Annotated in this window: 48 protein-coding genes; 26 read left to right on the plus strand and 22 right to left on the minus strand. The window is 67.7% G+C overall.

Translation table 11 applies throughout. From position 1 onward, the window contains the following. Positions 1-26: 26 nt before the first annotated feature. The 3 genes from AAG801_RS09070 to AAG801_RS09080 all read left to right on the plus strand — a co-directional run bounded on the left by AAG801_RS09070 (position 27) and on the right by AAG801_RS09080 (position 7,401). Entirely contained in the window at positions 27-6,020 is a 5,994-nt protein-coding gene (locus AAG801_RS09070; protein WP_341888108.1) for a filamentous hemagglutinin family protein, read from the plus strand. Between the two features lie 19 nt (positions 6,021-6,039). Beyond that, a complete protein-coding gene (locus AAG801_RS09075) occupies positions 6,040-6,672 on the plus strand; it encodes a sigma-70 family RNA polymerase sigma factor (RefSeq protein WP_341888109.1) in 633 nt (210 codons plus the stop codon). A 129-nt stretch (positions 6,673-6,801) separates the two neighbouring features. Continuing rightward, positions 6,802-7,401, plus strand: a complete 600-nt coding sequence (locus AAG801_RS09080; protein WP_099795352.1) for an ATP-dependent Clp protease proteolytic subunit — start codon at positions 6,802-6,804, stop codon at positions 7,399-7,401. On the opposite strand, the gene AAG801_RS09085 is transcribed toward AAG801_RS09080, so the two are convergent. Continuing rightward, positions 7,402-7,791 carry a RidA family protein gene (locus AAG801_RS09085; protein ID WP_062473709.1) on the minus strand — a complete coding sequence of 130 codons (390 nt, stop codon included), beginning with the start codon at positions 7,789-7,791 and terminating at the stop codon, positions 7,402-7,404. A 192-nt stretch (positions 7,792-7,983) separates the two neighbouring features. Here AAG801_RS09085 and AAG801_RS09090 point away from each other — a divergent pair, with 192 nt between their 5' ends. From AAG801_RS09090 to AAG801_RS09130, 9 genes are all read left to right on the plus strand, one after another. Then, positions 7,984-9,561, plus strand: coding sequence for an ABC transporter substrate-binding protein (locus tag AAG801_RS09090; RefSeq protein ID WP_341888110.1), 1,578 nt, complete (start codon positions 7,984-7,986; stop codon positions 9,559-9,561). A 19-nt stretch (positions 9,562-9,580) separates the two neighbouring features. Next, positions 9,581-10,846, plus strand: coding sequence for a lactonase family protein (locus AAG801_RS09095; protein ID WP_341888111.1), 1,266 nt, complete (start codon positions 9,581-9,583; stop codon positions 10,844-10,846). Beyond that, the gene (locus tag AAG801_RS09100) at positions 10,843-11,799 is read left to right on the plus strand and encodes an ABC transporter permease (RefSeq protein ID WP_341888112.1); all 957 of its coding nucleotides are present in this window, start codon (positions 10,843-10,845) and stop codon (positions 11,797-11,799) included. Before AAG801_RS09095 ends, AAG801_RS09100 begins: the two co-directional genes overlap by 4 nt. A 3-nt stretch (positions 11,800-11,802) precedes the next feature. Further along, positions 11,803-12,642 carry an ABC transporter permease gene (locus AAG801_RS09105; protein WP_101488680.1) on the plus strand — a complete coding sequence of 280 codons (840 nt, stop codon included), beginning with the start codon at positions 11,803-11,805 and terminating at the stop codon, positions 12,640-12,642. Beyond that, the gene (locus tag AAG801_RS09110) at positions 12,642-13,679 is read left to right on the plus strand and encodes an ABC transporter ATP-binding protein (protein WP_341888113.1); all 1,038 of its coding nucleotides are present in this window, start codon (positions 12,642-12,644) and stop codon (positions 13,677-13,679) included. Before AAG801_RS09105 ends, AAG801_RS09110 begins: the two co-directional genes overlap by 1 nt. 157 nt (positions 13,680-13,836) lie before the next feature. Next, positions 13,837-14,823 carry an ABC transporter ATP-binding protein gene (locus AAG801_RS09115; protein WP_341888114.1) on the plus strand — a complete coding sequence of 329 codons (987 nt, stop codon included), beginning with the start codon at positions 13,837-13,839 and terminating at the stop codon, positions 14,821-14,823. Further along, positions 14,820-16,127, plus strand: coding sequence for an amino acid deaminase (locus AAG801_RS09120; RefSeq protein ID WP_341888115.1), 1,308 nt, complete (start codon positions 14,820-14,822; stop codon positions 16,125-16,127). The genes AAG801_RS09115 and AAG801_RS09120 overlap by 4 nt, the downstream gene beginning before the upstream one ends. A 169-nt stretch (positions 16,128-16,296) precedes the next feature. Continuing rightward, positions 16,297-17,214: a MurR/RpiR family transcriptional regulator gene (locus tag AAG801_RS09125; RefSeq protein ID WP_341888116.1), complete on the plus strand. Its 918-nt coding sequence runs from the start codon at positions 16,297-16,299 to the stop codon at positions 17,212-17,214. Continuing rightward, positions 17,211-18,680, plus strand: coding sequence for a D-aminoacylase (locus AAG801_RS09130; protein ID WP_341888117.1), 1,470 nt, complete (start codon positions 17,211-17,213; stop codon positions 18,678-18,680). Before AAG801_RS09125 ends, AAG801_RS09130 begins: the two co-directional genes overlap by 4 nt. A gap of 3 nt (positions 18,681-18,683) precedes the next feature. On the opposite strand, the gene AAG801_RS09135 is transcribed toward AAG801_RS09130, so the two are convergent. The 3 genes from AAG801_RS09135 to AAG801_RS09145 all read right to left on the minus strand — a co-directional run bounded on the left by AAG801_RS09135 (position 18,684) and on the right by AAG801_RS09145 (position 22,602). Continuing rightward, on the minus strand, positions 18,684-19,943 hold the full coding sequence (locus AAG801_RS09135) for a lactonase family protein (RefSeq protein WP_341888118.1): 1,260 nt from the start codon (positions 19,941-19,943) through the stop codon (positions 18,684-18,686). A gap of 18 nt (positions 19,944-19,961) precedes the next feature. Further along, positions 19,962-21,494, minus strand: coding sequence for an FAD-binding oxidoreductase (locus AAG801_RS09140; RefSeq protein WP_341888119.1), 1,533 nt, complete (start codon positions 21,492-21,494; stop codon positions 19,962-19,964). A 175-nt stretch (positions 21,495-21,669) separates the two neighbouring features. Further along, positions 21,670-22,602, minus strand: coding sequence for a LysR family transcriptional regulator (locus tag AAG801_RS09145; RefSeq protein ID WP_341888144.1), 933 nt, complete (start codon positions 22,600-22,602; stop codon positions 21,670-21,672). A gap of 129 nt (positions 22,603-22,731) precedes the next feature. Between AAG801_RS09145 and AAG801_RS09150 the strand changes: the two genes are divergently transcribed. Together AAG801_RS09150 and AAG801_RS09155 are read left to right on the plus strand one after the other, a co-directional pair. After that, entirely contained in the window at positions 22,732-23,625 is an 894-nt protein-coding gene (locus AAG801_RS09150; protein WP_341888120.1) for an amino acid ABC transporter substrate-binding protein, read from the plus strand. A gap of 4 nt (positions 23,626-23,629) precedes the next feature. Next, positions 23,630-24,931 (plus strand): aminotransferase class V-fold PLP-dependent enzyme, encoded by a 1,302-nt coding sequence (locus AAG801_RS09155; protein ID WP_341888121.1) that lies wholly within the window; start codon positions 23,630-23,632, stop codon positions 24,929-24,931. Here AAG801_RS09155 and AAG801_RS09160 read toward each other — a convergent pair. After that, positions 24,918-25,502: a DUF6306 domain-containing protein gene (locus AAG801_RS09160; protein WP_341888122.1), complete on the minus strand. Its 585-nt coding sequence runs from the start codon at positions 25,500-25,502 to the stop codon at positions 24,918-24,920. The two genes, AAG801_RS09155 and AAG801_RS09160, sit on opposite strands and share 14 nt — an antisense overlap. A 59-nt stretch (positions 25,503-25,561) precedes the next feature. Between AAG801_RS09160 and AAG801_RS09165 the strand changes: the two genes are divergently transcribed. From AAG801_RS09165 to AAG801_RS09190, 6 genes are all read left to right on the plus strand, one after another. Next, a complete protein-coding gene (locus tag AAG801_RS09165) occupies positions 25,562-25,699 on the plus strand; it encodes a hypothetical protein (protein WP_341888123.1) in 138 nt (45 codons plus the stop codon). A 124-nt stretch (positions 25,700-25,823) separates the two neighbouring features. Continuing rightward, on the plus strand, positions 25,824-28,856 hold the full coding sequence (locus AAG801_RS09170) for a type VI secretion system Vgr family protein (protein ID WP_341888124.1): 3,033 nt from the start codon (positions 25,824-25,826) through the stop codon (positions 28,854-28,856). 6 nt (positions 28,857-28,862) lie between these two features. Then, positions 28,863-29,705, plus strand: coding sequence for a DUF4123 domain-containing protein (locus tag AAG801_RS09175; protein ID WP_341888125.1), 843 nt, complete (start codon positions 28,863-28,865; stop codon positions 29,703-29,705). 26 nt (positions 29,706-29,731) lie between these two features. Continuing rightward, complete coding sequence (locus AAG801_RS09180; protein ID WP_341888126.1) at positions 29,732-30,499, plus strand: DUF3304 domain-containing protein; 768 nt, start codon at positions 29,732-29,734, stop codon at positions 30,497-30,499. 18 nt (positions 30,500-30,517) lie between these two features. Next, positions 30,518-31,330 carry a DUF3304 domain-containing protein gene (locus AAG801_RS09185; protein WP_341888127.1) on the plus strand — a complete coding sequence of 271 codons (813 nt, stop codon included), beginning with the start codon at positions 30,518-30,520 and terminating at the stop codon, positions 31,328-31,330. Next, a complete protein-coding gene (locus tag AAG801_RS09190; protein ID WP_341888128.1) occupies positions 31,327-33,378 on the plus strand; it encodes a DUF2235 domain-containing protein in 2,052 nt (683 codons plus the stop codon). The genes AAG801_RS09185 and AAG801_RS09190 overlap by 4 nt, the downstream gene beginning before the upstream one ends. A 36-nt stretch (positions 33,379-33,414) precedes the next feature. Here the strand turns inward: AAG801_RS09190 and AAG801_RS09195 are convergent, their stop codons facing one another. From AAG801_RS09195 to AAG801_RS09220, 6 genes are read right to left on the minus strand one after another with little or no spacing between them, the layout of a single operon-like run. Next, complete coding sequence (locus AAG801_RS09195; protein WP_341888129.1) at positions 33,415-34,866, minus strand: aldehyde dehydrogenase; 1,452 nt, start codon at positions 34,864-34,866, stop codon at positions 33,415-33,417. Positions 34,867-34,901: 35 nt separating this feature from the next. Continuing rightward, the gene (locus tag AAG801_RS09200; RefSeq protein WP_192195258.1) at positions 34,902-35,612 is read right to left on the minus strand and encodes an ABC transporter ATP-binding protein; all 711 of its coding nucleotides are present in this window, start codon (positions 35,610-35,612) and stop codon (positions 34,902-34,904) included. After that, positions 35,609-36,358: an ABC transporter ATP-binding protein gene (locus AAG801_RS09205; protein WP_341888130.1), complete on the minus strand. Its 750-nt coding sequence runs from the start codon at positions 36,356-36,358 to the stop codon at positions 35,609-35,611. Before AAG801_RS09205 ends, AAG801_RS09200 begins: the two co-directional genes overlap by 4 nt. Further along, the gene (locus AAG801_RS09210; protein WP_341888131.1) at positions 36,355-37,287 is read right to left on the minus strand and encodes a branched-chain amino acid ABC transporter permease; all 933 of its coding nucleotides are present in this window, start codon (positions 37,285-37,287) and stop codon (positions 36,355-36,357) included. Before AAG801_RS09210 ends, AAG801_RS09205 begins: the two co-directional genes overlap by 4 nt. Next, positions 37,284-38,162: a branched-chain amino acid ABC transporter permease gene (locus AAG801_RS09215; protein ID WP_341888132.1), complete on the minus strand. Its 879-nt coding sequence runs from the start codon at positions 38,160-38,162 to the stop codon at positions 37,284-37,286. The genes AAG801_RS09210 and AAG801_RS09215 overlap by 4 nt, the downstream gene beginning before the upstream one ends. Positions 38,163-38,166: 4 nt before the next feature. Next, positions 38,167-39,357: an amino acid ABC transporter substrate-binding protein gene (locus AAG801_RS09220; protein ID WP_192195262.1), complete on the minus strand. Its 1,191-nt coding sequence runs from the start codon at positions 39,355-39,357 to the stop codon at positions 38,167-38,169. A 212-nt stretch (positions 39,358-39,569) separates the two neighbouring features. Between AAG801_RS09220 and AAG801_RS09225 the strand changes: the two genes are divergently transcribed. Continuing rightward, positions 39,570-40,529 carry a helix-turn-helix domain-containing protein gene (locus AAG801_RS09225; RefSeq protein ID WP_159278229.1) on the plus strand — a complete coding sequence of 320 codons (960 nt, stop codon included), beginning with the start codon at positions 39,570-39,572 and terminating at the stop codon, positions 40,527-40,529. Here AAG801_RS09225 and AAG801_RS09230 read toward each other — a convergent pair. Beyond that, positions 40,501-41,430: an SAM-dependent methyltransferase gene (locus tag AAG801_RS09230; protein ID WP_341888133.1), complete on the minus strand. Its 930-nt coding sequence runs from the start codon at positions 41,428-41,430 to the stop codon at positions 40,501-40,503. The two genes, AAG801_RS09225 and AAG801_RS09230, sit on opposite strands and share 29 nt — an antisense overlap. A 115-nt stretch (positions 41,431-41,545) precedes the next feature. On the opposite strand from AAG801_RS09230, the gene AAG801_RS09235 reads away from it, so the two are divergent. From AAG801_RS09235 to AAG801_RS09255, 5 genes are all read left to right on the plus strand, one after another. Continuing rightward, a complete protein-coding gene (locus AAG801_RS09235; RefSeq protein ID WP_341888134.1) occupies positions 41,546-42,523 on the plus strand; it encodes a LysR family transcriptional regulator in 978 nt (325 codons plus the stop codon). Positions 42,524-42,731: 208 nt separating this feature from the next. After that, on the plus strand, positions 42,732-43,457 hold the full coding sequence (locus AAG801_RS09240; RefSeq protein ID WP_341888135.1) for a hypothetical protein: 726 nt from the start codon (positions 42,732-42,734) through the stop codon (positions 43,455-43,457). A 60-nt stretch (positions 43,458-43,517) separates the two neighbouring features. Then, positions 43,518-43,994 (plus strand): hypothetical protein, encoded by a 477-nt coding sequence (locus tag AAG801_RS09245; RefSeq protein ID WP_101493116.1) that lies wholly within the window; start codon positions 43,518-43,520, stop codon positions 43,992-43,994. Between the two features lie 104 nt (positions 43,995-44,098). Then, positions 44,099-44,707 carry a flavin reductase family protein gene (locus tag AAG801_RS09250; protein WP_341888136.1) on the plus strand — a complete coding sequence of 203 codons (609 nt, stop codon included), beginning with the start codon at positions 44,099-44,101 and terminating at the stop codon, positions 44,705-44,707. Between the two features lie 5 nt (positions 44,708-44,712). After that, entirely contained in the window at positions 44,713-45,135 is a 423-nt protein-coding gene (locus AAG801_RS09255) for a hypothetical protein (RefSeq protein WP_341888137.1), read from the plus strand. On the opposite strand, the gene AAG801_RS09260 is transcribed toward AAG801_RS09255, so the two are convergent. The 10 genes from AAG801_RS09260 to paaC all read right to left on the minus strand — a co-directional run bounded on the left by AAG801_RS09260 (position 45,116) and on the right by paaC (position 56,153). Then, positions 45,116-45,676 carry an isoprenylcysteine carboxylmethyltransferase family protein gene (locus AAG801_RS09260; protein WP_341888138.1) on the minus strand — a complete coding sequence of 187 codons (561 nt, stop codon included), beginning with the start codon at positions 45,674-45,676 and terminating at the stop codon, positions 45,116-45,118. The genes AAG801_RS09255 and AAG801_RS09260 overlap by 20 nt on opposite strands. Positions 45,677-45,705: 29 nt before the next feature. Beyond that, positions 45,706-46,464, minus strand: coding sequence for a glucose 1-dehydrogenase (locus AAG801_RS09265; RefSeq protein ID WP_341888139.1), 759 nt, complete (start codon positions 46,462-46,464; stop codon positions 45,706-45,708). Continuing rightward, positions 46,464-48,515, minus strand: coding sequence for a phenylacetic acid degradation bifunctional protein PaaZ (paaZ, locus tag AAG801_RS09270; protein ID WP_341888140.1), 2,052 nt, complete (start codon positions 48,513-48,515; stop codon positions 46,464-46,466). The genes AAG801_RS09265 and paaZ overlap by 1 nt, the downstream gene beginning before the upstream one ends. A gap of 147 nt (positions 48,516-48,662) precedes the next feature. Beyond that, positions 48,663-49,394, minus strand: coding sequence for an ABC transporter ATP-binding protein (locus AAG801_RS09275; RefSeq protein ID WP_099795392.1), 732 nt, complete (start codon positions 49,392-49,394; stop codon positions 48,663-48,665). Next, on the minus strand, positions 49,391-51,289 hold the full coding sequence (locus AAG801_RS09280) for a branched-chain amino acid ABC transporter ATP-binding protein/permease (protein ID WP_341888141.1): 1,899 nt from the start codon (positions 51,287-51,289) through the stop codon (positions 49,391-49,393). The genes AAG801_RS09275 and AAG801_RS09280 overlap by 4 nt, the downstream gene beginning before the upstream one ends. Further along, on the minus strand, positions 51,286-52,314 hold the full coding sequence (locus tag AAG801_RS09285) for a branched-chain amino acid ABC transporter permease (RefSeq protein WP_192195273.1): 1,029 nt from the start codon (positions 52,312-52,314) through the stop codon (positions 51,286-51,288). Before AAG801_RS09285 ends, AAG801_RS09280 begins: the two co-directional genes overlap by 4 nt. A gap of 227 nt (positions 52,315-52,541) precedes the next feature. Further along, complete coding sequence (locus AAG801_RS09290; protein ID WP_319359449.1) at positions 52,542-53,687, minus strand: ABC transporter substrate-binding protein; 1,146 nt, start codon at positions 53,685-53,687, stop codon at positions 52,542-52,544. Positions 53,688-53,739: 52 nt separating this feature from the next. Next, entirely contained in the window at positions 53,740-54,834 is a 1,095-nt protein-coding gene (gene paaE, locus AAG801_RS09295) for a 1,2-phenylacetyl-CoA epoxidase subunit PaaE (RefSeq protein WP_341888142.1), read from the minus strand. 12 nt (positions 54,835-54,846) lie between these two features. Then, on the minus strand, positions 54,847-55,377 hold the full coding sequence (paaD, locus tag AAG801_RS09300) for a 1,2-phenylacetyl-CoA epoxidase subunit PaaD (RefSeq protein WP_341888143.1): 531 nt from the start codon (positions 55,375-55,377) through the stop codon (positions 54,847-54,849). Beyond that, positions 55,374-56,153 (minus strand): 1,2-phenylacetyl-CoA epoxidase subunit PaaC, encoded by a 780-nt coding sequence (gene paaC / locus AAG801_RS09305; RefSeq protein ID WP_101493128.1) that lies wholly within the window; start codon positions 56,151-56,153, stop codon positions 55,374-55,376. Before paaC ends, paaD begins: the two co-directional genes overlap by 4 nt. Positions 56,154-56,249 lie beyond the last annotated feature (96 nt).

Raw genomic sequence — 56,249 nt, forward strand, 5'->3', positions numbered from 1 at the left:
CGAACGATGTGCTGACGCGGCCCGGCATGTATGCCGTCATGCCGGGCCAGCAGGCCACTGCGCCCGTCAGCGGTGTGGAGGCTGGCAGCCGAATCTGGCTGGCCGGTGGCCCCGGCCTGGCGGCCGGCTGGTACACCTTGCTGCCTGCGCGCTACGCCCTGCTGCCCGGCGCCTTTGCCGTGCAGGCCACCGGCAAAGCCTGGGCGGGCGAGGCCGCGCCCGGCTTCGCCACGCGCGACGGCAGCATCATCATGCAAGGCAAGAACAGCAACGCCTACGGCCACAGCGAAGATGCGCAAGCCTCTGTCTGGCGCGTCATGTCCGGCAGCACCCTGCGCAAATACAGCGAATACAACGAAGCCTTCGCCAACGACTTCTTCTCATCGGACGCCTTCAAGCTCACGCAATACCGCTTGACGGGGCAGGACGTGGTGACCCCGCGCCTGTCGCGCGACGGCGGCGCTGTCGTGTTCGAAGCCACCACGCGCCTGACGCTGGACGGCACGCTGCTGTCGCAGGCCGACAAGGGCGGGCGCGGCGGCTTGGTCGACATCGCCGGCAAGAAGATCGCCATCGTCGGTGCCGGCCGGGACGCAGGTACGTTGCAGGCAGACGGCTACCTCACGATCGATGCCACCAGCCTCTCGAATTTCGGTGCCGGCAGCCTGCTGGTGGGCGGCACGCGCAAGGGAGACCTGTTGGGCACGCAACTCGACGTGACGGCCACTGACATCGTCGTGAGAAACGGCACCGGCTCCGAATTGTTCGCCCCGGAGATCATCCTGGCCGCCACCGACAAGGTCGCCGTGGACGCCGGCAGCCTCGTCAGCGCCAAGGGCACGGGCGCCAGCAGCAGCGGCAACCTGATCATGAAGCCGCAGCAGGCTGCGGTCTACGACAGCAAAGGCACACCCGACACCGCCGACGATGTTCTGGTGACGCCGGCCAAAGACTGGGGTGCGTTGATTCGCGTGGCCAATGGCGAGGCGATCAAGGTCGTCCGCCAGAACGTGGACACCACGCAAGGCGGTGTGGTCACCATCGGTGCCGGCGCAGTCCTGAACGGTGGAGAATCCCTGCTGATCGACGCCACGCGCACCACGGAGCTTGCGGCATCGGCGCAGATCTCAGGCGTTGACCTCTCGGTGGCCGCCGGCCGCATTGGCTTCGGCGGCGGCGGCAGCGGCATGGTGCTGGACAGCGCCGGTCTGGCCCAGTTGGCCCACTCAAAACACCTGACCCTGCGCAGCTACTCGAGCTTTGACTTCCACCAACCGGTCGATCTCGGTGCGGCGGGCCTGGCTTCATTGACCTTCGACGGCGCAGCCTTCACCGGTCATGGCGGCGACATCGTCATCAAGGGCGACACGATTGCACTGGAGAACAGCGGCGCCAACCTGGCCGCAACAGGCAACGGTACCGGCAGCTTCACGCTGGACGCCACCACCCTGGTCCTGGGGGCGGGCCAGAAGAACTTCGCCGGCTTCAATCGCATTGCCCTGGGTGGCCGTGATCAGATCGTCGGTACTGGCAAAGGCGGCATCGACACCGGCGCCATCGCGCTGACCTTGAACACCCCGCTGCTCACAGGCCGTGGCGGTGCCGCACAAAGCATCACCACCACCGGTGCATTGCAAGTCCTGGCAACAGCAGGGGGTGATTCAGCCCCACAAGATCTGCAGGACAGCCTCGGTTCACGCCTGAGCCTGTCCGGCGCCAGCATTGTGTTCGGCGGCCGCGCTGTTGCGCTTGGCGGCAGCGTCGACATGACGGCGACTGCCGGCAGCCTGACCTTGGGCGATGGCGCGCAGATCGATGTCGGCGGCTTTGCCAAACAGTTCTTCGACGTGGCCGCGTATGCCGATGCGGGAAGCATCAAGCTCTCGGCCGTGGGCGGCGACGTCCGGCTCGATAGCGGCAGCACTCTGAATCTTGCTGCTCACAAGGACGGCGGCAACGCCGGCGCCTTGAATGTCGCGGCCGCCAACGGCGGCACCGTCGTGCTGGACGGCACGATCAATGCACGAGCGGGCACGGGCGGCAAAGCCGGTGCCTTCTCGCTCGATATTGCCGAGCTGGCCGGCTTCGCCAGCTTCAGCCAACGTTTGAACGCTGCGGGCTTTAACCGCTCACGGCAGTTCCGCATCCGCCAGGGCGATATCACGCTGGACGGCACCACCACGGTGGAAGACTTCGGCCTGACCACCGACCAGGGCAGGATCACGATTGCCGGCACCGTCGATGCAAGGGCCGCTTACGGCGGCGCCATCCGCATCACCGGCGGCAATGGGGTGACGATGAATGCCGGCGCGCAGCTGTTGGCGGGCGCCACCGGTGAGCTTGGCAGCGGCCGCGTCACCCTTGAAGCGGCAGGCGGGCAACTGGACCTGCAGGGCGGCGCCATCAACGTGGCCGGCAACGAAGGCGGCAAGGTCAGGCTGCGTGCGCAGCAAAATGCCGCCCACAACGACCTCAACGCCACCGCCGTCAACGTCAGCATCGCCGGTGCGCGCTCGGCGGTGCTCGAAGGCGTTGCCACCTACAACAGCAGCACGGTCGACTCCGTCAAGGCCGCTGCAATTGCCGATGCCAACCAGTTCAGTGCTGCGGCGCCCGCTGTGGCGGCACGCCTGGGCACCCGCCTGGCCGTCATGCCCGGCATCACGATCGAAAGCGTCGGCGACCTGGCCATGAACAGCGACTGGAACCTGCGCAGCGACTTTGCCAACGCCAGGGAAGGCACGCTCACGCTGAGGGCTGGTGGCAACCTGGTCGTCAATGGTCACTTGAGTGACGGCTTTGACACCGCCGACCGCGCAAGCAAGCTGCAGGAAGGCGCTTCGTGGAACCTGCGCCTGGTCGCAGGCGCCGACCTGGACTCGGCCCACACGCTGGCGGTCAAGCCGCTGGCGGCGCAAACCGCGGGCAGCGGCAGCATCACCGTCGGCACGGCCGACACCAACCCGGACGCCGCCGTAGACAACGGCGCAGGCAAGCTGGTTCGCACCGGCACCGGTGACCTCGAGGCGCGTGCGGGCAGAGACCTGACGCTGGCGCACAAGGAGTCGGTGATCTACACGGCTGGACGCAAGGACATGACGGCCTGGAGCGACTTCACGACGGCCAATGCGGCCGCGATCTACGGCACTGACGGCGGCAACCTGGACATCAGTGCGCAGGGCAGCGTCGTGGCGCAGCCGGCCGGCCAGCGATTTACGGAGTGGTTGAACCGGCAGGGTGCCCTCAACCCGCAGGGCTACTTCGGTGAATACGAGAGTGGTGAGTACGGTACGCGGCCGGACGGCACCTGGGGCCCTCTGACGCTGCGCCCCGAGCAATCGAGCTGGTGGGTCAACCATGGCGCGTTCAAACAGGGTGTGGGCGCGCTGGGTGGCGGCAACGTGACGGTCAACGCCGGCGGTGACCTGGGCAACCTGGTGGTGGTGTTGCCGACGACCATGCGCATGCGCGGCGGCCGCTCGGCCACCGAAGCGATGGCGATGGAAGTGCGCAACGGCGGCACCCTGACGGTCGAGGCCGGCGGCGCGATACGCGGGGGGCAGTACTACGTGGCACGAGGCGCCGGCGATATCAAGGCCGGTGAAACGGCGGTCGGCAACACGGTATCGGTCATATGGAACGAAGGGGCCGTTGATAGCCGTACCTACACCTTTTCTGTGGCACCGGTATTGGCTTTGGGTGATGCCACCCTGAAGGTGCGCACGGCGGGCGACTTGCGCGTGCAGACGGTGGTGGACCCTCTCCTTGTCCGCTATGGTGACGACGGGAGCGGTGCAGGTGCTTTGCCGAAACTGGATTACGGCGCTTACATGAGCGGCTACACAGATCGCACGGCACTCAAGCTGGTGTCCACCGGCGGAAATATCACGTTTGTCAACCAGCCCGAATTCATATTCCACGACCTGTCCCTGCGCTTCGGCGACACGGGCCAGAACAACCTGATCGGCGCGGGTGGCAACCGCTTCCCGGCGCGCACAGCTGCTTTTGCCATGAACGGCAGCCTTGAAATACAAGGGCCTTTGTGGGTCATGCCAGCCGCGACGAACGATGTGCAATTCATTGCGCAAGGTGACATACGCTTTGCGACACAGAATCGCGAAGCTCTTTTTCAGTTGGGCAGTCGCGGGGACTTGGAAGCGCAGCTGGCCATGCCCCGTGCCACACCCGGCATGTTGCCTTCCGCGTTCTTGCCCAGCGCTGGAGCCACGGGTTCTGAGGCGATGGAAAGGTTGCTTGCCAACCAGATGGGGTCCCATGTCATCGCTACCTCGCTCAACAATCCGGATGTGTTGCCGTTGGCAGGCGACTTTGAACCGAGCCGCATGTATGCCGGACAGGGTTCCATCCTGGGGCTTGACCTGACGACCAATGAGCAAACCTGGGTGCGGGCCGGGACCGATATCCGCGGCGTGCGTGTCAATGCGCGAAATGTGCGTGCCAGCGACGTGACCTTGCTGGAGGCCGGCAACGATTTCCTGGCCATGGCGAACGTGCGTGCTGCAACGCTGAACATGCCCGAGGATACGGGCAGCATTGCGATACAAGGGCCCGGCACCCTGGTGCTGTCCGCCGGGCGTGACGTCTATGCCGACAACCTGAAGGTCCAGACCCTGGGCAACCAGCAATATGACCTGAACAACCGCCCCATGGCCGGGACGCAGATCAAGGGCCTGCCCGAGCAGGGTGCCTCGATCACGGTGATGGCGGGCATGAACGGCGCGGTGGGCTACGGCGCGTTCGCCAGCGCCTACCTTGACCCGTCGAGGGTGGCATCCATGCCTTCGTACCTTCAAAGCGCCGGCGCCGACGGCAGCGTGCTCCCGGCCTACCTGACCGATCGGGTCGAGACCCGCCCCGGCGGACAGGAAAAGACCGTGCGCCGCGGCCTCGTGTCGTACATGAAGGACATGACCGGCGAGACGCTGGCACCGCTCGACGCCTGGGCGCGTTTCCAGCAATTGCCTGCGCTCGCGCAGCAGCAGTTCCTGCGGCAGATCTACCTGATCGAACTGCGCGAAGCGGGGCGCGACCAGAACGAACCGGGCACCGGCGGACTGCCGCGCAACGGCGGCTACAACCGCGGCTACGCGGCCATCAAGACGCTGTTCCCGGGCGACGACTGGAAGGGCGACGTCGCGGCCAACAAGCTCATGCTGCGCACGATGGCCGGCGGCGACATCGACGTGCTCACGCCCGGCGGTGGCCTGCAGGTGGCGGCGCTGGGGGCCACGGTGCCGGCCGGCTATGGCCTGGTGACGCTGGCCTCGGGGCACATCGGCATCTTCGCGAAGGACGACGTCACGGTGAACCAGTCGCGCATCCTGTCCTTCGTGCCCGAGGTCACCCAGCAGGGCAGCGACCAGATCATCTGGGCCACCGACGGCGACATCGATGCGGGCCGCGGCTCCAAGACGCTGCGCGTGCCGTCGGCACCCGAGGTGGTCACCGACCTGGACGGCGTGACCGTGATTCGCGAGAAGTCGGACATGAGCGGCAGCGGCATCGGCACGGTGGGCGACGGCGACGTCGATCTGGTCGCGCCGCGCGGCACCGTGAACGCCGGCGATGCGGGCTTGCGTGTGGCGGGCAACCTGAACATCGCGGCGCTGCAGGTGCTCAACGCGGACAACATCCAGGTGAAGGGCGAGACCAAGGGCCTGCCGGTGATCGCGGCAGTGAACATCGGCGCGCTCACCAACGCGAGCGCTGCCGCTGCGCAGGCGACGGCCGCGGCGCAGGACGCGGTGCAGCGCGAGCGCACGGCTGCGCGGCAGGCGCTGTCGTCGGTCTTCACGGTGCGTGTGCTCGGCTTCGGCAACGAGCCTGCACAAGAAGGGCGCGACGCACCGTTGCCGCGCTCGGGGCTGCAGTCCGGGGCGCAGCTCGACTACGACCCGCAGAACCCCGTGCAGGTGGTGGGCATGGGCCGCAAGATCGACCCGAAGCACTGGGCCGGCCTGAGCAGCGACGAGCGTCGTCGCCTGCAGCAGGACCGCTAGGCGGGCAGGGGCGCATGTCATGGCATCCCATGTCCTTTGCGAAGCGGAAGCACCGGCGGGCGAGGAAGCGGCCAACGAGCCGCTGGACGAAGCGCAGCGCCGCCTCGCGCTGCAGGTTTTTCTGTGCGCCAACTACGACGGGCTGCGACGCCAGCTGACCCGCCATCTGGGCTGCGCCGACATGGCCAGCGAGTGCCTGCACGAGGCCTGGCTGCGGCTGGGCCATCTGGAGGTGCGCGCGCCGGTGCAGAACCCCAACGCCTACATCTATCGCGTGGCCTGCAACCTGGCGATGGATCGTTTGCGCGGCGAGAGGGCGTGGCGCTACGTGGACGACCCGCACACCGCGGTCGACGCGGCGATCGACCACGCGCCGGGGCCCGAGGACATGGCCGAAGTGCGCGCCGAGGTCGGGTCGGTCGACCGCGCGATGCAGGGCCTGCCGCGGCGTCACCGGGCGGTGCTCGAGGCCTTGCGCATCGAGGAGAAGACACGCCAGGAGGTGGCCTCCCATTACGGGCTGTCGCTGCGCACGGTGGACACCGTCCTGCGTCAGGCGCTGGACCATTGCGGCGCGATGACGGGGCGCGCGGTGCTGGCCGGCGTCGGCACACCCCGACGGGCCGTGGTGTCGCCCCGGCTGGCCGCCTGAGCGGCAAGTGGCACTTGCGGCACCGCGGTGCCGCTTGCCACGGCACGCGCAATGTCACGACACTGTGGGCTTGTTCGTCAAGACAGTTCAACCACAGGAGCGTTCTTCATGCAGGCCATGTTCCCAACAATGGAAACCGACGACGACACCCCGCCCGCGGCCACGGCCGAGCCGCGCAATTCCTACCTCGAGGAGAAAGCCTTCAAGTCGCGCACGCTGCTGATCTTCGGCAGCATCACCGACAGCGTGGCGGCCGATGTCACGCGCCGGCTGATCGCGCTCGATGCCGACAGCGGCGACAAGCCCATCGACATCCTAGTGAGTTCGCCGGGCGGGCACCTGGAGTCGGGCGACGCCATTCACGACGTGGTGCGCTTCATCAGCGCGCCGGTGCACATGATCGGCACCGGCTGGGTCGGCAGCGCGGCCACGCACCTGTTTCTTGCGGCGCCGCGCGAGCGCCGCGTGTGCCTGCCCAACACGCGCTTCCTGATCCACCAGCCCAGCGGCGGTGCGGGCGGGCAGGCGACCGACATCGCCATTCAAGCGCAGGAAATCCTCAAGGCCCGTCAGCGCATCGCGCACGAAATTGCGCGCGAAACCGGCAAACCCCTCGAGGTGGTGCTGGCCGACATTGAGCGCGACCGCTGGCTGTCGGCCACGGAGGCCGTCGAGTACGGGCTGGTCTCGCGCATCGTGCAGCGCAAGACCGAACTGCGACCGGCCTGATCAGGCCTTGGGCTTGTAGGCGACGACGTCGATCTCGACCTTCGCATCGACCATGAGGCGCGCCTCGGTGGTCGAGCGTGCCGGCTTGTTCTCACCGAAGTAGCTCATGTAGACGCGGTTGAAGGCACCAAAGTCGCGCGCGTCGTGCAGCCAGACGGTGCTCTTGCACACGTCGTCGAGCGTAGCGCCGGCCAGCGCGAGCACGGTCTTGAGGTTCTCCATCACCTGGCGCGTCTGCACCTCGATGCCGCCCGCCACGATTTCGCCCTGCGCGTTGGCGGGCACCTGGCCCGACACGTAGACGAAATCGCCCGCGCGCACAGCGGGGGAGAAGGGACGTGCCTGGCGGTCGGAGGCGATGGGCGGGGCGCCGAGGTATTCGAGGGGCATGGGAACTCCTGTGATGTGAGGGTTGAGTGGAGGCGGGTGAGGCCTCAGTATCCGTCTGATTTGAAAGACTTTTTCAGAATAACCCTTGATCAAGGGTTAACACGGATGATTTGGCACGAAGTCTGCTTCAAAGTCCGGGTCAGAAAGAAAATTTCTTTCATAAATCAGCCCGACCCCACGAAGGAGTTCTCCATGTCCCACGCCGGTCTTGTTGTCCAGCGCCTGCCCCGCCTGTCGAAGCGCAGCCTGCTGGGAGCTTCCCTGCTCGCGATGCTGTGTGCCGCACTGCCTCACCCGAGCGCTCAGGCCCAAGGCCCGCGCAACTTCGCCACGCTGGCGATGGTGGCCGAGCCGCAAACGCTCGACCCGATGGCCTCCACGGCCGACCTGGTCGGAACCATCATGCAGCACGTGTACGAGACGCTCTACACCTTCGACGCCAAGTGGAATGTGGTGCCGATGCTGGCCGAGACGATGCCGAAGATCTCGGCCGACGGCAAGACCTATGCGATCACGCTGCGCAAGGGCGTGGCGCTGCACAACGGACGCGAGCTCACCGCCGACGACGTGGTCGCCAGCCTGCAGCGCTGGATGGACCAGTCGCCGCGCGGCAAGGCCGTGGGCAAGGAAATCGAGAGCCTCAAGGCCAAGGGCCCGCTGGGCGTGGAGATCGTGCTGAAGGCGCCGTATGCGCCGCTGCTGTCGCAGCTCGCGCTGCCCAGCGGCATGGCGGCCATCATGGCCAAGGACTCGATCGCTTCGCCGCTGAAAGACTTCGTCGGCACCGGCCCCTACAAGTTCAAGGAGCGCCGCCCCGACCAGTTCGTGCTGCTCTCGCGCTTCGACAAGTACGCCGCACGCAAGGAGCCCGCGAGCGGCTACGGTGGCAAGCGCGAAGCGGCCATCGAAGAGCTGCGCTTCGTGCCCGTGCCCAACGCCAGCACGCGCGTGGAAGGTGCACTGGCCGGCCAGTACGACTTTGCCGACCTGCTGCCGGTGGAAGCCCTGCCGCGCCTGGAGAAGGCCGGCGGCAAGACGCTGCCGATCCTGACGCCGTCGTTCGGCTTCCCCTACCTCGTGCTCAACACCAAGGAAGGCGTGGCAGCGAGCCAGCCGGTGCGCCAGGCGATCCAGACCGCGCTGGGCCAGGGCGAGATGCTCGCGGCCGGCTTCGGCGACACGCGCTTCTTCGTGGCCGAGGCCAACCACTTCCCCAAGGGCTCGCCGTTCTACTCGACGGCCGGCGCCGACCAGTACAACCAGCGCAACGCCACCAAGGCGAAGGATGCTGCGGCCAAGGCCGGCTACAAGGGCGAGCCGATCCGCGTGCTTACCAGCCGTCAGTACGACTTCCACTACAACATGTCGCTCCTGATGGCCGAGCAGCTCAAGCGCGCCGGCTTCAAGGTCGACCTCAACGTGGTCGACTGGGCCACGCTGGTGCAGCGCCGCAACGACCCGAAGCTGTGGGACATCTACGTGACCCACTCCGGCCAGTTCCCCGAGCCCATGCTCTCGCCGCCGCAACTGGGCGACGGCGCGCCCGGCTGGTGGGATTCGCCCACCAAGAAGGCCGCGCTCAGCGCCTTCAACACCGAAAGCGACCCGGCCAAGCGCGGTGCGTTGTGGGGCAAGGTGCAGCAGGTGGTGTACGACGAGGTGCCGTACATCAACGTCGGCAAGTTCAACGGCCTCTCGGCCAAGAGCCCGGCGCTGGACAACTACCAGCCCGCGACCTGGCCGTTCTTCTGGAACGCGAAGATCAAGTAAGGCTGGAAGGACACCCGCCATGCCATCGCGTCGCCAACTTCTGCAAGCCAGCGCACTGGCCTCCGGCCTCGGAGCCTTGGGCCTCACCGCCTCTACTGTCCAGGCCGCCACCTCGTCCGGCCCGGTCTACGCCTATGTCGGCACCTACAGCGACGGCGGCAAGCCGTGGCGCGGTGGGCGCGGCCTCGGCGTGCACCAGTTCGTGGTCGACGGCGCGACCGGTGTGCTCAAGCCCATCCCCGGTGCACCACCGGCCGTGGCGAGCGCGGGCAGCGATGCCAAGCTGCGCAACCCTGCCTCGCTCGCGCGCCACCCGACGCTGCCGATGCTCTACGCGGCCAACGAGTTCGAGGCCGGCTCCGTCTCGGCCTTCCGCATCGGCGCGAACGGCGCGCTGTCGTTCGTGGCCGAGATGCCCTGCGGCGGCAAGGACCCGGCGTACGTCAGCGTGCACCCCGACGGCCGCTTCGTGTTCACCGCCAACTACGCCAGCGGCGATGTCAGCGTGATCGCACTGCGCGCCGACGGCACGTTCGACACCGACCGCGCCCCCGTCGTCTACAAGGACGTGGCTGCGTGCGGCGCCGCCACGCCCTGCAAGCCCGGCGCCGACGTCGTGCCGCTCATCGCACGCGTGCATGAGGGCTTTGCCACCAGCGACCACGACGGCCCGCACGCGCACATGGTGCAGGCCGACCCGGCCGGCAACTTCGTGCTCGTGGCCGACCTGGGGCTCGACCGCGTCATCTCGTACCGCTTCGATCGCGCCACCGGCGCGCTGAGCCAGCCGAGCACGGTGGCCGTGTCCGAGAGCTCGGGCGCGCGCCACTTCGCCTTCCATCCGAACGGCAAGTGGGTCTACCTCGTCAACGAAGAGGCCTCGACCATCGCCTTCCTGCGCTACGACGGCGCTACCGGCGTGCTCACGCTCGTGAGCGAAACCTCGGCGCTGCCCGCCGGCTTCAAGGGCACCAGCTACGCCTCGGGCATCCGCATGCTGCCGGGCGGCACGCACTTCGTGTCGCTCAACCGGCTGCACGATTCGATCTCGATCTTCAAGGTCGATGCCCGCACCGGCGCGCCCACGCTCGTGCGCGAAGAGTGGACGCGCGGCAACTACCCGCGCAGCTGCACGCTCGAGCCGAGCGGGCGCTTTCTCTACGTGTGCCACAACAAGCAGGGCGACAACGTGACCATCTTCCGCGTGAAGAAGAACGGCGACGTGCAGTTCACCGGCCAGTACGTGGCCGTCGGCAGCGCCGCCGCCATCGAGTTCTCGTCATGATCAAGAGCGGATCGCTTCGCTACATCGCTTCCCGCGCGGGCGGCATGCTCATCGTGCTGGCCCTCGTCGCCGTGCTGGTCTTCGTGCTCACCCGCGCCGCCTCGGGCGACCCCATCTCCGTGCTGTTGGGCGACCAGGCCACCGCTGCCGACATCGCCCGCGTGCAGAAGGACTACGGCCTCGATAAACCCCTGCCCGTGCAGTTCGGCTACTGGCTGCGCGAAGTGCTGCAGGGCAACCTGGGCACCTCGATCTTTTTGCAGCGCCCGGTCACGCAGGCGCTGTGGGAGCGCGCCGAGCCGACCACCTTGCTGGCGCTTCTGGCGGTGGCCATCGCGGCACTCATCGGCGTGCCCTGCGGCATCGTCTCGGCCGTGTTCCGTGGCCGTGTGGTCGACCAGTTCTTCACCGGCATCGCGATGCTGGGCGCCAGCATTCCGAGCTTCTGGATGGGCATCGTGCTGATCCAGATCTTCGCGGTGTCGTTCGGATGGTTCCCGGTCTCGGGCTACGGCGCGCCCGATGCGCCGTTCATGGAGCGGCTGCATGCGCTGGTGCTGCCGGCCACCGTGCTGGGCCTGTTGAACTCCGCGCTCATCATCCGCTTCACGCGCGCCTCGATGCTCGACGTGCTCGGTGAAGACTATGTGCGAACGGCCCGCTCCAAGGGCCTGAGCGAGAGCACGGTGGTGCTCAAGCACGCGCTGCGCAACGCCCTGGTGCCCATCGTCACCGTGATCGGCCTGACGGTCGCACTCATGATCGGCGGCGCCGTCATCACCGAGACCGTGTTCGGCCTGCCGGGCGTGGGCAATTTGGTGGTCAACGCCGTGCTGCGGCGCGACTACCCCGTCATCCAGGGCGCGCTGCTTGTGATTGCCGCGATCTATGTGCTCATCAATTTCTCGATCGACCTGCTGTACGCCGTCGTCGATCCGCGCGTGAAGGTCTGAACGATGCGCATGCCTCGAATGCTCCGCCAGCTGATGCACCGCCGCATCGTGATGGTCTCCGCCCTGGTGCTGCTGGTGATTGCCGTGCTCGCTGTCGGTGCGCCGCTGTTTGCGTCGGCCGACCCCAACGACACGGCAGTGTTGCAGCGCCTGAAGGCGCCCAGCGCCGAACACCTGCTCGGAACCGACGAACTCGGGCGTGACATGTACGCGCGCATCGTGCATGGCGCACGCTACTCGCTGGCCATTGCGGCGCTCACCGCCTTGGGCTCGGTCATCGCCGGCACGGTGCTTGGTTTGATGGCCGGGTTCTTCCGCCGCCTGGACACGCCGCTGATGCGCGTGGTCGACGCCATGATGTCCTTCCCCGACATCCTGTTGGCCATCGCGCTGGTGGCCATCCTCGGGCCGTCGCTGATGAACACCGTGCTCGCGCTGGTGCTGGTCTACACACCCCGAGTAGCGCGGGTGGTGCGGGCCTCGACCTTGGTGGTGCGCGAGCTGCTGTTTGTCGAAGCCGTGCGGGCTCTGGGCGTGCGCACCTCGCGCATCCTGTGGCGCCACATCCTGCCGAACCTGATGTCGCCGATCCTGGTGCAGGTGTCGTTCATCTTTGCGTACGCGATCCTGGCCGAAGCGGGCCTGTCGTTCCTGGGCGTCGGCGTGCCGCCCGAGATCCCCACCTGGGGCACCATGGTCGCGGGCAGCCAGCAGTACGCGCACCAGGCCTTCTGGGTCGTGCTGTTCCCGGGCCTGGCGATCATCTTCACCGCGCTGTCGCTGCAACTGCTCGGTGATGGTGTGCGCGACCTGCTCGATCCGAAGCTCAAGAAGACCTCGTGATGACGAACGCCACGAACACCCCACGTCTCACGGTCACCAACCTGAGCACCAGCTTTCCCACCGAAGACGGATTGATCCGTTCGGTGGCCGATGTGAGCTTCTCCATCCAACCCGGCAAGACCACCGCACTGGTGGGCGAATCGGGCTCGGGCAAGTCGGTCACCAGCCTCACGCTGATGCGCCTGCTGCCCAAGACCGCGAACGCACAGGTCAGCGGATCGGCTTCTTTCGTCACGCGCGAAGGCAAGACGCTCGACCTGCTGCAGATCGGCGAACGCGAGATGCGCTCGCTGCGCGGCAACCAGCTGTCGATGATCTTCCAGGAGCCGATGACCAGCCTGAACCCGGTGTTCACCATCGGCGAGCAGATTGCCGAGAGCGTGCGCCTGCACAAGGGGCTCGACCGCAAGGCGGCCTTGGCCCATGCGCTGCGCATGCTGGAGCTGGTCGAGATCCCCGCCGCGGCGCAACGCATCCACGAGTACCCACACCAGCTCTCGGGCGGCATGCGCCAGCGCGTGATGATTGCGCTCGCGATGGCCTGCGACCCGACGCTGCTGATCGCCGACGAGCCCACCACGGCGCTGGACGTGACCATCCAGGCGCAGATCCTCGAACTCATGCGCCGGCTTCAGGCCGAGACGGGCATGAGCATCCTGTTCATCACGCACAACCTGGGCGTGGTGGCGCACCATGCGGACGACGTGGTGGTCCTGTACTCGGGCCGCGTGGTCGAGCGTGCGCCGGTGCGGCCTCTGTTCGCGCAGCCCGAGCACCCGTACACGCAGGGCCTGCTGGCCTGCCTGCCGGGAAAGGCGCGGGTTCCTGGGCAACCGAAACCCAAGCGCTTGTTCGCCATTCGCGGGCAGGTGTCCAGCCCGCTCGCCCCGCCGCCCGGCTGCGCCTTCGAGCCGCGCTGCGACCAGGCACTGCCCGAATGCCGCAACGCCATGCCGCCGCTGATCGACATCCGCCAGGACCGCCAGGCGCGCTGCGTGCGCGTGCAGCCGGACCAGCCTTTGGTGAGAGTCGCATGAGAAGCGCACCGCCTGGCGTGTTGCTCCTTCCCCTTCCGGGGGAAGGCGGGGATGGGGGCAAGCGGCGTTCGTTCGGCGCAGTGCTTCATCCAGTGCCGTCGTGCCCCCACCCCAACCCTCCCCCGGAAGGGGAGGGAGCTAAGACCACAAGCCCACGATGACTATCGCCGTCCCCCTCATTGAAGTCCGAGGACTCAAGAAATACTTCGGCAGCAGCGACCGCCCCGTGCGCGCAGTCGACGACGTCTCGTTTGCCATCCACCCCGGCGAGACCCTCGGCCTGGTCGGCGAATCGGGCTCGGGCAAGAGCACCATCGGGCGAACCGTGCTGCGGCTGGTCGAGCGCACCGAAGGCCAGGTGCTCTACCGGGGCGACGACATCGGCGGCCTTTCGGGCGAGCGCATGCGCAAGCTGCGCAGCAAGCTGCAGATCATCTTCCAGGACCCGTACGCGAGCCTGAACCCGAAGATGCGCATCAGCGCGATCCTGGGCGAGGCGCTGTCCACGCACGGGCTGCACAAGGGCGCCGCGGCACGTGACAAGCGCATCGCCGAGCTGCTCGAAACGGTGGGCCTGCGCCCCGAGCATGCGAGCCGCTTCCCGCACGAGTTCTCGGGCGGGCAGCGCCAGCGCATCGGTGTGGCACGCGCGCTGGCTGTGGAGCCCGAGTTCATCGTGGCCGACGAGCCGCTGTCGGCGCTGGATGTGTCCATCCAGTCGCAGGTCATCAACCTGCTGGCCGACCTGCGCGAGCGCCTGGGCCTGACCATGCTCTTCATCTCGCACGACCTGGATGTGGTCGAGTACCTGTGCGACCGCGTGGTGGTGCTGTACCTGGGCAAGGTGATGGAGGTGGCGACCACCGACGAGCTGTTCGCGCGCCCCTCGCATCCCTACACGCAGGCGCTGCTGGCTGCGAGCCCGAAGCCCGACCCCGAGATGGCGACCGAGCGCATCGCATTGAAGGGAGACATTCCCAGCCCGATCTCGCCGCCCTCGGGCTGCGTGTTCCGCACGCGTTGCCCGCACGCCATCGAGGCTTGCGCGCAGACCGTGCCCAGCCTGGATGAGATTTCCCCCGCACACTACAGCGCCTGCATCCGCAAAGAACTGCTCTCCAACATCGCCGTTGCACGACCATGACCGACACCGCTTCTGCTACCCAAGACTTCATCGACCCGCTGCTGAGCGACCGTTTCAAGGGCTACCCGCGCACCCAGCCGCCGCGCCGGCGCAGTGAGGTTGGCGCCGCCGGCTGGAACGTGCTGGCCGGCGACCTGCCGCTGCCGCTGGCCGTGCTCAAGCGCGAGGCGCTGGAGCACAACCTCGCGTGGATGCAGGCGCGCGTGCGCGAATGGGGCATCGACCTGGCGCCGCACGGCAAGACCACCATGTCGCCGCAGCTGTTCCAGCGCCAGCTCGACGCCGGTGCCTGGGGCCTGACCTTCGCCACCGTCACGCAGCTGGCCGTGGGCGTCGCCGCCGGTGCGCGCCGCACGCTGATTGCCAACCAGGTGGTGAGCGACGAAGACCTGGCGGGCATCCAGCTGCTGCTGGCCGACCATGCCGACCTGCGCGTCGTGTTCCTGGTCGATTCGATCGCGCAGCTGGCGCTCATCGAAGACTGGTCCAAGCGCAACCCCGCGAGCGTGCCTTTCGAGGTGATGTTGGAAATCGGCGTGCAGGGCGCACGCACCGGCTGCCGCACGCACGACGAAGCCATTGCGCTCGCCACGCGGGTGCGCGCGAGCGACGCGGCCAAGCTCGTGGGCATCGAGACCTACGAAGGGCAGGGCGCCACGGGAGAGAGCGAGCCCGACACGGCCTACGCCACCACGCTGATGGACCGCGTCGAGGCCGTCGCCCGCCACTGCGACACGCAGCAACTGTTCGAGACCGACGAAGTGCTGGTCTCGGCCGGCGGCTCGGCCATCTTCGACCTCGTGGCCGGGCGCCTCAAGCCCGCGCTGGGTTCGCCGGTGCGCGGCCTGCTGCGCTCGGGCTGCTACGTCACGCACGACCATGGCTTCTACAAGCGCATGGTGAGCGTGGTCGACAAGCGCCTGGGTTGCGAATGCGGCGAGGGCCTGACACCGGCGATGGAAGTCTGGGCCAACGTGCAATCGCGGCCCGAGCCGGGCCTGGCGATCCTCTCGGTCGGCAAGCGCGACATCTCCTTCGACCTCTCGCTGCCCGTGCCGATCGCACGTGCGGCGCGTGGCGCGTTGCAGCCCCAGGGCGTGCCCGCCGGCTGGAAGATCACCGCGCTGAACGACCAGCATGCCTACCTGCGCTGGGACGAGAGCGAGGAAGCCGATGCACCCCAGGTCGGCGACCGCGTGGGCCTGGGCATCTCGCACCCCTGCACCACCTTCGACAAATGGCACTGGATGCCCGTGGTCGAGAACGACTACCGCGTGAGCGACGCCGTCGCCATGCATTTCTGAACATGAGCTCGCCCCCAGTCTTCGCGCACTTCGTGTCGCTTCGCCAACCCCCTACCGGGGGCAACACCTGCGGCCCGGCAAAGCCGGTTCCGCGGTGTTCCACGAAAAAGCGGCAGCGCACTCTGATCGTTCGTACCGCAGATCGTTCGGCATGCGGTGGAGTCACTGAATGAATCCCTCCTTGCTCAAGAGAATCGCCGAGGCGCGTGGCGACGCGCCGGCCACGCGGCGCGCGATTCTCGACCTGATCCTCGAAGACCCCGACCGCGCGCTCGAAGAGAGCTTCGAGCAGCTGGCCGAGCGCTCGCGCAGCTCGGTGCCCACCATCATGCGCACCTGCCGCGACCTCGGCTTTGCCGGGCTGCGCGAGTTCAAGCTCGCGCTCGCACAGGAACTGGCACTCGGCGGTTCGCCGCTGCACCGCCGCGTCAACATCGAAGACGCCGCCGACGAAGTGGTCAGCAAGATCGCACGCAGTGCCGCCGCCTCGGTCTCGGGCGTGCGCGGCCAGCTCGACATGCAGGTGCTCGACGGCGCCGTGCGCGCCATCGCGGCCGCACCGCACGTTGACCTGTACGGCGCGGGCGCCACCTCGTGGTTCATGGCGAGCGACCTGCAGGCGCGGCTGTTCCGCCTCGGCCTCTCGGCCAATGCCTGGGCCGACTACCACCTGCAGCAGGTGGCCGGTGCAGCGCAACGCCCGGGCGGCGTGGTCATCGCCATCTCGCACGTGGGCGGCATGCCCTCGCTGCTCGACGCCGTCGACATCGCGTGCGGGCAGGGCGCCCAGGTGGTCGCGATCACGCGGCCGGGCACCGCGCTCGCAGCCAAGGCCGACTTCCTCATCGGCCTGTCGGTGCCCGACGACGCCGTGATGCACGTGGGCATCGACGCCTACCTCACGCACCTCACCGTCATCGAGATCCTCACCGTGCTGGTGGCGCAACGCCGCGGCGAGCCCGCCGTGCAGCGCCTGCAGCGCGCACGCGAGGCCTTTCAACGCCATGGCATCGACGCCACCACGCACCCGCTGCAGAGCTGGGACGGCGGCGGCATCAACGCGAAAAAGGGAGACCGCGAACCATGAGCGACACCCCACCCGTGCTGCTCGAAGCCGGCCTCGTGGTCGACGGCTCGGGCGGCCCTTCATGGCCCGGCGACGTGCTGCTGCAGGGCGACCGCATCGTGGCACTCGGCGAAGGCCTGCGCACGCGGCTGCCTGAGGGACTGAACATCGCGGACGTCGACGTGGTCGACTGCCGTGGCAAGGTGATCGCCCCCGGCTTCATCGACGCCCACACGCACGACGACGCCATCGTGCTGCGCGACCCGCTGTGCCTGCCCAAGGTGTCGCAGGGCATCACCACCGTGGTCACGGGCAACTGCGGCATTTCGCTGGCGCCGTACCGCACGCCGCAGTCGAAGCCGCCGCTCACGCTGCTGGGCGCGGACTCGTTCAAGCACGCGACCATGGCCGAGTACCGCGCGGCCGTCGATGCGACGCAACCTGCGCTCAATGTGGCCGCGCTCGTGGGCCACACCACGCTGCGCTTCGCGGCGATGCAGGCGCTCGACCGGCCCGCGAACGGCGATGAACTGGCACACATGGCCGCGCTGCTCGACGACTGCATGGCCGCAGGCGCGCATGGCATGTCATCAGGCCTGTTCTACGAAGAAGCCTTTGCCGCACCGGCCGAAGAAGTCACCGCGCTCGCGCGCGTCGTGGCACGCCACGGCGGCGTGTACGCTACGCACCTGCGCAGCGAAATGCAGCAGATCATCGAAGCGCTGCACGAGGCCGGCGACACGGCCTTCAGCGCGGGCGTGCCGCTGGTCATCTCGCACCACAAGTGCGCCGGTCCCGCGAACTGGGGCCGCACGAAGGAGACGCTGCCGCTGATCGAGGCGCTGTCGCAGCGCCAGCAGATCGCGATGGACGTCTACCCCTACGTGGCCGGCTCCACCGTGCTGCGCGAAGACCTGGTCGACGGCGTCATCGACGTGCTGCTGACCTGGTCCGACCCGCACCCCGAGATGACGGGCCGCCTCCTCTCCGACATCGCGCGCGAGTGGGGCACCACCGAACAGGAAGCCTGCCTGCGCCTGAAGCCCGGCGGTGCCTGCTACTTCCAGATGCAGGAAGAAGACGTGGAGCGCGTCATTGCGCACCCGCTCACCATGATCGGCAGTGACGGCCTGCCGCACGACCGCCATCCGCACCCGCGCCTGTGGGGTGCGTTCCCGCGCGTGTTTGCGCGCTACTGGCGCCAGCGCAAGCTCTTCACGCTGGAGCAGGCGGTGCACAAGATGACCGGCATGACCGCGCGCAACCTGCGCATCGCGGATCGCGGCCTGCTGCGCGTCGGCACGATGGCCGACGTGGTGGTGTTCGACCCTGAGACCATCACCGACACCGCGACCTACGACCAGCCGCTGGGCGTGAGCGAAGGGATCGAACGCGTGTTCGTGAACGGCGTGCTGGCCTATCGCGGTGGCGGGGGCGAAGCGAAGGTGCTGGCGCGCGCGGGGCGGATGCTCACGCGCGGCAGCTAGGCATCAGGCAAACACCAGGCACACCGGCGTAGGCACCTGCGCCACCTGCACCGGCTGGTCCAGCGTGCCGCTGGCCGGATCGATGCGCAGGCGCAGGATCGTGTCGCCTTTCTGGCTGAGCGCGTAGAGGTGGCTGCCACCCGGCGCCATCGCCAGCGCACGCGGAAAGCGCAGGCCCTCGCTCCAGTGCTGCAGCGGTGTCAACGCGCCGTTGCTCGCGTCGATGCGGAACGCCGCAATGCTGTCGGCCATGGGATGGTCCGACTTCAAGCGCCGGTTGGTCGCATAGAGAAATTGCCCTGACGGATGCATCACCAGCGCCGCCGCGTTCTTCTGGCCGACGTAGCCCTCGGGCACGGTCGAGACGCGCTGGCGCTGTTCCCCGACCTTGCCACTCGCCGCGTCGTAGCCGAAGCTGGTGACCGTGGCGTCGAGTTCGTTCACCACGTACAGGAAGCGCTGCGACGGATGCAGCGCCAGATGGCGCGGGCCGCTGCCGGGCGCGACGGACGTGCGACCAAGCAAGGCCAGCTTGCCGTCGGCGAGCGTGAACGCATTGATGCGGTCGGTGCCGAGGTCGGTGGCGAGCAGGCGTTGGCCCGTGCCATCGAACAGCACCATGTGCGGATGCGGCGATTCCTGGCGTTCCGCGTCGGCGCCGGCGCCGGTTTCCTTCTCGATGCCCGAGACCTTGCCGAGCTTGCCGTCCGCCTCGATGGGCAGCACGTTGTAGGCGCCGCCACCGTACAGCGCCACAGCGAGCGCGCGGCCGTCGGGCGACACGGCCAGGTGCGCAGGCGTCACGCCCGAGAGCGAGAGCGGCTGGCGGTTGAGCAGCGTCAGGCGCCCATCGTTCGCATCGATTGCATAGGCCTCGGCCGTGCCGGTGGGCAGTCCCAGGTAGCTGTCGATCTCGTTGATCGCGTAGAGGACGCGCCGGTTCGGGTGCACCGCGAGGAACGAGGGGTTCGCGCTGGCCACGGTCTGCACCGGCGTCCAGCCGCCGTCCCGGATGGCGAGCACGTAGATGCCCTTCGATGCCGGGCCTCCGGCGGTGCCGCCGGGTGCGTCGCTGGTGTAGGTGCCGACGTAGGCGAATCGCGGCGCGGGCGCGGTGCTGGCGACAGTGCTGCTGCTCGCAGTGTCAGGGGTCTGTGCGCCGGCGGGGACCATCGGCGTCAGTGCGCCGAGCGCGGAGGCACCGCCGATCCACTGCATGACGGCGCGGCGGTTCTGGCCGGAGAGTTGGGGGCTGTGTGTCATGGCGTTCATTCCTCTCGTTCAGGGCCGCACCGACATGGCATGGTGAAAGATGTTGTTCGGGTCGTAGCGCCGCTTCACTTTGCGAAGGAAGGCGTAGAGCCCCTGGTCCCCATAGTAGAGCTGCGGCCAGAACGGGTAGGCCAGCATGTCGTTGTCCGGGTAGTTGATGTAGCAGCCTTCGTAGCGCTCGCCGGGGTAGGGCGTGCCGGCAAAACGCTCGGGCACGTCGGGCGTGCCGTACACGTCGCGGTAGAAGTCGCTGATCCAGCGCAGGTGGCCCGCGTCGTCCGCCGCGCTGCGCCAATACGTCTGGTACTGCAGCTTCATGATCGATGCGCGCTGCGGCACGGCGGTGTCGCCGATGCGCTCGGGTTTGTTGATCGCGCCGCCATAGGAGTCGACCTGCACCAGCGACTGGCTCAGGTCGACACCGGGCATCGTGCGCGTGAGGTGCGTGTAGATGCGCTGCGCTTCGCGGGCCGTGAAGTTGCGCTTCATGTAGGCCGACTTGTACTTGCCGCGCTGGTTCTCGCCCGAGCCGTTGAGGTATTGCGTGGCCGTGAGCCAGTCGTAGCGCGTCACGGTGTGCGGCTTGGAGCACAGCAGCTGCCCCGTGTCCCGCTGCGGCGCCGGGCCCACGCCGGGTGCGCGGCCCTTCAGAGGCACCGGCGTGCAGGCGCGGAAGCGCTCGAGGAAATCGTTGAGCACCGTGAGGTCGTTGCAGGTGCCGTCGGGGTTGCAGAACTGCGTGAGCATCACGATCTGGCCCGATGAGCGGTGCGTGAGCTTGAGCAGCGAGAACATGCCCCAGGTGTCGGGCGATGTGCCGCGCGTTTCCCAGTAGTCGCCGTAGATGGCAAGCAACTGGGCAAAGCGCGCGGGCGTCATCGTGGCCCAGTCGAATGCGACCACCGCGAGCGCCACCTCGCGCGGCGCGGTCGGCAGGGTGTCGAATACATAGCTGGTGATCGCGCCGAAGTTGCCGCCGCCCGCACCGCGGCAGGCACGGAACAGTTCCGGCTCGTGCGTGGCATCCACGGTGCGCGGCACGACCTTGCCGCGCGCGTCGACCGTGAGGATGTCCACCGCCGAGAGCCAGTCGACCGTGAGCCCCTGCAGGCGCGACAGGAGGCCGTAGCCGCCGCCGCAGATGTGCCCGCCCGCGCCCACCGAGTAGCAGGAGCCGCCGGGCAGCGTCACGTTGTGCTGCTTGTACAGCTCGAGGTAGCCGTTCCAGTTCTGCGTGCCGGGCGCGATGCGGTAGCGGCCGTCGCCCTTGCGGTCGGCGCTCGCCTGGGTGAGCAGGCTCAGGTCGAGGATCGCGCCGTCGGGGTTGTTGGAGACGAAGTCTTCATAGCAATGCCCGCCGCTGCGCACCGTGGGCCGCAGGCCCGCATCGACGATGCGTTGCAAGGCAGCGGCGGCATCGCCCGCGTTTTCCACCAGCTCGATGCGCGACGCGGCATCGGATTCCGTGGCCGGCCATCGCAGGTTGAAGCCCTTCTTCAATGTGTTGTAGCGAGCGTCCTGGCGTGTCACGGTGATGGTCATGGGCACTGTCTCTGAAGAAGGTCTGGCGGCGATGGCGCCGGGAGAAGGGGAAGGTCTGCGTTGTTTCGGGTGGGCCTGAAATTGAAAGGTTTTTTCTTAACTTCCTCAAATTCGCGTGGATATGGCGGAATGGCGCCAATATTGACGTGAATTTCAGCCTTTGTGAAAAATATTTTCAGTCTGGCGCGATGTCTTCGACGGCTTGCGCCTGGAACATCCGCGTGAAGTCGCAGCACGCTTGCGCCAGCATCACGATCGACGACGTGAGCGCGCTGCGGTGCTCGCCCTTGTGCATGGCCACGTAGCGCACCACGGGCAGCGCGGGTGTCACGTCGATCACCTCGAGCATGCCGGCGTCGACCAGCGGCGCGAGGCATTCGCGCGGCAGGTAGCTCACGCCGAGGCCCGACACGGTGAGCCCCGTGAGCGCGACGAGGTTGCTCACCACGATCGCGTTGGCGGGCTGCACGCCCTGGTCCTTCATCCAGGCGTCGTAGGCGCGGCCGGTGCCCGAGTTGTTGCCCTGCACCAGCATGCGGTGGCGCGCGAGGTCGTGCAGGCGCACGGTGCCGGTGGCTGCGGCTGAGGGAATCACGCCGGGCTTGCACATCCACGCGCTTTTCACCCGGCCGATGACCTTGCTCTGCATGCGCGAGTCGGCGAAGGTGTGGGGCACGATGACCACATCGAGCTCGTCGGCCAGCAGCTTGTCGCGCAGCTGCAGGCTGTCGTCCACGTCGGGCTCCAGGATCACCTTGGGGTAGTGCTGCTGGATCAGGCCGACCAGGCGCGGCAGCCAGGTCATCGCGGTGAGCTCGGTCACGCCGATGCGGATGCGACGCTCCACCACACCCGGCTTGCCGAACTGTTCGACGGCGGCATCGCGCTGGTCGAGCAGCTTTTTGGCGAGCACGAACATCTCCTCGCCCTTGTCGGTGAGGCGCGCCGTGCGCTGGCTGCGGTCGAAGAGTTCGGTGTCGAACAGCTGCTCCAGCTCGTGCACGCGCTTGGAGATGGCCGACTGCGAGGTATGCAGCTGGTTGGCCGCCTGGGCGAAGCCACCCAGCCGGGCGATCCAGTACAGGGCTTCGAGTTGCTTGAAGGTCATCACGGCGGGTGGCTCCTGAAAGAACGCTTTTATTCATGCGATTCGATCACAAAAAATCGCTTTTAGAAATTCATCGGGACGCACAAGATGCGCCCCAGGCCACCGTCATCGCAACCCAAGGAACACACCATGGACTTCAAACTGCCCCTAGCTTCCGCACTCGCCCTTGTCTTCGCATGCGGCGCCGCCAGCGCCCAGGACGCCGGCACGCTGCGCAAGATCAAGGAGAGCGGCACGATCCAGATCGGCGCGCGCGACAGCCAGATCCCGTTCTCGTACAAGCTCAGCGCCGACAGCGCACCCATCGGCTTCACCAACGACATCTGCCTGAAGATCGTCGACGCCGTGAAGGCCAAGCTGGGCCTGCCGAAGATCGAGGTGCGCTACACCATGCTCAACTCGACCAACCGCATTCCGCTGCTGCAGAACGGCACGGTCGACCTCGACTGCGCGACCACCACCAACACCACGCAGCGCCAGGCGCAGGTCGACTTTGCGCCGAGCCACTTCGTCACCAATATCACGGCCGCCGTGAAGAAGAACTCGGGCATCAACGCGCTGCCCGACCTCAACGGCAAGAACGTGGCCACCGTCTCGGGCAGCACCTCCATCCAGCTGCTGCGCGGCGCACGCAAGAGCGGCACCATCGAGGTGAACGAGATCGCGGGCAAGGACACCTCCGATGGCTTCCTGCTGCTGTCCACCGGCCGCGCCGATGCCTACGTGCTCGACGACGTGCAGCTGGCCGGCATGATCGCCAGCGCCACCAACCCGGGCGACTACAAGATCCTCAAGGAGTCGCTGCGCCAGGAGCCCTACGGCATCATGCTGCGCAAGGACGACCCCGAGTTCAAGGCGCTGGTCGACGAGACCGTCAACGGACTCATGAAGTCGGGCGCCATCGAGCAGCTGTACACCAAGTGGTTCCTCTCGCCGATTCCGCCGCGCAACGCGAACCTCAACTTCCCGATGACGGACGCGGTGCGCGAGATCTACAAGAACCCCAACAACAAGGGCGTCTGACACCATGGCAGTCACACGTGCGGACCTGCCGAAAGGCGAGCTCTTTTCCGAGGCACTGATGCGCGAGGTGCGCGAGCGCTTCCTGGGCATCGAGCGCGACCACCACGGCCGCGAGCGCCTGTACTTCGACAACGCGGGCGGTTCGTTCCGATTGAAGGCCGCGGTCGAGCGCTTCGCGCAGGTCGACGCCATTCCCGACAACGCCGAGCGCATCCACGAAACGGCCGTCGAGCTGCAGGCGATGCAGGCGCGCGGCGCCGACGACCTGCGCACCATCCTCAACGCCACCGGCGGCAGCGTGTACCCCTCGCTCACCGCCTCGGGCGCCATGTTCGACATGGTGCGCGCGGTGGCCGAGAACGTGCCGGGCACGAACATGGTCACGACCGCGCTCGAGCACCCCTCGGCGTTCGACGCCATGCGCCTGTATGCCGAACGCCTCGGGCGCGAGTTGCGCGTGGCCAGGAGCAACCCCGTCACCGGTGGCGTCGACGTAGACGCCATCGTGGGGCTGGTCGACGAGAACACCTGTGTGCTCAACGTGATCCATGCGTCGAACATCTCGGGCGCCAAGCTCGACATGGCAGCCATCGTGCGGCGCGCGCGCGAGATCAAGCCCGACCTGTACATCCTCGTCGATGCCGTGCAGCACGCGCCGCACGGCGTCATCGACCTGCAGCAGACGCCGGTGGACGGCATCAACCTCGCGCCCTACAAGTTCTTCGGCTGCCGCGGCTCGGGCTTCGCGTGGATGTCGGAGCGCGCGGCCGCATTGCCGCACCACAAGCTGGCCGGCAAGAAGCCCGGCCACTGGGAGCTGGGCAGCTCGGCGCCATGGCAGTTCGCGGTGCTCACCGAAATCGTCGACTACGTGGGCTGGCTCGGCGGCCATTTCACCGACGCCACCGACCGCCGTGCCCGCTTCGTCGCGGGCATCGAGCGCATCGAGCTGCACGAGCGCGCGCTGCTGGCGACGCTGCTCGACGGCACCGCGCAGACGCCAGGCCTGCGCGCGCTGGACGGCGTGCAGGTGTTCCTCGACCACGAAGACTTGACGCAGCGCGACCTGATCCTGGGCATCGGCTTCGATGGCCTCGACTGCACGCAGGCCGTGGTCGAGTACGGCAAGCGCGGCGTGACCGTGTACGAGCGCGTGGCCAGCAGCATCTACTCGAAGCGGATGCTCGAATCCTTCGGGCTTGAGGGCACCGTGCGCGTGTCGCCGCTGCATTGCCACACGGTGGGCGAGATGGAAGCCTTTCTGCGCGCGACGCGAGAGATTGCGCAGGCCATCAGCGCTGCGTAGGCCCACCTGCGGCCTGCTGTTGTGCGTCCACGCGCGCGATGTTCTGCTGGTGCGACACCAGCATCGCCGTCAGCTCGCCGTGGACGTGCGCGTCGCCTATGCGCGGCAGCAGCGCCTGCAGCTTGCGCACCACCCAGCCCTGGCCGCGGTTGAGCAGCGCCAGGCGCGCGCTCAGGTCGGGCACGGCCATCGCGCGCTCGTAGAACGCGCCGGTGCGTGTGCTGGGCGTGGCGGCCAGTGACTGGATCGCATCGATCAGCACGCCGCACCAACGCACCTCGTCGCGGTGGATGTCGGTCACCAGGCGCTGCAGCGCGGGGTTGTCGGTTTCGGCGGCGCTGCGCAGCGTGATGCGTGCGCCGGCGCGTTCGGCTTCGAGCAGCTCGTTCAGCGCGGCCAACAGCTCCTCGCGGTTGCCGGCGTCGCGGTAGGCCGCATCCAGCTCATCGGCGTAGCAGACCGGGGAGGACACTTCCACGCGCTCGGGGAAGCGCAGCCCCTGCGCGCGCAGCGCGGCGGGCGTGTCGGCGAAGGGCGGCGCGGCATCGTCGGGCGGGGAGGCGTGGGGCATGGGCGGCAGGGGACGCATGGCAGGGCTCCTGAAGTCGTGTGCGTTCCCATGATGAACCGATGCTTCTCTCCAAGCCAATAAATGTTCACGACAGCGCACAGCGCCTGCTCGACGCCGTACAGGGCGGCGCGCTCGACCTGGCCGTGCGCTACAACCCGCCGCAGCGCCCCGGCATCGGCATGTATTCGCCGGGCTGAGGCGCAGTCCTGCTCCGCGGGTTGCTACTTTCAGGTACTTACGTCCAGGGCACCGGGACTCCGACAATCGGGCGCACGCCACCCCGCGCAACGTGGGGAAGAAAAATAAGCTTCGGGGAGTTTCATGTCCAACCACGGCAGTGTGCCCTCGCGCACGCGTTCGTCGTCACCTTCCGCTGACCGCAGCGCCCTGTGGGCCGAGCTGAGCCAGACGGCGCGGCTGTATCGGCTCGAAGTGCCGAGTGCTGCTTCATCTTCTTCGTCGGCCGCGCGCGAGAGCATCGACGCCTTGCGCGTGGAAGGCTGGGTGCAGCGCGAGGCGGTGTCGCAGCTGTTCGAGTTGCGCATCGTGTGCCTGAGCTTGCGTGCGGACCTGGCGCTGTCTTCACTGATTGATCAGCCGCTGACGTTGGTCACCGTGCTGGCCGATGGCTCTCTTGGTAAACGCACCGGATTGATCCGCGCAGTCGAATCGCTCGGCTCCGATGGCGGCCTGGCGCGCTACCGCCTGACGCTCGTGCCCTGGCTCTGGCTGGCCACCCAGCAGGGCCGCAGCCAGGTCTTCCAGCAACGAAGCGTGGCAGACATCATCGAACGCGTGCTCGCCCCGTATGCGGATGCGGGCAGCTGGGCCTTCTCCTCCGAGGTGAACAGCTTCCTGGCCGACGCGCCCGTGCGCACCTACTGCACCCAATACCGCGAGAGCGACTTCGACTTCTTCTCACGCCTGCTGGCCGAAGAAGGCCTGGCCTGGCGCACCGAGGAAGACGCGAAGGCCCCGATGGGCCACAAGCTCGTGATCTTTTCGTCGAACGACACACAGCCCGCCGACGTTGGCTCGCCCGTTCGCTTTCACCGCAAGAGCTCGCAGGAGCGCAGCGACGCCGTGCAGGCGCTGGTGCGCCGCATGCGCCAGTCGGTCGCTCAAGTGCACCTGAGCGCCTGGAACGTCGACGGCAAGCGCCAGCTCACAGGCAGCGCCCCGGCGCGCTTTCCGGTTGGCGGCAAGAACGCCCCGCGGCTGGAATACGACGACGTGCTCGGCCTGAACGACCGCAGCCGCGGCTGGGACACCAACCGCACGCTGGAGCGCTACGCCGCCCTGATGATGGAAGCGGCTGAATGCCGCGCCGACGTGATGCTGGGCCACAGCACCGTGCGCACACTGCGCGCGGGCACGCGCATCGAGATTGACGACGCGCCCGCGCTGGGCTTGCAGGCCAAGCCCGCGCTGCTGCTGGACACCGTCGAGCATGTGGGCATCAACAACCTGCCCAAGGACACTGCGGCGTCGATTGCGGCGCAGCTGGGCGAGCTGACGGAACACCTGGTGTTCGACCAGCCGTGTGCACCCGTGACCGCCGAGGCCGATGTGTTCGGGCTGGTGTCTGCAGCAACAAGCGCCGGCATAAGCAACGACAACGACATCCATCCGCAGCCCCAGAACCTCGCGACCGCGCAGGCCCAGGGCTACGCCAACAGCTTCTCGGGCGTGCACGCCCCGCGCCCGTGGCGCCCCGCACTGGCTGCGGCCGACGGCGCACGCCTGCACGCCAAGCCAACGGCCAGCGGCGTGCACAGCGCCATCGTGGTCGGCCCGTCGGGTGAGACCTCGCCCAACGGCGCCGACGAGCTGTACTGCAACGACCGCGGCGACGTGCGCGTGCGCTTCCATTGGCAGAACGGAACTGGAGAGAACGGCGACAGCGCCCCCGACAACCGCAGCACCCGCTGGATCCGCGTGGCCCAGCGCCAGGCCGGTCCCGGCATGGGCTGGCAGTGGCTGCCGCGCATCGGCCAGGAAGTGCTGGTCAAGTTCGTCGACCTGGATGTGGACCAGCCCGTCATCGTCGGCGCGCTGTACAACGGCCGCGGCGACGGCGGCATCGCCCCCACACCCGGCGGCGCATCGCGAGCCGGTGAGAACAGCGAGAACGACAACGACGTCTTCGCCCAGGCAGGCAACGCCTCGCCCAGCGCCCAGGCCAACCTCGCTGCGGGCCACGCCCCGCCCTGGCACGGCGCCAGCGCCGACGACAAGGGCCACCGCAACGCAGCAGCCCTGAGCGGCTTCAAGACCAAGGAGTTCGGCGGCGAGGGCTTCAGCCAGCTGGTGTTCGACGATTCGAACCAGCAGCTGCGCGTGCAGCTGCACGCCAGCACCGCCCACAGCCAACTGAACCTGGGCCACCTGATCCACCAGGCCGACAACTTCCGCGGCAGCTTCCGCGGCCAAGGTCTGGAGCTGCGCACCGATGGCTATGCCGCCCTGCGCGGCGGCAAGGGTGTCTTGCTGAGCACGTACCACGGCGCAGGTGGCCAGAAGCTGGAACCCGTGGGCGACTTCGCCGCCGGCATGGCGCTGCTCAAGCAGGTGCAACAGCTGGGCCAGGCGCTGAGCGATGCAGCCAAGACCCACGAGACCGTGCAGCTGGCCGGGCACATCGGTGCCAACAAGGCCAATGAATCGCAGCTCGACAAGGAACGCGCCCCTTACGCAGCGATGGAGCGCACCGCCAGCGGCATGGTGACGGCCGATGCGCTCGACACTGCCTATGCGGACGCAGCAGACAAGGCCATCGCCACCGGCGACGGCAAGGTGCCGCACACCAGCGATGCGGTGATCGCACTGGCCGCACGCGGCGGCCTGGCGATGGTGGCGGGTCAACAGCTGCAGATCGTCAGCGGCGAGACCGCCACGCTGGCCAGCGGTGGGGACATCAACCTGGCGCTGGCGGATGTGCTGCGCGTGCACAGTGGCCAGGCCATCGGCGTGCTGGCCGGGGCGCAGAAGGCCGATGCCGAAGCGGGCCTGTCGGTCATTGCAGGCAACGACGAACTGGACTTCCAGGCGCAGCATGACGAGCTGCGCATCCAGGCCAAGAACGCACTGAAGATCGCCAGTACGGACCAGACGGTGGAGTTCGCGGCCAAGAAGAAGATCCGCATCGCGACTGCGCAGGGCGCGTCGATCACGCTGCAGGATGGGGACATCACCTTCGAGTGCCCGGGGAAGATCACTTATCACGCGGTGCAGCGCAAGTTGGCGGGGCCGGTGCAGAAGAGCTATCCGCTGCCGGCATTTCCCAAGAGCATCTGCGTGGCGTGCCTCTTGAAGTCGCTCAAGTCGGCGCCGGCCTTCACTCAGGTGGAATAACGCACGATGAACCTGATCGACAAGCACGCGCCCGGATGGATCGACGCCCTGTTTGCGGACGATGGCCCTCTAGCCTCGGGTGCTGAGGGATTTCGCTATGCGTTGATCGATTGCGCCTTCGCTCCGCAATGCCATCAGCTGCTCAAGAGTCACCTCGGCTCCGGCTCTTTGCGGTCGCTCTACGAGAACATGCCCGGCGCTTCGGATGAAGCGATCCGGCATTCACCCGTCTTGCTGAACATCGACGCCGTCGAGAGACCCTTGCTCGATCGTGTGCTGCAGCTGACGAATGGCTTGCCGATGCTCAGCTTCATCCACTCGGTCGAACCGCTCGAATCGCTGTTCGAACGCTTGAGCCCCTGGTGCATCGTGAATGCGGACGGGCAGTATTTCGTGCTTCGCTTTCCCGACACGCGCCGCCTGCCGGATGTGCTGGCAGCCCTGTCACCGTCGCAGCAGATGGCGTTCTGCGGTCCTGGCACCACGTGGCATTTCCGTCGGCGCGACGCCAGCTGGTGCACTTTCCTTGCACCCGGGAAAACGGCCGCTTCCACGTCGCTGCCTCCATGCGCACCGGTACTCGATGGTGATCAATGCGCGGCGCTCATCGCCGGCAGCGAAGCGGACGAGATGGTCGCGAACCTGCTGCAGCTCTCACCAGCCTACGAAGCGAAGCACTTGCCCTCGGCCTTGCACGCGCTTGCGACATGCGGGCTCGCCGCAGCCAATGCCATGCAGTTCGACACGGTGGCGCAACGGATGAGACTTTGTGAAGTGTTTTGGCAGCAGCCCGAACTCAGCCGCAGCGTTCGCCCGGACCATGAAGCGCTGCGCGCCCTGATGGCTTAGCGCATCGCAGCAGGAACAACAAACAGATGCTTCTCAAGAATTGGCTCCTTCTTCCCCTCGTGTTTCTTGCATCCCTGGCTGCGACAGGATGCGCCATCGGCCGTGCCGACACGGTTCCAGCGTCGGTCAGCGGCGTCAACTACACCGACCAGGACATTCACTACCGGCTGTTCGACCCCAAAGATCCGAAGCAGACCACACTTGCCTCCGAAGACATTGGCCCATTTGCCGCCGGAGGCGTGCTGTGCTGTTACGGCGTACCGAAGGCCTGGGCGCCTGGCATTCAGGTCGGTGTGATTCTGCGGAGCTACGACAACAATGCGCGCGACTACCGGCCACGTCAGACCTTCATCGTTGATCTGCCGCCTTACGACAAGAGTGGCAAGGCGGGGGATGTTTGGTTCATCAACTATCCAGATGGAACAGTGGGCGTGGTCTCGACGGCATACAGGCCCAACGGCGATGAGTGGCCTGGGAAGATCAAGGGGTGGCCCAAGCCCTCGGTGGCTTTCCAGCGGGAGTTGTGGGAGCTCGATATGAGGTTGGCGCGAGAGGCGTTGGAATCAAGCCAAGAATCGATGAAAGAGTTTGATCGCGATCCGAAGCAATACCTCAAGAAATCGTGGGATCGTCACTTGGCATATGTGAAAGACAAGCAGGGTCTGGCAAGGGCGTACGGTCGATTTTCAGGTCCTGATGACCCCACACTGCTTGTCTTCGAAAGAGAAAGGCGTGAAGCGTCCTTGAGGTACTCGCAAGAAAAGGTCAATCGATTGACGAGAAGCAAGCCATGACAGTGCACGCCGAGTGTCATGACCATGGAGCACTCGCTTTGGTTTGGATTGCTTGACTTGCTGAAACAGGAAAAACTGATGATCTTCAAAAATTGGCTACTTCCCTTCGCGCTTCTCGCATCACTGGCCACCAGTGGTTGTGCTCTAGGCCGCGCCGAAACGGTTCCGGCCTCGGTCAGCGGCGTCAACTACACCGACCAGGACATCCGCTATCGACTGTTCGACCCCAAGGACCCGAAGCAGACCGTGGTCGCCTCCGAAGAGATCGGGCCGTTCGCCGCGGGCGGCGTGATCTGTTGCTACAACGTGCCGAAGATGTGGGCGCCCGGCATCCAGGTCGGCGTGATTCTGCAGAGCTACGACAACAAGGCGGGGGACTACCGGCCGAGCCAGACCTTCATCGTCGACCTGCCGCCTTATGACAAGAGCGGCAAGGCAGGGGATGTGTGGTTCATCAACTATCCCGATGGCACGGTGGGGGTGGTTTCAACCGCGTACCGACCCAACGGCGACGAATGGCCCGGGAAGATCAAGGGGTGGCCCAAGCCTTCATTGGCTTTCCAGCAGGAGTTGTGGGAGCGAGATATGAGACTGGCGCAGGAGGGCTTGAAGTCGAGCAAGAAGTCGCTGGAGGAATTGAGCATTGATCCAAAAAAGTACCTCCGCAAGACATGGGAATGGCGCGCAAAAGAGTTTGCCTATCGAAAGGAACTCGCAGCGTTCTCGGGGCCAGACGATCCCGCCTTCTTCACCAAGGAGAAGGCCATGCTGGAGCGACTTGTGGCTTGGGACCAGGAAAAGGTCGATAGGCTGATGAAGGTCAAGCCATGACCGCACATTTGGTAAATCCCATCGGAGAGGAAATATTCGCCAATCCTTCAAATCGAGAAGTTTTCTTTGGACCAGCAAGCGACAAGATTCGAGTCGACTACGAGGTCAGCCGCGAACTGCGCCCCGTGGGCCAACCCGGCAAGTCTTGTGACGTGAACCTCTTCATGGGCTTCTTCTTCGACGGCACGCGCAACAACTACGATCGCAGCACCAGAGAAAAGGATCACACGCACTCCAACGTCGCGCGCCTGTACGGTGCCTATCCGGGCCAGCATGTGCCCGGGGTGCCAGCCGACCCCGATGCGCAGTGGACCACGAACCCCGACAACTACCAGCAGTTCTTCAAGGTGTATGTGCCGGGCGTGGGGACGCCCTTCACGCAGGTGGACGACAGCGGCACCGGCAAGGACGCGTTGCTGGGCAACGCCACGGCGCTCTACGGCGAGCGCCGCATCCTGTGGGCGTTGGCACAAGCGCTCAACTGCGTCTACCGCTACCTCACCCGAAGCGGCAACGGACCAGGCCTGTTCTCCACCGAAGAAGTGCTGAAGTTTTGCAAGGCCTTCGACCTCGGGCGGGAGGAACTGCTGGAAGCTGGCAAAGGGGCCACCGACAAGCGCCAACGCGAGAACAAGAATCGCCGGACGCTCGAAGCGATGCTCAACAAGCTGCATGAGTCAGTCAAGCCGCACATGATCGATCCCACAACGGGTCAGTGCAGCAAGGTCGACCCAGGGCGCGTGCAGCGCATCTTCGTCAGCGCGTTCGGCTTTTCTCGAGGCGCGGCGGAGGCACGGGTCTTTGTCAATTGGTTCCTCGCGATGTGCGAGATCGATGCTGAACTTCGCGGGCAGACGGGGCCGACGCTGGCATCGTTTCCGGTGACCTTCGACTTCCTGGGGTTGTTCGATACGGTCGCGTCGGTCGGTGTAGCGGCGTCTTCGCTGTTCGCCGACGGGCATGGCGGATGGGCTGACGCTGACACTTCGATGCGCATCCCGGCCGACGTGCCCTGCCTACACATCGTGGCCGCGCATGAGTTCCGTCGCAGCTTTCCGTCGGATTCCGTTCATGTCGGCAATACGTTGCCTGAAAATTCTCGGGAGTGGGTGTGCCCCGGCATGCACTCGGACGTCGGCGGAGGCTACATGCCGAAGGAGCAGGGCAAGGGGATCGATGAGGCGGGCGAGGACATGCTGTCGCGTATTCCTTTGGCCCTGATGTACCGCGAAGCACGAATCTTGGGCGTGCCCCTGAAACTGGAACTGGCACGCCCAGTCATCCAGAAGCAATTCATGGTCGCCAAGGATCTGATCCGTGATTTCAACGCTTACCTTGCCGTATGCCGGGTCAAGGAAGGGGTTCTGCGCGACATCATGGCGGAGCAGCGCAAGCTGTTCATCCTGTGGCGCAAATCATGGGTCGGTCGCCCGTTGGAGATGGATTTTGTCCTGCGCGCGTCGGCCCCAGACCGGGCGGACCTTTTGTCGGCCGACGAGCAGTTCGTCAAGGAAGTGAAGGACTTCGAAGCCTGGCTCAAGAAAAAGAAGCGGATCAGCGGCCGCAACAGCCCGGATGGCACACCGCACGAAATCGACAACGTGCCCGGCATCGATTCGGAGCGGGTGGGCGAGTGGGGCCGCATCGAGCCGTACTGGAACGAGCCCGTGCTCACCAGCAAGCTGTTCGAAGACCGTGTGCACGATTCGCATGCATGGTTCAAGCTCACCGGGCCCGAAGCGGCCGAGTTCAAGGAGCAGCTCGACAAGCTGGTGGCTCGGAAGAAAAGGGCGGACGAGGCGCGCGGGCAGATCGATCCACCCAGAGGCGGGGCGCCCGCCGGGCTGACGCGCCGGCAAGAGCAATGGGTGAACCTGTACCTGACCAAGGGCGAGTACGCGCCCGAATTCACGGAAGGGCGCGAATGGTATGCATGGGGTGCCGGCTACTTGCGCTATCGCCGTGTGTACGCAGGCGCGGACGAGACACGGCTGACTCAGAACCGTCGACCCGCAGAAAGGGAGTCGCCGGAGCCGATGACGGCCTGATGCGAACGGCAGGGCGGTGCCCTGCCGTTCCCTTGTTCAAAACGGATACTGCCGCGCCGTCGTCTGCACCGTAAGCCACCGCAGCTCCGTAAACGCCTCCACCCCCGCGCGCCCCCCAAAGCGCCCATACCCCGACGCCTTCACCCCCCCAAACGGCATCTGCGCCTCGTCATGCACCGTCGGCCCGTTCACATGGCAGATCCCCGCCTCGATGCGCTGCGCCACGTTCCACGCACGCGCCACATCGCGCCCGAACACGGCGGACGACAAACCGAACTCGTTGTCGTTGGCCACTGCCACGGCCTCTTCGACGCCATTCACGCGCACGACGGCCTTCACCGGCCCGAACGATTCCTCGCGGTAGATGTCCATCGCGGGCGTCACGTGGTCGAGCACGGTGGCGGGCATCAATGTGTTCTGCGCCTTGCCGCCGCACACGAGCACGGCACCCTTGGCGAGCGCGTCGTCGATCAGCGCGTTGCAGCGCGTCACGGTGCTCATGTCGACCACCGAGCCCAGCACCACCGGGCCTTCGCGCGGATCGCCCAGCGGCAACGCCTGCGCGCGGGCGGCGAACTTCGATACGAACTCGTCGGCGACGGCGTTGTCGACGACGATGCGTTCGGTCGACATGCAGATCTGCCCCGAGTTGGCGAAGGCGCCGAAGATCGCACCGTTCACGGCCGCGTCGATGTCGGCGTCGTCGAGCACCACGAAGGGCGCCTTGCCGCCGAGTTCGAGCACGGCGGGTTTCAGGTACGTGGCGCAGGTCTGCGCGATGAGGCGGCCCACGCGCGTGGAGCCGGTGAAGTTGACGCGCCGCACCGCCGGGTGCGCGACCATGGCCTCGACCACGGCGCCCGCATCGGCCGGCGCGTTGGTGACGAAGTTGACCGTGCCCTTGGGCAGGCCAGCTTCGGCCAGCGCTTCGATGATGAGCGCATGCGTCTCGGGGCACAGCTCGGAGCCCTTGAGCACCACCGTGTTGCCGCAGGCCAGCGGCGTGGCAATGGCGCGCGTGGCCAGGATCACGGGGGCGTTCCACGGCGCGATGCCCAGCACGACGCCCGCCGCCTGCCGCACGCCCATGGCGAGGCTGCCGGGCACGTCGGACGGAATGACTTCGCCGGCGATCTGCGTGGTGAGCGACGCGGCCTCGGTGAGGATGCCGGCCGCGAGGTGCACGTTGAAACCGGCCCACAGCGCCGAGGCGCCGGTCTCGCGCGCCATGGCCTGCACGAAGGCGTCGGCGCGCGCTTCGAGCGCATGTGCGGCCTTCAGCAACAGGGCGCGGCGTTCGTTGGGACCGGTCTTCGACCAGGTGGCGAAGGCGCGTTGCGCGGCGTCGACTGCAGCGACCGCGTCGGCGGGCGTGGCCGCGGGGGCGCGCGTGGCGACGCCGCCGTCCAGCGGGTTGCGGCGCTCGAAGGTCTTGCCGCCGGTGGCGGCGCAGCGTTCGCCGTCGATGAACATGGAGATGTCGGTCATGGGTGTCCTTTGCGAAAGAAGAGGAAGAGGGGTGTTCAGGCCACGCCCAGGTAGGCCTGGCGCACGGCGTCGGAATGCAGCAGCGCCTGCGCCTCGCCCGAAGCGACCACGCGCCCGCGTTCGAGCACGTAGCCGCGGTCGGCGGCCTGCAAAGCCTTGCGCACGTTCTGTTCGACCATCAGCACGGTCACGCCCTGGTCGGCGATGCGGCGCACGATGGCGAGCAGCTCGTCGACCATGCGCGGCGCGAGGCCGAGCGAGGGCTCGTCGAGCATCAGAAGGCGCGGCCCGCTCATGAGGGCACGCGCCACCGCCACCATCTGCTGCTCGCCGCCGCTCATGGTGCCGGCGAGCTGCGTGGCGCGTTCTTTCAAGCGCGGAAAGTCGTCGAAGGCGCGGGCGAGTCGCTCGGCGCGCAGCCGTGCGGGAATGAGCCAGCCGCCGAGCTCGAGGTTCTCGGTGACGGTCATCTGCGGGAACAGCTGGCGGCCTTCGGCGACGAGTGCCAGGCCGCGCCGCACGCAGACGGTGGCGTCGGCGGACGGCAGCGCCGCACCGTCGAGCATTGCTTCGCCCGTGCGCGGCAGCAGCCCCGCGAGCGCCTTGAGCAGCGTGGTCTTGCCCGCGCCGTTGGGCCCGAGCACGACGGTGACGCCGGGCGTCACGTCGAGGTCCAGGCCCTGGATGACCTCGAAGCCGTGGTAGCCGGCCGACAGGCCGCGCACGGTCATGAATGTGCCGCTCATGCCGTGGCCTCCATCTCGTCGCCCAGGTAGGCCTCGACCACCTCGGCATTGCGCACGACCTCGGCCGGCGTGCCGTCGGCGATCGTGCGGCCCTGGTGCAGCACCAGCACGCGTTCGACGTACTTCAGCAGCGTGGTCACCGCGTGCTCGATCCACACGACGGTGAGGCCGTGGTCGTCGCGCAGGCGGCGGATGCGCCGGGCCATCGCATCGACCTCCGCTTCGGTGAGGCCGGCGGCCACTTCGTCGAGCAGCAGCACGCGCGGCCGGGTGCCGAGCGCCATGCCGATTTCCAGCAGCCGCTGCTGCGAGGGCGTGACGTCGGCGGCGATCTGCGTCGCGAGGCCGCCCAGGCCCAGCATGTCGAGGATCTCGCCTGTGCTGCCCAGGCCCGCGATGGGCGCGCGACGGCGCCCGGCGAACTGCATGCCGAAGCGCACGTTGTCTTCGAGCGTCATGTCGGCCATCACGCGCGGCGTCTGGAAGGTGCGCGCGATGCCGTGCGCGGCGTACAGGTGCGGGCCGCGCTGCGTGAGGTCGACATCGCCTTCCACCAGCAGCCGTCCCGACGTCGGCATGACCACGCCCGAAATCGCGTTGAAGAAGGTCGTCTTGCCCGCGCCGTTCGGGCCGATGATGCCGACCAGCTCGCCCGCATGCAGCGTCGCGCTCACGGCATCGACGGCCGTGAGTCCGCCGAAGCGCACCGTGAGGTCGCGGGCTTCGAGAAGAGGCGTTGCCTTCATGGCGCATGCCTCCGCAGGGCCGCCCGCTTGCGCTGCCACAGCGACGCGAGGCCGTTGGGCAGGTACATCACGCACAGGATCAGCAGCAGCCCCAGCACCATCATGTAGCCATAGGGCAGCTGCAGCCGCAGCGTCTCCGACAGCAGGCTGAACACGATGGCCGCGGCCACCGGCCCGCCGATGCTGGCGGCCCCGCCGATCATCGCGATCAGCACGGTCTGGAAGCCGATGAAGGGGCTGAACACGGCCGCCGGCTCGATGTAGGTCCAGCGCACGGCCATGGCCGCGCCGACCGCACCGGCGAAGGCGGCGGTGAGCGCGAAGCCGGCGATCTTCACGCGGCGCGTGTCCACGCCCAGCGTCTGCGCGCGCTGCTCGTCGGCGCCGATGCCGGCCAGCGCCAGGCCGAAGCGGCTGCGCTTCACGAGCAGCGCGGTGGCAATGGCCACACCCGCAATCGCCAGCACCGTGAGGTACACCGTTTCGTTCGACGGCACCACGGTCAGCACGCGGCCCACCGTACCCGAGACCTGTTTCTCGACGAAGGTGACTGCATGGCGAATCAGCTCCGTCATGCCGAAGGTCAGCACCGCGAAGTAGGTGCCGCGCAGGTGCAGCACGGCCGCGCCCATCAGCACCGCCACCGCGCTCGCGATGGCCGCGCCGCTCAGGATGACCAGCGGCCAGGGCAGCACCTCGAGCAGCGTCGCACTCGCGTACGCGCCGAGCCCGAAGAAGGCCGAGGTGGCGAGCGACAGGTAGCGCGTGGCACCGCAGAACAGCGACCAGCTCGTGGCCAGCGCGATGTACATCAGGCAGCCGAGCGCGACCGACGCGATGAACTCGCTCGCGACCCACGGCACGGCGGCCGCCAGCACGAGGCCGATGGCGAGCACCCACCAGGGCTTGTTTTGAAGGAGGGAAATCATCTTCTGGAGAACAGTCCGTTGGGCCGCCAGATCAGCGCGCCGATGAACACGGCATACGACAGCAGCATCTTGAGCGAGGGGCTCGTGTAGTACATGCCCAGCGCTTCGACCACGCCCAGCAGCAGGCCGCCGACGAGGCTGCCCGCGATGCTGCCGAAGCCGCCGAGGGTGATGACGATCAGCGCTGTCACGGTGTAGGGCTCGCCCATCGAGGGCGAGATTTCGTAGGTCATCGACAGCAGCGCACCGGCCACGCCCGACAGGCCCAGGCCGATGCCGAACATCAGCGGGTGCAGCCGCTTGGTGTTGATGCCCACGAGCTGCGCGCCGGTGGGCGACTGCATCAGCGCGCGCACCGCCTTGCCCAGCAGCGTGAGCTTGAGCAGCGCGATGAGCACGAGGCTCAGCGCCAGCGCCACGCCGAACAGCACGAGCTTGTTGGCGGTGAAGCGCATCTCGCCCAGCTGCACCGGCTCGGCCAGGTAGTCGTAGCCGCGCAGGTCGCCGCCCCACACGAGCAGGGCGGTGTTCTGCACGAAGAACATCAGGCCGAAGCCGACCATGAGGCTGCGCGCCTCGAACACATCGACGTTCGGCGCGCGCGCCGCCACCTGCCGGAAGCACAGCCAGTGCACCGCCATGCCCAGCGCCATCAGCAGCGCGAAGGCCACCGGCATGAACAGCAGCGGCGAGATGCCCAGCGCCGTGTGCGCCCACCACGTGAGAAAGGCGCCGAGCATCAGGAACTCGCCGTGCGAGATGTTCATGATGCGCATCAGCCCGTACTGCAGGTTCAGTCCGATGGCCACCAGCGCGTAGATGCCGCCCGTGATCAATCCGCCGGCCAGGAGCTCGGCCCATCCAGAGATCGACACGCTGTTATTTCCAGGCCGGTTTCGGCATCAGTTGCGCGGTGGCGCGGTCTTTGGGCCACACCACTTCGAAGTCGCTGCCCTGCCACTGCGACACGGTGCCGGGAATCGACGCGTTCTCGCTGCCCTCGAAGCGGATCGGCCCGAGGATGGTCTTGAACTCGTTCTTCGCGATCTGCTCGCGCAGCGCCTTGCGGTCGAGGCCCACTTTTTCTACCGCCTGCTGCAGGATCTGCAGGCCGGCCCACGCATGGCCGCTGGCCCAGCGGTCGGGTTCCTTGCCGAACTTCTTGGTGTGCGCATCGAAATACGCCTTGGCCTCGGGGCTGGTCTTGCCGTTCCATGAGCCCATGCCGATCACGCCCTCGGTGTTGGCGGCCATCACGTTCTTGTAGAGCTGGAAGGCGGTGCCCACCGACGCGTAGAAGTACTTCGGGTTGAAGCCCACCTCGCGCGCCTGCCGGCTCGCAAGAATGGTGTCCGGCGGGTAGGTGATGCCGATGAAGGCATCGGGGTTCAGGTCTTTCATGCTGCGCAGCACGGGCGCGAGGTCTTTCACGCCCAGCGGGTAGCTCTTGCGGTCGAGCACCTGGATCTGCGTCTTCTTCAGCGCGTTGTTCAGCGCCGCGAAATTCTCCAGGCCGAACAGGTCGTCCATGTAGACGATGGTGATCGTCTTCACGTTCTGCGCCACGAGCATGTCGACCAGCGCACCCATCATCTTGTCGGGCTGCTGCAGCAGCGAGAAGAAGAAGGGCAGGCGCATGTCGATGAGCTTGCGCGACAGGGCCGTGGGCGCGAGCAGCGGGTAGCCGAAGCGGTTGGCCAGCGGCGCGACCGCGAAGTTGGCGCCCGATCCCCAGGGCGGCAGCACGAGGTCGACCTTGTCGCTGCCCATGAGTTTTTCGAACGTGCGCACGCAGGTCTCGGTCTCGCTGCGGTCGTCGTAGCCGATCAGCTCGACGGGGCGCTTGGCGCCCTTCACCGACAGGCCGCCCGCGGCGTTGACCTGCTCGGCCCACAGCAGGTAGTTGGGCTCCTGGCTCACCTGCGCGCCCGCGGCCCAGGGGCCGGTGCGGGCGATGGCGTAGCCGATGCGAACGGGGGCGCTTTGCGCGAACAACTGCGGTGCAACGGCGGCCGCGCCCAGCGCAGTGGCCGTGCCCTGAATCCAGTGGCGGCGGGTGGGGTGAAGCATGGAGGTCTCCTTCCGGGCGTCGGTATGCGCCCGCTGACCGGGATCGTAGAAACGGACGCCTTTCGCCGCTGTGCCTGCCGCGCACAAAGCACTTGACGCAGCGTGCAGGCGCCTAGTGGTTAACCCGCAAAGGCGAGGGCCTTGCGGGCACTCCACAATGCGCGGCACCCCGGCTCCGTGCTGCAATCTTTCGTCTTCACTGCTTTCGCCCCATGACCGCGTCCCTGCTCCTGTCCACCGACGAGATCCCGCCGAAGGAGCGCGGGCCGCTGTGGTGCGAATGGGTGTGGCGCCACTTCGGCGGGCTGGGTTCGGACCTGTACGGCGACAGCGATTTCGACGGCCACCTTGCGTCGTCGCATGCGGGCGACGTGATCCTCACGCGGCTCGAGGCGAATCGCCACCGTGTGCTGCGCACGCCGCAGATGGCGCGCCTGAGCGACGCGCCGTACCTGAAGATCGTCGCGCCCTGGCAGGGCTCGGCCGAGGTCACGCAGCGCGGGCGCGCGGCGGCCGTGCGTGCGGGCGGCTGGACGCTGTACGACACCACGCTCGACTACACCGTGGCCAACCCCGAGCGCAGCGACCACCTCATCGTGATGCTGCCGAAAGACCAGATCGCCTCGCCCGCATTGCCGCTGGGCGACCTCGTCGCGCGGCGCATCGGCGGCGACAGCGGCATCTCGCGCGTGGCGCTGGAGACCATGCGCAACACCTACCTGGAGCTGCCCTACATGAGCGAAGCCGCCGCGCGCGGCGCGGGCGAGCTGCTGATCCAGCTGGTGCGCCTGTCGCTCATGGAGCTCGCGGGCCAGAGCACCGCCCAGACCCAGCGCGAGGCGCTGAAAGACCGCATCCACCGCCACGTGGCGCAGAACCTGCGCGACCCCGCGCTGTCGATCGACGGCATGGCGCTGGCGCTGCGTTGCAGCAAGCGCCTGCTGCACCAGGCCTTCGCGGGCGACGACGACACGCTCACCGGCTACATCCAGCACCAGCGGCTGGCAGCCAGCATCCGCGACCTGATTGATCCCGCGAACGCCGCGCGCTCGATCACCGACATCGCGCTGGGCGCGGGCTTCGGCAACCTCTCGCACTTCAGCCGCGTGTTCCGCGCGCACACGGGCGGCAGCCCGAGCGAGTTCAGGCGGCAGGCGATGGTGCCGCGCTGACGATGCGCGCGTGCGCAATGTGCGCCGCGTCGGCCGGCTGCAGTCCGTTGCGTCCGGTGGGGTCGTAGCGGGCCAAGGCTGCGTGGCCGTCGATGTCTTCGAGCAGATCAAGCCCGGTGCCGCGCAGCAGCGCCGCCAGCGTCTGCGGATCGAAGCCCGACAAAAACTCTTCGCCGACCGAGGCCACGTCGCTGCGCAGCTTCTGGAAGGCTTCGGTGCCGGCGGGGCCTGCGTGCAGCGCGGCCTCGTCGATGTAGGTGAAGACCAGTTCGCTTCCCGGCGCTGCGCAGGTAGCGATATCGCGCAGCGCGGCAAGGTTGGCCTCGCGCGTCAGGTACACGGTCACGCCGAGCCATGAGAAGAACGTCGGCTGCGCGTCGTTGAACGGCGAGCGCGCGAGCGCCGCACCCAGGCTTTCGGCCGATAGGTCTGCCTCGACGAAATGCACCGATGCAGAAGGCGGCACGCCGCAGGCCGCGAGGCGCTGGCGTTTCAGCGGCTGCGTGGCCGGGTGGTCGACCTCGTAGATGTCCAGGCCCTGCGCCCAGGCGGGGATGCGGCACACGAAGCTGTCGAAGCCCGCGCCGATCAGCACGTACTGCGTGATGCCACGCGCGACCGCATCCTGCAGCGCGTCTTCCGTGTAGCGCGAACGCAGGATCACGTCGGGGTAGGCGGCGTTGGCGCGCATCGCGTCGTCGAGCGCCGTCTCTGCCGTGCCCGTCGAGCCCGCATCACGCCGCGCCAGCGCGCGTTCGCGGAAGGCGGCGTGCACGGCGTCCGGCACAAGGCGCTCGCCCCACGGGTCGTCCAGCAGCGGCGCGGGCGCGCTGCGCGAATGGATGGACCGCATCAGCGCGGTGGCGAGGGCGGTGCGGCTGGCTTGCGAAGAAGGATTCAAGGGCGGGGCTCCGGTGGTGCGAGGGGTGCGAGGGGCAAGGGCGCGAAGTTTCTGTCCGCGTGAAGCGTCTGTACAGTGCATTGTTCAAAGCAATGACCTGCACCAAATGAATTCCATGGACCTGAACCTGCTGGCCGCACTCGACGCCCTGCTGAGCACCGGCAGCGTGAGCGCGGCCGCCGAGCGCATGCATCTGAGCGCGCCGGCCATGAGCCACACGCTCGCGCGCATCCGCGAGGCGCTGGGCGATCCGATCCTCGTGCGGGCCGGCCGCAAGCTGGTGCCGACGCCGCGCGCGGTGGCGCTGCGCGATCCGGTGCGCCGCCTGATCGCCGACGCGCGCCTGCTGATGCAGCCCGACGGCGGCGTGCCGCTGGCGCGTGTGACGCGCGAGTTCACGGTGCGCGCACCCGAAGGCATGGGCATCGTCTACGGCGCCACCTTGCTGGCCGCGCTGCGGCGCGACATGCCGCTGGCGCGCCTGCGCTTCGTGCCCGAAAGCGACAGCGATGCGATGGCCCTGCGCGAAGAGCGCATCGATCTCGACGTGGGCACGCTGCCCGACCGAGGGCCAGAGACACAGACCGCGCTGCTGTACGAGCAACGCATCGTCGGCGTGGTCGGGGTGGGGCACGAACTGCTCAAGGCGCGCGTCACGCCCAAGCGCCTGGCGGCCCAGCAGCATGTGGCGGTCACGCGGCGCGCCAGGTCGGTCGAGCCCCTCGACAGCCTGCTCGCGGCACAAGGCTGCGCGCGGCAGATCGCATTGACCGTGCCCAGCGCTTATGGCGCGCTGATGGCTGCCGCGCGCTCGTCGCTGGTGGCCTGCGTGCCCGAGCCGCTGGCGCGCACCGTGGCGACGAGCCTCGGCCTGGCGATGTTCAAGCTGCCGGTGGCCGTGCCGCCCGAGCAGGTGCTGCAGGCCTGGCATCCGCGCGACGAGGTCGACTCGGCGCACCGTTGTCTTCGTGAGGCGGTGGCGGCCGTGTCGAAAGATGCGCGCTTCGGTCCGCTCACGGGCCGCGACGCGCAGGCCCCGATGCGGGGGCGCGCGCTGGCCGCACACCGCGCGCTGCTTGCAGAGTTGCCATGAATGCTTAAGCAGCGGTTGTGTCGAAGTGGACATCAAACTTAAATCTTCTTGATTAACTGGCTCCGCGGCAGGCGTCGTCCGTTCAAAAAAAAAGGTGCCGTAACGCCCGCGAAGCCTCGAGAGTGACGCTTCTCGCTGGTATCTTCGTGCGCGCAATTCAGCTCCACGCCACCACGCCCGTTGTCGACGCATTGGGTACTTGCTTCACATGCCCCTTCGTCACGACCGCATCTTTCCGCGCTACGCGTTCTACTGTGTGCTGGCCGGCCTGGCCGCGATCTATGTGTTCTGCGCCATGGTGCTGGTACCGGCCAAGATCTACATCCTTCCGTACCTCATCACGCCGGACTTCGTGCGCTACAAGGGCGCGTTCTTCGTGCTGGTGCTGGCGATTCCGGCTGCGATCTATTTGATCTGCTGGAAGGGCAGTGACTTCTTCGCGTGGCTGCGCAGCCCGCAGGAGCTGACGCTGAACGCGCAGGGCCTGCAGATCGGCACGCAGACCGTCGCGTTTGCCGACGTGACGCGGCTGCGCCATCGCCACAACCGCAACCACCTGCTGCTCACCACCCGCGACGGAAAGACGCTGCGCCTGCGGCTCGACCTGTGGGACGACGCCTTCGAGCTGCTCGCCGAGGTGGAAGAAGCCGTCGGCGAGGTGCTGCGGCACGACGTCGAGCGGCGTCTGCATGCGGGCGACACCGTGCCCTTCGGCGCCCTGGCACTCAATGCGGAAGGGCTGGTGCACAAGGGCCGGCTCATCGCGTGGTCGAGCATCGACACCATCCGCACGCAGTCCGATGCCGAAGCCATGGACGTCGACGAGCACCTGGTGATCGTCGCCAACGGCAAGACCCGCAAGATCGATCGCTCGAAGATCGACAACGAGCCGGTGCTGATGAGCTGCCTCATGCAGCGCCTGCCGTCGGCCTGAGCCTTCTTCTTTTTTCTTTTCTTCAATCTCCAAAGTACAGCGATACCGCGACTCAAAAAAATGGAAATCTACAGCTCCGCCAACCAACAGGAAAAAACCCGCCAGGACCGCCCCGTCTTCTACTCCCGCACACGGCTGATCGCCGGTGCCACGCTCTGGGTGGTGGTGACGGTCGTGCTGGCCGTGCTGTGCATCCGCGCGCAGGACAAGAACATCGGCATCCTCATTGCGGCGGGCTTCGGCCTGCTGGCCGCATGGCTGGCCGTGAAGTGCATCCGCACGCTGGCCAACATCGCCACGCCTGCATTCGTCATCGGCCGCCAGGGCCTGACCTTCGAAAACGGCCTGCTGCTGCCGTGGGGCAACATCGTCGAGAACACCTGGGTCAACCAGGACTACATGGGCATTCCCATCGGCAAGCAGATCCAGATCAAGACCGATCTGCCCAAGCCGAAGGCCCGCGTGCTGCGCCGCGCGACGGCGCTGGAAATTTCGGGCGACGAGTACCTCGCCCTGTGCGACGCCTACGCGGCCTGACGAGCCACGCCGCGCCGGAGCCCCTCCGCAGGGCAGGGCGCGGCGCCTGCTGGTAGGCTGGCAGGCCTCCATCCTCCGGGCTCGCCTTCGCGGGCCTAACGCGCATGAACGCCTCTCACCGCCGGCCGGTTCCGTTGAACAAGGCCTACCGTCTTTTGAACCACGGACCCACCGTCCTCGTGAGCGCCGCGCACGATGGCCGGCGCAACATCATGGCTGCGGCCTGGGCGATGCCGCTGGATTTCGATCCGCCCAAGGTGGCGGTCGTGCTCGACAAGAGCACCTGGACGCGCGTGCTACTCGAAGGCGCGGGCACCTTCGCGCTGCAGGTGCCCACGCGCGCGCAGCTCGACCTGACCGACGCACTGGGCAACAGCTCGGGCCGCGAGATCGCTGAGCGTGACGGCAGCGACAAGTTCGCCGCCTACGGCCTTTCGACCTTCGCGGGCGAGGCCACCGGCGCGCCGCTGCTCGAAGGCTGCGCGGCCTGGCTCGAATGCCGGCTGCTGCCCGAGCCGCCGATCCAGCAACGCTACGACCTGTTCCTCGGCGAGGTGATCGCGGCGCAGGCCGACGCGCGCGTGTTCTCCGAAGGGCGCTGGCATTTCGAGGGGCATGACGACTTGCGCACGCTGCACCACGTGGCGGGCGGGCACTTCATCGTCGATGGCGAGGCGGTCGATGCGAAGGCGCTGCCGCGCGTGACACCGTAGCCTGCATGCCGGAGCTGAGCCAGGTCATCACCGTCGTCGCCTACAGCCTCATGGGGCTGCTGGTGGCCATGATGGGGTCGCTGGGCCTGGCGGCGCTGTGGACCTGGCGCGACTGGCCCGGTGCCGACCGCCTGACCGGCCTGGCCGCGCGGCTTGCGATCCTCACGTGGATGGTGGGTGGCGTGATGCTGATCGTCGGCGGGCTGGCGATGGCCGGCCTGGCGACCTGGGTCATCTTCTGGGCGTCGAAGCCGCTGCCGTCCACGGTGCTCGGCATCGGGGGGTACGTGGCCTCGCGGGCTGTGCTCGTGGTCATGGCGGTGCTGCTGGTGCGCAAGGGCGGGCTGGTCCTCGCGGCTTGGTGGGGTGCGCGCACAGAAGGCGGTGCACCCGACGAAAAATCCGGCGCTACAGCAGGAAAGGAATGAAGCGCCGCGTGCCGCGCATGTACTCGCGGTAGGCGTCGCCGAAATGCGCGAGGCATTCCTTTTCGTCGCGCAGCGCCGTCAGGAACAGGAACAGCGTGGCCGCCAGCACCAGCGCCAGCGTGAGCCAGGTGAACTGCTTGAGGAACGCGCCCCAGGCCAGCAGCATCAGCGCCGTGTACATCGGGTGGCGGATGTAGCGGAAGGCGCCGGTGGTCACCAGCGCCGAGGTCTTTTCAAAACCGTACAGCGCCGGGTCGTCGCTGCGCGCCTCGCTCGGTTTGCCGTGCGCCTTGAGCATCCGCACCGCGTGGATGGGCAGCCAGATCGACAGCGCCAGCAGCACGCAAGAAATCAGTTGCGTGGCCGAGAGCGGATCGACATGCCACACCGGCAGGTTCAGCACGATCAGCACCAGCATGCATTCCCACGCGAAGAAGCGGAAGAAGCCGTGGGAGCCGGGCTGGCTGAGCGGGCCGCGCGACACGTACAGCAGCGCGGCCGTGCCGGCGACGAAAAGAAAGAGCTGAAACCAGAGGAGCATGGCGGCCGAATTTACACGGCCCGCGTGGCTCAGCCGGAGATCGAAAACCCGCCGTCGACGGGAATGGCGGTGCCGGTCACGTAGTCGGATGCGGCGCTGGCCAGGAACACGGCGGTGCCCGCGATGTCCGAGGGCTGGCCCCAGCGGCCGGCGGCGGCGCGGGTCTTCACGCGCTCGTACAGGCCCGGAATCTGGTTGCGTGCGCCGTCGGTCAGCTCGGTCTCGAACCAGCCCGGAAGGATGGCGTTGACCTGGATCTGGTCGGCCGCCCACGAGAGCGCGGTCGACTTGGTGAGCTGCACGATGCCGGCCTTGCTTGCGGCGTAGGCCGGGGCGTAGGGCGCGCCGAAGATCGACATCATCGAGCCGATGTTGATGATCTTGCCGCCGCCCGCGGCCTTCAGGTGCGGGTGCGCGGCGCGGCTGCACAGGAAGGCGCTGGTGAGGTTGGTGTCCATCACCTGGTGCCACTCGGCCAGCGCGAGCTGGTCGACGGGCTTGCGCACCGTGGTGCCGGCGTTGTTGATGAGGATGTCGAGCCGGCCGCAGCGCGCGACGACCTCATCGAACACTTTCTGCACCGAGGCTTCGTCGGTCACGTCGAGTGCGAGCGCGAAGCTGTCGCTGCCCAGTGCCTTCAGCGATTCGACCGCGGCGGCCGACTTCTGTGCATTGCGCGCCGCGACGATGACGCGGGCGCCGGCCTTGGCCAGGCCCTGGGCCATGCCGAGGCCGATGCCGCCGTTGCCGCCGGTGACGAGCGCGACTTTTCCTGTGAGATCGAACATCAGGTGGTTTCTGCTTTCTTGGAGACGAGGGTCAGGATATCGTAGCTCGCGACCAGTTCGCCGAGCTGGTTGGTCACCTCCACGTCCCAGGCCACCACGCCCTGGCCCTGGCCGCTCGCGTCCTTCTTGTTGCGGTCGATCTTGCGCTTGCAGGTCAGGCGCGCCTGGATGGTGTCGCCGATGCCCACGGGCTTGACGAAGCGCAGCGTGTCCAGGCCGTAGTTGGCCAGCACCGGGCCGGGCGAGGGCGAGACGAACAGGCCCGCGGCCGCCGACAGCACGAAGTAGCCGTGCGCGATGCGCTTGCCGAAGGGCGAGGCCTTGGCGGCTTCTTCGTCGAAGTGCATGTAGAAGTAGTCACCCGAGATGCCGCCGAAGGCGACGATGTCGGCTTCGCCCACGGTGCGGCGGTGCGTGAGCAGCGAGTCGCCGATGCGCAGTTCTTCAAAGTAGCGACGGAAGGGATGCACCTCGCTCTCGCGCAGCGCGGCGCCGCGCACGTGTTCGCCGGTCACGGCCGCCAGCATGGTGGGCGAGCCCTGCAGGGCGGCGCGCTGCAGGTAGTGCTTCACGGCGCGCAGGCCGCCGAGCTCTTCGCCGCCGCCCGCGCGGCCCGGGCCGCCGTGCTTGAGCACTGGCAGCGGCGAGCCGTGGCCGGTCGATTCGGCGGCGGCCTCGCGGTCGAGCACCAGCAGGCGGCCGTGCCAGGCGGCAGCCACCGGAATGGCCTTGGCCGCGATGGCCGGGTCGCGCGTGACGAGCGTGCCCACGAGGCTGCCCTTGCCGCGCGCGGCCAGCGCCAGCGCTTCGTCGATGCCGTCGTAAGGCATGAGCGTGCTGACGGGGCCGAAGGCCTCGACGTCGTGCGCGGCATCGTGTTCGAGCGGCTTGCGGCTCAGGAGCAGCGTGGGCGCGAAGAACGCGCCTTCGCTCACGCCCTCGCCCACGGGCGAGAAGCCGTCGCGTTCGCCGTACACCAGCTCTGCGCCCTGCAGCAGCGTGGCGACGCGCTCGGCCACGTCGGCCTGCTGGTCGCGCGAGGCGAGGGCGCCCATGCGCACGTCTTCGCGCGACGGGTCGCCGATGACGGTCTTGGCCAGGCGGGCGCGCAGCTTTTCGGCCACGGCATCGAGGTGCTGGCGCGGCACGATCGCGCGGCGGATGGCCGTGCACTTCTGGCCGGCTTTGGTGGTCATCTCGCGCGCCACTTCCTTCACGAAGAGATCGAACTCCTCGTCGTCGGGCGTCACGTCGGGCGCGAGGATCGCGCAGTTGAGCGAGTCGGCCTCGGCATTGAAGGGAATCGACTGGCGCACCAGGTTCGCGTTCACGCGCAGCTTGGCGGCGGTGTCGGCCGAGCCGGTGAAGGTGACCACGTCGGGGCCTTCGAGGCGGTCGAGCAGGTCGCCCGTGCTGCCGATCACGAGTTGCAGGCTGCCCTCGGGCAGGATGCCCGACTGCACGATGAGCTTCATCAGCGCTTCGGTGAGGTAGCTGGTGGCCGTGGCCGGCTTGCCGATGCAGGGCATGCCCGCGAGGAAGCTGGGCGCGAACTTTTCGAGCAGGCCCCACACCGGGAAATTGAAGGCGTTGATGTGCACCGCCACGCCGCCGCGCGGCACCAGGATGTGCGTGCCCGCGAAGCCGCCCTTCTTGCCGAGCGGGAAGGCCGGGCCTTCGTGCACGAGGTTGCCCGAGGGCAGCTCGTTGGTGCCGATGCTGGCGTAGGCGCTCAGCGTGCCGGCGCCGCCCTCGATGTCGATCCAGCCGTCGGCGCGCGTGGCGCCGGTGTGGGCCGACACGGCATACAGCGCTTCCTTGTTCGCGGCGATGTACTTGGCCAGCGCCTTCAGTCGCTCGGCGCGCTGCTGGAAGTCGAGCGTCATGAGCGCGGGGATGCCGACGCGGCGCGCGTGCGCCAGCGCCTCGGCGAAGTCGATGGCCTCGGCGTGCGTGCTCGCCACGGTCTGGCCGTTGACGGCGCTGCGCAGCGATTGCGCGGCTTCCTGGCCGATCCAGCGGCCGGCGATGTAGCTTTGAAGGGTGGTCATGCGGATGTCCTTTCGAGGTGTTGCTCCTTCCCCCGCTGGGGGAAGGTTGGGATGGGGGCAAGCGGCTTTCGTTCGGCGCAGTGCGCTATCAAACGCCGCTTGCCCCCACCCCGACCCTCCCCCGGAAGGGGAGGGAGAAAAACAGGGTCATTTCTTGTTCCCGATGCCCAGGTAGGTATCGATGATTCGCTGGTCGTGCAGCAAATCGCCGGCATTGCCTTCGAGCGCCACCGCGCCCATCTCGAGCACGTAGGCGCGGTCGGCCACCTGCAGCGCGGCGCGGGCGTTCTGTTCCACCAGCAGCACCGAGACGCCGTGCTTGCGCAGCTGCGACACCACGCGCAGCACCTCGCGCACCACCAGCGGGGCGAGGCCGAGCGAGGGCTCGTCGAGCATCAGCAGGCGCGGGCGCGCCATGAGCGCGCGACCGATGGCCAGCATCTGGCGCTCGCCGCCCGAGAGCGTGGAGGCCATCTGCGGACGGCGCTCCTTCAGGCGCGGAAAGATCTCGAAGATCTCGTCCATGCGCGCGCGCTGGTCGCGCTTGCCCTTGCGCCACTGGTAGAAGCCGCCGAGCAGCAAGTTGTCTTCGACCGACATCTCGCCGAACAGCTCGCGCCGTTCGGGCACCAGTGCCACGCCGCGCGCCACCATGGTCTCGACGCCGGGGCGCGCGATGCGCTCGCCGTCGAGCGACAGCTTGCCGCTCGACACCAGCAGGCCCATGGCCGCGCACAGCAGCGTGGTCTTGCCGGCGCCGTTGGGGCCGATCACAGTGACGATCTCGCCTTCGTTCACGTGCAGGCGCACGCTGTGCACCGCCTCGACGGTGCGGTAGGCGACGCAAAAGTCTTCCAGTTGAAGAATGGGATGGCTCATCGGGCGTCTTCCAGCAGTTCATCGTCGGCGCCGCCCAGGTAGGCCTCGAGCACGCGCGGGTTGGCCTGCACTTCGGCCGGCGTGCCGGTGGCGATCACGGTGCCGAACTCGAGCACCGTGATGCGGTCGGCGAGATTCATCACGAACTCCATGTCGTGCTCCACCACGAGGATGCCCAGGCCTTCAGCGCGCAACTGGCCCAGCAGCTCGGAGAGCGCGCGCTTTTCAAGATGGCGCAGGCCGGCGGCGGGTTCGTCGAGCAGCAGCACCGAGGGCTGGCCGGCGAGCGCGCGTGCGATCTCGACCACGCGCTGCTGCCCGAGCGAGAGCGACGCGGCCGGCGTGTCGGCGTGCGCGCCGAGGCCGCAGCGCTCGATCTGCTTGCGCGCTTCGGCCATCAGCGCGGCTTCTTCGGCGCGGTCCAGCCGCAGCATCGCGGCGAGCCAGCCGCGCCTGGCGCGCAGGTGCGCACCGAGCGCCACGTTCTCGACCACGCTGCGCTGGCCCAGCAGGCGCACGTGCTGGAAGGTGCGGCCCAGGCCGCGTGCCGCGAAGGCGCGCGAGGGGCGGCCCGACATGGCATCGCCTTCGAGCCGAACCTGGCCCGAGCTGGGGTCGTCCACGCCCGAGATCATGTTGAAGAAGGTGCTCTTGCCCGCGCCGTTCGGGCCGATCAGCGCATGGATCTCGCCGGCCTTCAGCGTCATCGAGATGTCGTTGTTGGCGATGAGGCCGCCGAAGCGCTTGCTGACCGCGTCGGCCTGCAGCAGCATCGTGCCCGCCGCCGGCAGCACGCGTTGTGCAAGCTGCGCCGCCGGGGCCGTCGATGTACCGGCTGCGGGCGCCTTGGCCACCGGCCGCACCCAGCGGCTCACCAGCCGCGCCAGCGTGGGCCACAGGCCGTCGGCAAAGCGCTGCAGCACGAACAGCATCAGCAGGCCGAACACCACCACCTCGAAGTTGCCGCTGGTGCTCAGCAGCGCAGGCAGGATGTCCTGCAGCTTCTCTTTGAGCAGCGTGATCAGCGTGGCGCCGAGCACCGCGCCCCACAGGTGGCCCGCGCCGCCGACCACCGCCATGAACAGCATCTCGATGCCGATGTTGAGGTTGAAGGGCGTGGGGTTCACGAAGCGCTGCATGTGCGCGTAGAGCCAGCCCGACACGGCCGCCAGCAGTGCGGCCAGCACGAACAGCTTGATGCGGTGGCGCGCCGTGTCGACGCCCATCGACTCGGCCATGAGCCGGCCGCCCTTGAGCGCGCGGATGGCGCGGCCTTCGCGCGAGTCGAGCAGGTTGTGCAGCGCCCACAGCGCCAGCAGCAGCACGGCCCAGATCACCACGCCGAGTGCGCGCGGCGAGGCCAGCGAGATGCCCGCGACCACCAGCGGCGGCACGCCCGTGATGCCGGTCTGGCCGCCCAGGAACTCCATGTTGCCGAGCAGGAAGTACAGGCTCAGGCCCCAGGCGATGGTGCACAGCGGCAGGTAGTGGCCCGACAGCTTGAGCGTGACCGCGCCGAGCGCCCAGGCCAGCGCAAAGGTCAGCACCAGCCCGAGCAGCAGGCCGAGCCACGGCACCAGCGCCGACCCGGCCATGCCACCGAGCCAGCCCGCGGCCGTGGGCGAGGTGCAGATCCACGCGGTGGCATAGGCGCCCATGCCGACGAACGCGGCCTGGCCGAAGGAGGTCATGCCGCCGACGCCGGTCAGCATGACCAGCCCGGCGGCCACCAGCGCGTACAGGCCGATGTTGCTGAGCACCGCGACCGTGAAGTCGGGCAGCCAGCCCCAGGCCAGCGCGAGCGCGACGATGCACGCCAGCGTGAGCGTGCGCGGCGTGACCAGCGGACGGCCCGCGTGGGCCGTGGTGGAAGAGGTGGTGGGCGACGCGCTCATTCCTCGTCCTCCACGTGGTGGCTGCGCAGCGAACGCCACCACAGCACCGGGATGATCAACGTGAACACCAGCACTTCCTTGTAGGCACTGGCCCAGAACGAAGAAAAGGCTTCCAGCAGGCCGACCAGCAGCGCGCCCGCGAGCGCCAGCGGGTAGCTCGCGAGCCCGCCGACGATGGCGGCCACGAAGCCCTTCAGGCCGATGAGAAAACCGGTGTCGTAGTAGACCGTGGTGATCGGTGCGATCAGCAGGCCCGACACCGCGCCGATGAGCGCCGCGAGCGCAAAGCTCAGGTCGCCCGACAGCTCGGTGGGAATGCCCGAGAGCCGTGCGCCCACGCGGTTGATGGCGGTGGCGCGCAGCGCCTTGCCGACCATGGAGCGGCCGAAGAACCAGAACATCGCAATCACCAGCAGCAGCGTGACGCCGACCACCACGATCGACTGGCCGCTCACGGGGATGCCGCCGATGTCGAAGCGCACGTCGGAGAACGGCGTGGTGCGCGAGCCCTCGGCACCGAAGAAGAACAGGCCCAGGCCGACCAGCACGCCGTGCAGCGCGACCGAGACGATCAGCAGCATCAGCACCGTGGCGTCGGCCAGCGGACGGTACGCCAGGCGATAGAGCAGCGGCCCCAGCGGCGCGATCAGCACCAGCGTGGTGATGGCCTGCATCGTCATCGACGTGGGCTTGAGGCCCAGCACCAGCACCGCGGCAACGGCCGGGAAGGCGACACACCACGTGAAGGCCGAGCGCCAGTCGATCGTTGCGCCGCGCTTCCAGCGCCACAGCTCCACGACGAGCGCCATGGCGCCCAGCGCCACCAGCAGCCACAGCGTGGCCGGCGTGCGCCCGCCCTGCAGCGCCGCCATCGACAGCGCACCGAAGGCGACGAACTCGCCCTGCGGAATGAAGATCACGCGCGTGACCGAAAACACCAGCACCAGCGCGAGCGCCATCAGTCCGTAGACCGCGCCGTTCACGATGCCGTCCTGCCCGAGCAACAGGGCAATCTGCAAGTCCATATGAAAACCTTCGGGCGGGGCCCGTGTGTCGAGTCAGTGTCTGCGGCAGGCGGCGTCGGTCGCGCGCGCTGCTGTCCGTCTGCGTCTGCGTTTGCATTGCTCCTTCCCCCTCTGGGGGAAGGTTGGGATGGGGGCAGCCACTGCGTTCAAGGCTGCGCGGCATTCAAAGCCGTCGTGCCCCCACCCCGGCCCTCCCCCAGCGGGGGAGGGAGCAAGTCAGAGAACGCTCAGGGCTGGTATTTCCAGGCGCCGTTTTCGATCTTCACCATCACACGCGCGCGCTGGTCCAGGCCCAGGTGGTCCTTCTCGGTCATGTTGAACACGCCATGCGCGCCCGACACGTCCTTGGTCTGCTCGAGCGCATCGCGCAGGGCGGCGCGGAACTCGGGCGTGCCCGGCTGAGCCTTCTTCAGCGCGACCGGCACGGCCGAGCTCATCAACAGGCCCGCGTCCCAGGCGTGCGCGCCGAAGGTCGAGACCGTGCCCTTGCCGTAGGCGGCTTCATAGGCGGCGACGTAGGCGAGCGCAGACTTCTTCACCGGGTTGCTGGCGGGCAGCTGGTCGGCCACGAGCACCGGGCCGGCCGGCAGGAAGGTGCCGTCGACGTCCTTGCCACCCACGCGCAGGAAGTCGGCATTGGCCACGCCGTGCGTCTGGTACATCTTGCCGGTGTAGCCGCGCTCCTTGAGCGTCTTCTGCGGCAGCGCGGCCGGCGTGCCGGAGCCGGCGACCAGCACCGCGTCGGGCTTGGCGGACATGAGCTTCAGCGCCTGGCCGGTGACCGAGGTGTCGGAGCGCGCATAGCGCTCGTTGGCCACGATCTTGATCTTCTTCAGCTCGGCGGCTTTGGCAAATTCCTGCGACCAGCCTTCGCCGTACGCGTCGGAGAAACCGATGAAGCCGACCGTCTTCACGCCGTTGGCGGCCATGTGCTCGGCGATGGCCAGCGACATCATGATGTCGTTCTGCGGCGTCTTGAAGACCCACTTCTTCTTGGCGTCCATCGGCTCGATGATGCGGGCCGAAGCGGCCACCGAGATCATCGGCGTCTGCGCTTCGCTGGCCACGTCGATCATCGCGAGCGAGGCCGGCGTGGTGGTCGAGCCCAGGATCACGTCGACCTTGTTCTCGGCGATCAGCTTGCGCGTGTTGTTCACGGCGGCCGTGGTGTCGGAGGCATCGTCCAGCACGATGTAGTTGATCTTCTGCCCGCCGATGGTCTTGGGCATCAGCGAGATGGTGTTCTTCTCGGGGATGCCGAGCGACGCCGCCGGCCCGGTGGCCGAGATGGTCACGCCGACGTTGACGTCGGCCCAGGCCGAGAGGGCCGTGGCGCACAGGGCGGCGATCAGCAGGGGCTTGAAGAATGTCATGGTTGGTTTGTCTCCGGGTTGGTAGGGGAAAGGCCGAGGGAAAAGGCTGCGTTCAACGCTCGTCGAAAGACAGCGTGACGCGTTCGGTCAGGGGGTGGGCCTGGCAGGTCAGCACGAATCCCGCGGCCACTTCATTCTTGTCGAGCGCAAAGTTTCTTTCCATGCGGACTTCCCCGTCCACGCACTTCGCGCGGCAGGTGCCGCACACGCCCGAGGTGCACGAGAACGGCACTTCGAGCCCGGCCGCCGACGCCGCATCGAGGATGCTGGGCTGGCCCTCGGTGTAGGTGATTTCGCGCTGCAGGCCGTCGCGCACGATGGTCACGCGCGCCTGCTTGGCATCGCCCGGCTGCGCCTCGTGCACCACCGCGCCGACCTGGGCGGCCGAGGTGGCCGAGGGCAGCGCAACGCCGAAGCGCTCGATGTGGATGCGGTCTTCAGGCACGCCCGCGGCGAGCAGCGCGGCCTCGGCCTCGTCGTTCATCTGGAACGGGCCGCACACGTACACCTGGTCGATCTGCGCGGCGGGCACCACCGAGGCCAGGAACTCGCCGATCTTTTCGCGGTTCATCACGCCGAAGCCCAGCGGCGAATCGGTGTGCTCGTCGGAGAACACATGCTGCAGCACGAGGCGCGTCATGTAGCGGTTCTTCAGGTCCTCGATCTCTTCCTTGAACATCGTGGACTGCAGCTGGCGGTTGCCGTAGATCAGCGTGAAGCGGCTCATCGGCTCGCGCGCCAGCACGGTCTTCATGATCGACAGGATCGGCGTGATGCCGCTGCCGCCCGCAATGCCCACATGGTGCCGCGCGGCCTCGGGCTCGAGGGGCACGAAGAAGCGGCCTTGCGGCGCCATCACCTGCAGGCTGTCGCCGGGTTGCAGGTGCGCGTTGATCCAGTTGGAGAACACGCCGCCGCGCACCTTGCGCACGCCGACGCGCAACTCGCCGTCGTCGATGCCGGCGCAGATCGAATAGGAGCGGCGCAGGTCCTGGCCGTCGATGTCATGGCGCAGCGTGAGGTACTGGCCTTGCGTGAAGCCGAAGACTTGCTGCAGGTCGGCCGGCACCTCGAACGAGACGATGACGGCCTCGTGCGTGTCGGGCTCGATGGCCTTCACGCGCAGGGGGTGGAAGAGGGTGCTCATCGTGGGCGTGCCTCAAATAGGCTTGAAATGTTCGAAGGGTTCGCGGCAGGCCATGCAGCGGTACAGGGCCTTGCACGCGGTCGAGCCGAAGGCCGAGAGCCGCTCGGTGCGCTCGCTCGCGCAGCGCGGGCAGGCGATGCGCTCGCCGGCCATGCGGCCGAAGAGCTTGATCGGCACGGCGGTGGTGGAGGCCTGCTCGGGCGTGAGGTGCGCGGGCGGCGCGATGCCGTAGGCCTTGAGCTTGTCGCGGCCTTCGTCGCTGATCCAGTCGCTGGTCCAGGCGGGGGCGCGGCGCAAGGTGGCGCGGGCGCGGCCCAGGCCGGCCTGTTCGATGGCGGCCAGCACATCGTGCTCGATGGCTTCGGTGGCGGGACAGCCGGAGTAGGTCGGCGTGAGCACGACCTCGAGGCCGTCGTCGTGCTCGATCACCTCGCGCACGATGCCCAGGTCACAGACCGACACGGCCGGCACCTCGGGGTCGGGCACGGTGTGCAGTACGGCCCATGCCGCATCGACACGCGATGCCAACACGTTCGTGGTCACCACACGCCTCCGGGGAAGCTGCGCTGCAGGTGCTGCATCTCGGCCAGGATGTAGCCCATGTGCTCGCTGTGCACGCCGTGCTTGCCGGTGCTGCGGAAGGCGGCTTCCTTCGGCATGGCGAGGCCGGCCGCGTCGAGCACCTGCTGCATGTCGGCAAGCCAGGGCTCGCGCAGCTCGCTCCATGCGGGGCCGAGGCCGCTGGCGCTGGCTTGCGCGTCGACGTCGTCGCTTTCGAACAGCTCGGGCACGTAGAGCCACAGCTGCTTGAGCGCCTTCTCGGTGCGGCGGCGCGATTCGTCGGTGCCGTCGCCCAGGCGCACGACCCAGTCGGCCGAGTGCTGCTGGTGGTAGCGCGCTTCCTTCAGCGCCTTGCCGGCGATGGCGGCCACTTCGGCGTCGCTCGACGCGGCCAGGCGTTGCCACAGCAGCTTGAGCAATGTGGCGACCATGGTGTTGCGCAGCACGGCAAAAGCGAAGTCGCCGCGCGGCAGCTCGACCAGCGTGAGGTTGAAGTAGTCGCGTTCGTCGCGCAGGTAGGCGAGCTGGTCTTCGTCGTGCGCGCGGTCAGCGCCTTCGAGCTTGCCGGCGTGCGTGAGCACCGCGCGGGCCTGGCCGACGAGGTCGAGCGCGATGTTGGCCATCGCGATGTCTTCTTCGAGCACCGGTGCGTGGCCGCACCATTCGCCCAGGCGCTGCGCGAGCACGAGGCAGGTGTCGCCGATGCGCAGCAGGTAGTGCACGGCGGGCGTGCGGTTCAGTTCGATCGAGGCTTGCATGTCAGTGGCTCTGTCTTGCTCCCTCTCCCCTTGGGGAGAGGGCTGGGGTGAGGGCATGGGCGGTGGATAAAGCCTGTCGGTGGCGACGGCCGGCGG

The sequence above is a fragment of the Variovorax sp. YR752 genome (assembly GCF_943372545.1).

Coding starts and splice junctions, on each gene's coding strand:
- AAG801_RS09070 (WP_341888108.1), top strand. CDS start 27: ATGTATGCCGTCATGCCGGGCCAGCAGGCCACTGCGCCCGTCAGCGGT.
- AAG801_RS09075 (WP_341888109.1), top strand. CDS start 6,040: ATGGCATCCCATGTCCTTTGCGAAGCGGAAGCACCGGCGGGCGAGGAA.
- AAG801_RS09080 (WP_099795352.1), top strand. CDS start 6,802: ATGGAAACCGACGACGACACCCCGCCCGCGGCCACGGCCGAGCCGCGC.
- AAG801_RS09085 (WP_062473709.1), bottom strand. CDS start 7,791: ATGCCCCTCGAATACCTCGGCGCCCCGCCCATCGCCTCCGACCGCCAG.
- AAG801_RS09090 (WP_341888110.1), top strand. CDS start 7,984: ATGTCCCACGCCGGTCTTGTTGTCCAGCGCCTGCCCCGCCTGTCGAAG.
- AAG801_RS09095 (WP_341888111.1), top strand. CDS start 9,581: ATGCCATCGCGTCGCCAACTTCTGCAAGCCAGCGCACTGGCCTCCGGC.
- AAG801_RS09100 (WP_341888112.1), top strand. CDS start 10,843: ATGATCAAGAGCGGATCGCTTCGCTACATCGCTTCCCGCGCGGGCGGC.
- AAG801_RS09105 (WP_101488680.1), top strand. CDS start 11,803: ATGCGCATGCCTCGAATGCTCCGCCAGCTGATGCACCGCCGCATCGTG.
- AAG801_RS09110 (WP_341888113.1), top strand. CDS start 12,642: ATGACGAACGCCACGAACACCCCACGTCTCACGGTCACCAACCTGAGC.
- AAG801_RS09115 (WP_341888114.1), top strand. CDS start 13,837: ATGACTATCGCCGTCCCCCTCATTGAAGTCCGAGGACTCAAGAAATAC.
- AAG801_RS09120 (WP_341888115.1), top strand. CDS start 14,820: ATGACCGACACCGCTTCTGCTACCCAAGACTTCATCGACCCGCTGCTG.
- AAG801_RS09125 (WP_341888116.1), top strand. CDS start 16,297: ATGAATCCCTCCTTGCTCAAGAGAATCGCCGAGGCGCGTGGCGACGCG.
- AAG801_RS09130 (WP_341888117.1), top strand. CDS start 17,211: ATGAGCGACACCCCACCCGTGCTGCTCGAAGCCGGCCTCGTGGTCGAC.
- AAG801_RS09135 (WP_341888118.1), bottom strand. CDS start 19,943: ATGACACACAGCCCCCAACTCTCCGGCCAGAACCGCCGCGCCGTCATG.
- AAG801_RS09140 (WP_341888119.1), bottom strand. CDS start 21,494: ATGACCATCACCGTGACACGCCAGGACGCTCGCTACAACACATTGAAG.
- AAG801_RS09145 (WP_341888144.1), bottom strand. CDS start 22,602: ATGACCTTCAAGCAACTCGAAGCCCTGTACTGGATCGCCCGGCTGGGT.
- AAG801_RS09150 (WP_341888120.1), top strand. CDS start 22,732: ATGGACTTCAAACTGCCCCTAGCTTCCGCACTCGCCCTTGTCTTCGCA.
- AAG801_RS09155 (WP_341888121.1), top strand. CDS start 23,630: ATGGCAGTCACACGTGCGGACCTGCCGAAAGGCGAGCTCTTTTCCGAG.
- AAG801_RS09160 (WP_341888122.1), bottom strand. CDS start 25,502: ATGCCCCACGCCTCCCCGCCCGACGATGCCGCGCCGCCCTTCGCCGAC.
- AAG801_RS09165 (WP_341888123.1), top strand. CDS start 25,562: ATGCTTCTCTCCAAGCCAATAAATGTTCACGACAGCGCACAGCGCCTG.
- AAG801_RS09170 (WP_341888124.1), top strand. CDS start 25,824: ATGTCCAACCACGGCAGTGTGCCCTCGCGCACGCGTTCGTCGTCACCT.
- AAG801_RS09175 (WP_341888125.1), top strand. CDS start 28,863: ATGAACCTGATCGACAAGCACGCGCCCGGATGGATCGACGCCCTGTTT.
- AAG801_RS09180 (WP_341888126.1), top strand. CDS start 29,732: ATGCTTCTCAAGAATTGGCTCCTTCTTCCCCTCGTGTTTCTTGCATCC.
- AAG801_RS09185 (WP_341888127.1), top strand. CDS start 30,518: ATGACCATGGAGCACTCGCTTTGGTTTGGATTGCTTGACTTGCTGAAA.
- AAG801_RS09190 (WP_341888128.1), top strand. CDS start 31,327: ATGACCGCACATTTGGTAAATCCCATCGGAGAGGAAATATTCGCCAAT.
- AAG801_RS09195 (WP_341888129.1), bottom strand. CDS start 34,866: ATGACCGACATCTCCATGTTCATCGACGGCGAACGCTGCGCCGCCACC.
- AAG801_RS09200 (WP_192195258.1), bottom strand. CDS start 35,612: ATGAGCGGCACATTCATGACCGTGCGCGGCCTGTCGGCCGGCTACCAC.
- AAG801_RS09205 (WP_341888130.1), bottom strand. CDS start 36,358: ATGAAGGCAACGCCTCTTCTCGAAGCCCGCGACCTCACGGTGCGCTTC.
- AAG801_RS09210 (WP_341888131.1), bottom strand. CDS start 37,287: ATGATTTCCCTCCTTCAAAACAAGCCCTGGTGGGTGCTCGCCATCGGC.
- AAG801_RS09220 (WP_192195262.1), bottom strand. CDS start 39,357: ATGCTTCACCCCACCCGCCGCCACTGGATTCAGGGCACGGCCACTGCG.
- AAG801_RS09225 (WP_159278229.1), top strand. CDS start 39,570: ATGACCGCGTCCCTGCTCCTGTCCACCGACGAGATCCCGCCGAAGGAG.
- AAG801_RS09235 (WP_341888134.1), top strand. CDS start 41,546: ATGGACCTGAACCTGCTGGCCGCACTCGACGCCCTGCTGAGCACCGGC.
- AAG801_RS09240 (WP_341888135.1), top strand. CDS start 42,732: ATGCCCCTTCGTCACGACCGCATCTTTCCGCGCTACGCGTTCTACTGT.
- AAG801_RS09245 (WP_101493116.1), top strand. CDS start 43,518: ATGGAAATCTACAGCTCCGCCAACCAACAGGAAAAAACCCGCCAGGAC.
- AAG801_RS09250 (WP_341888136.1), top strand. CDS start 44,099: ATGAACGCCTCTCACCGCCGGCCGGTTCCGTTGAACAAGGCCTACCGT.
- AAG801_RS09255 (WP_341888137.1), top strand. CDS start 44,713: ATGCCGGAGCTGAGCCAGGTCATCACCGTCGTCGCCTACAGCCTCATG.
- AAG801_RS09260 (WP_341888138.1), bottom strand. CDS start 45,676: ATGCTCCTCTGGTTTCAGCTCTTTCTTTTCGTCGCCGGCACGGCCGCG.
- AAG801_RS09265 (WP_341888139.1), bottom strand. CDS start 46,464: ATGTTCGATCTCACAGGAAAAGTCGCGCTCGTCACCGGCGGCAACGGC.
- paaZ (WP_341888140.1), bottom strand. CDS start 48,515: ATGACCACCCTTCAAAGCTACATCGCCGGCCGCTGGATCGGCCAGGAA.
- AAG801_RS09275 (WP_099795392.1), bottom strand. CDS start 49,394: ATGAGCCATCCCATTCTTCAACTGGAAGACTTTTGCGTCGCCTACCGC.
- AAG801_RS09280 (WP_341888141.1), bottom strand. CDS start 51,289: ATGAGCGCGTCGCCCACCACCTCTTCCACCACGGCCCACGCGGGCCGT.
- AAG801_RS09285 (WP_192195273.1), bottom strand. CDS start 52,314: ATGGACTTGCAGATTGCCCTGTTGCTCGGGCAGGACGGCATCGTGAAC.
- AAG801_RS09290 (WP_319359449.1), bottom strand. CDS start 53,687: ATGACATTCTTCAAGCCCCTGCTGATCGCCGCCCTGTGCGCCACGGCC.
- paaE (WP_341888142.1), bottom strand. CDS start 54,834: ATGAGCACCCTCTTCCACCCCCTGCGCGTGAAGGCCATCGAGCCCGAC.
- paaC (WP_101493128.1), bottom strand. CDS start 56,153: ATGCAAGCCTCGATCGAACTGAACCGCACGCCCGCCGTGCACTACCTG.